The following is a 56,171-nucleotide window of genomic DNA, read 5'->3' on the forward strand; positions in this document are numbered from 1 at the left end:
AGGGGTGGCTAGCGGGATTGCGCGATCGCCTCGTCGCTCGCGTGCTTGCGCTGATGCATGCGCGCCCGGCGCACCCGTGGACCGTGGAAGACCTCGCCCACGAAGTTGGCATGTCGCGTTCCGCGCTTGCGCAGCGTTTCGCCGACCTGCTCGGGGTGCCGCCGATGCAATACCTGGCGCAGTGGCGCTTGCAACTCGCCGCGCAGCAACTGCGCCTCACCGATCGGCCGCTCGTGTCAGTTGCGGAGGATGTTGGTTACGAATCCGAAGCCGCATTCAATCGCGCGTTCAAGCGCGAGTTCGGTGTGCCGCCGGCGACTTGGCGCAGGAACGCCGCGGGCACTGCGACTCGCGATCAGGGTGATGCGAGCCACGCCGTGTCGAGCGGCACTGCATCTGACTGACGCGCCCGCGACAGCGGCACGCATGGCACTCCGGATAGTGTCGCGTCCTGGCTTCACCGCCTCGGCTGCCCGCGCCGGGTGCCCATTCGGGCGCGCCCGGCGACTGCAGTTCCGCGGAACATGGCCACAGTGGCGGTGGCGTATGTTGGCCATCACTCCATAGAACCGTCATTCGGTGGCAATCCGAGGCGGGATGCGAGGGCCGGAAAGGCCGATGAAGCGACTTGTGCCAGCGAAAGTCCGTTAGCCTGGCCGGCGCCGACGTTCGAACGACCGAGTGATCGCGCGGATCTACGACGCTTCATGGCCGGTCACGGCCGGCTATCCCCTCCAGGTCGAGGCCGTCTCTGCCCGACCCGGAGCCGCCGTTCGGGATTGGGCCATAGCAACGGCGGATTCCGGGCGTACTGCTGCCATTCGCAAGTTGAGTTAATCGTTGAGTAATCGGCTATCTCAGTCCCACCTATAGAAGGGCCATACCTTCTGACCGTCGACTTATTAATAGCTCCCGGCAGGAGATCCCATCGAGGATCCAGACCATGCGTTCCTGGCGAACTGTAACCGGCACGGGGTAGTCGTCGATGAAACTAGAGCCGTCGAGGGAACTGAAATGCTTTTGCATAATGGCTTTTTCTTCATCACGATTGGAATTACGTCCTAACGGCTGGCTTCCTCGGACTGGTGGCCTTGAGCTAGCATGCGCGCCACCTTATGACCGCCGCGTAGCCACGGCCAAATCCATCTCACTGACGGACACAGAGAAAGCCTGCCCCCCTGCCCGGCGATGGATTTGCTCGGCTTGCTGACATTTGTATCGCGCGTCGGCGGAGCCGTGGTCATATCCTGTTGCGACCTCCTCGAGGTATCCAGGAGGAAATTGTTGCTCTGGCGTGACCTGGGGAACTCCTCGCGCCATGGCGGTCTCGGCCAGATCCCTTACCCTACGCTATGGCGCCAACCCGATGATGGTGGCTGGATCTCCGGTGTGCGCCACCGAACGGCCGGGAGCGCGGCTCAGTCGGACAATAGTGATCTCTTCATAACGGTCCGGCCGTATAGCGCGACTTCTCGCGCTTACAGCTTCTTTGATCCAGCCCAAATCCGTGAATGGTTCATCACCTACCTTACGAACATGACCATGTGACTTGTGCGGTAGAAGTGAGTCGCAGAGGCCTGTGATCAGTCGCGCTTCGCGATGCCCTGCGGCCAAACTTACGATCGTCGCCGTCTTTGCCATTCAAGGAGAAAGTGATGCAAATCGTACTTGCGACCGATGGCTCGACGTACAGTGATGCGGCGGCACAATGTGTGGCTGCCGGGACATTATTGAAGGGGCCATTGCTCGTACACCTGGTTCATTGCATGCCAGACGTGTCGGGAGAGGTGAAGTCCTACATCAGCGCCGCGGATCTTGCGGCATGGCACTCGGACGAGAGTGGGCGGACGATGCGCTCCGCCGCTGAGATCCTGAGCGCAGCGGGTGTTCCGTTCGAACAGCACGCGCTGACGGGTTTTGCACCAGAGCGCATCGTCGAGTTTGCACGCTCTGTCAATGCGGCAGCGATCGTGATGGGCACACACGGCCGGGGTGCATTCCTGGATGCCATTGTCGGTTCCGTAGCGGGCCGCGTCATTGCTCACGCCCCATGCCCCGTCATTCTGGTGAAGGCTGGCACTGCCAGTAGCTAATGACTGGGAATGCCATACGGAATGACCCCCGGTAATGAGGTCAGCTCTGCTATGTCCAACGATCGCAGTCCGCTCTTTCGCGTGCGCGACGTCTACAAGACGTATCAAGCGGGCGAGGTGGTCGTCCACGCGCTGAACGGTGTGGACCTCGACCTTTATGACCGGGAGTTTGTCGTCCTATTGGGAGCATCAGGAAGCGGAAAATCGACGTTGCTGCATATTCTTGGCGGACTGGACCGCCCGACGACAGGGACCATCGAATACCGGGACCATGACCTGGCACACGCCGATGAGGCTGGTCTTACCCTTTACCGCCGCGAGCACGTCGGCTTTGTATTTCAGTTCTACAATCTCATTCCGAGCTTGACGGCCCTGGAAAACGTCGCACTGGTGGCCGATATCGCCGACCATCCCATGAATCCGCTCGATGCCCTTGAGTTGGTAGGGCTATCGGCGCGCAAGGGCCACTTTCCAGCGCAACTCTCCGGCGGAGAACAGCAGCGCATCGCCATTGCCCGTGCCGTCGTCAAGCAGCCGGACATTCTTCTATGCGACGAGCCGACTGGAGCGCTGGACTACAGCACGGGGAGGCCTGTACTTGAGGTTCTTCAGCGCGTAAATACGGAGCAGGGGGCAATCACTGCCGTTATCACCCATAACACAGCCATAGCTGCAATGGCTGACCGGGTGCTGCACATCAGCAGTGGCCGCATCACGGAGATTGAGCAGCATGCAACCCGGGCAAATCCATCGGAGCTGCGATGGTAGCCGCACGCTTCACCATGCTATCGCGCGAGTTGTGGCGGCTTCGTGCCCAGGCTATTGCCGCGGCGCTGGTCGTCGCATGCGGCATAGCCGTGCTAGTCGCGATGAATGGGGCATGGCGCTCTCTTGCATCCGCCAAGGACCGTTACTACGAGATGCAGCGCTTTGCCGACGTGTTTGCCAACGTGAAACGTGCGCCGGTTTCCCTCGAAGGACCCATTCGGGCCATCCCGGGCGTGCGGGAAGTCCTCATGCGCATCGTCCATGACGTTAATGCGGATGTACCGAGCACGCGCGAGCCGGCCACACTTCGCCTGATTTCCCTGCCAGCCGTTGGCAAGGCCGGCATCAATGCGCTATGGGTTTCACGGGGCCGACTTCCCGACCCTTCCCATGACGACGAAGCCGTCCTTAGTGTCGCCTTCGCAAATGCCAATGCACTGGATGTCGGGGGACACGTGACGGCCATACTCAATGGTCATGCCCGCCGGTTGACGATCACTGGCCTTGGAATGTCACCAGAGTACGTCTATGAGGTAGGGCAGGGCATGGTGTTTCCGGACAACCGTCGGTTCGGCGTCATGTGGATGGGGCAGGCCGCAATGGAATCCGCCTTCGATATGGAGGGGGGCTTCAATGATCTGGCTATCCTGCTTGACGCGGAGGCCCGCCCCCAGGAGGTCGTCACAAGGCTGGACCGGATGCTTCTCCGTTACGGCTGCCTCGGGGCGTATGAACGGACGCTGCAACAATCGAATCGATTCCTTAGCGATGAACTCGACGAGATCCGCGTGATCGCCAACTATGTCCCGGCCCTATTCTTGGCGGTGGCGGCTTTCCTGTTGTATACGTTGCTGAGTCGCCTCGTTACCTTGCAGCGGGCTGAAGTTGGTTTGTTGAAGGCGTTTGGCTACAGCACCGGGACCGTGGCGATCCAATATGTGTATTTTGGTCTGGCGACGGTATTGCTTGGGGTGCTGCTCGGCGTGCCTGGCGGCCTGTATCTGGAGGAATTGCTGGTCGGCCTATACCGCCAGTATTTCCACTTCCCCGTGCTGAACGCCGAGCTCTCTCCTGGGATCGTGGTCGGCGCTGTCATGGCTAGTGTGTGTGCGGCCTCCGTGGGCAGTGCATCGGCCGCCCTGCGCGCAGGCCGCTTGTCACCGGTCGAAGCAATGCGACCTGAGTTACCCCTCGGCTTCCGGGCGAGCTTTCTCGACCGTGCAGGCCTTCTGGCGGTGCTGCCCATTCCCCTGCGGCTGATTTTGCGCAATCTGGCTCGTAGGCCGGCCAAGGCCTTGATGTCCATCACCGCCATCGCGCTGGCCGTGGGTTTGACCATCGTCGGACGGTTCGGCCTCGACGGCGTCAATACGATTCTCAACCTCCAGTTCGGCCGCGTTCAGCATGAAGATGTGACGTTGATCTTCAACGAGCCGCGCTCCCTGCGGGTCGCCCATGACCTGGCCCAGATGCCGGGAGTCCTGCGAGTCGAGCCATTTCGAATTGTGCCGGTATGGTTGCGCAATGCGAATCGCTCCAAGCGCACCGAAATCACAGGCCTGGAAACCACGGGCGAGTTACATGAGGTTGTGGGCTACACCTCTGGACGTCATCCGATTGCTTCGGACGGGCTTGTACTCTCGGCAAGACTGGCGGCGGAGCTCGGCTTATCGGTGGGTGAACGTGTTGAGGTTGAAGTGCTCGAGGGCCGCCGCAACAGTCTGGTCATGCGGGTAGCGGATGTCGTCGATGACCTGCTGGGCGCCGCTGCCTACATGGACCACAAGGCATCGTCCCGCTTGCTGGGCGAAGCGCCGGCAATCAGTGGGGCGTACCTCCGCGTCGACGCCGACAAGGCACAATCTCTGTACCAAAGGCTCAAGAGCCTGCCCGTCGTGAGTTCTGTGATCATACGCTCCGCTGTGATCGCCAGCATCGAAAGAACACTTGATCGGACGTTCGTCGTCTCCAGTCTTGTGCTGGCGGCCTTTGCCACGGTCATCGTGGCTGGGGTCGTTTACAACAACTTTCGCATTGCGCTGTCCGAGCGCGGGAATGAACTGGCCAGTCTGCGGGTACTTGGTTTTTCCCAGCAAGAGGTTTCTGGGATTCTGCTTGGCGAGCAGTTCTTTCTGACGGTTTTGTCGTTACCGGTCGGGATCGCCGTGGGCTATGGCTTGTGCGCCTTGCTCGTCCCCATGTTCGACCGAGAGGCCTTTCGCATCCCGCTCAGCCTGAGCAGGCAAACACTGGCGCAGGCATTGCTGCCAGCCATCGGCGCTGCGGCCGTGGCCGGACTGCTTGTCCAGCAGCGGCTGCGACGGCTGGACCTGATCGCAGTGCTGAAATCCAGAGAGTAGGGCGATGCGCTGGTCAAAAGCCAAGACGTTCCTGATGGTGGCCGCTGTCGTGGTTGCGGCGGGCCTTGGCTATCTGCTCATGCCAGAGCCAGTGGATGTCGAGGTGGTGCGATCCTCCGTTGGCGCGATGGCAGTCACCACTACCGAGGAGGGAGAGACCCGCAGTAGGGAGCGCTATGTTGTTGCCGCGCCTGCCGCAGGAAAACTGATGCGGATCAGCTTGCGGGAGGGCGACTGGGTGCATGAGGGCGAAGTGGTGGCGGAACTTGCGCCACTGCCACTGACGGCCCAGGAACGCGAAGAAGCCGAAGCAAGGGTCGCTGCGGCGCGTGCGGCATACCGTGAGGCGCAGGAGCGCGTCCGGCATGCCGCCGAAGACTACACTCAGGCGCAGCGCGAACTGCAGCGTGTGGAGAGGCTGGTGCGGGAGCGCTTCCTGTCTCCTCAGGCCGGGGAGCAGGCCGCCAACGCCACCATTACCGCCGGCAATGATCTCGCCGCAGCGCGCGCCCGCGCCAGCGCCGCCTTGCAGGAGGTCCGCGTGGCAGAGGCCGGCCTGCTGGCCATCGAGGAGCACAAACGTGGGCGCTGGCCGGTCGTGCCGGTTCATGCACCGTTCACCGGCGCCGTATTGTCCATTCCGGAGCGCAGCGAGCGGGTTGTCGCTGCGGGCGAGCCCCTGCTGACGATCGGCAATCCACATGACCTGGAGATCGTGGTCGAGCTACTGTCAACGGAAGCAGTCAAGGTGCGGCCGCAGATGCCGGCGAGGCTGGAAGGATGGGGCGGCGAGCAAGTAGTACAAGGCAAGGTTAGGCTCGTGGAGCCCCATGCGTTCACCAAGGTATCCGCCCTGGGCATAGAAGAAAAGCGAACCCGGGTGATTATCGACGTTTTTGATCCACCCTCTGGACTGGGTGACGGATTTCGCGTCATCGCGAGCATTGTGCTGTGGCAGACCGATCACGCGACAAAGTTGCCCGCGAGTTCGCTGTTCCGCTGCGAGACTGCGCATTGGTGTGTGTTTCGGATTGAGGGCGATCGGGTGCGGAGGACGGAGGTCAGGATTAGCCACCGGAATTCGGATGAGGCGGAACTGCTTTCTCCCTTGACCGACAGCGTACAAGTGGTTCGATATCCGCAAAGCAGCCTTCATGATGGCCAGCGGGTAAAGCTGCGTACCGGCCCCTAGTCCATTGTGTCATTCGAAATGTACCCCGATTCGACTGCGCCCCCCAGGGTTACATGCCATGTCGCCGATGTTCGCAACGGCCGCGCCGTTGCCGCGGATTGCGCTTAGTGTACGGTGCCGGAGGTGCAGCTTTCCGGTGCGGTTACTCTGGCGCCGTGGGCGAATGAAGGCTGGTTGTCTTCCATGGTTGCCGCCGCCGGCCCGGGTTGGTTGAGGTGTCCGCAGGCATTCAATTGCGGGTAATCTTAAGCATCTTGACGTGAATTTTCTGTTCCGTCAGTCAGTGGTGATCGTGTCCCGGCACGAAGTTCAGGTTGTGTTAATTCTGCATGTCGTTGTGGCTCCCCGATCTCCTTCTGCTCGTCTATTAGGAACACATCAGCAGCCCTCCCGTTCTTGTAGCCCTCGATGAACGGCTCGACCGCAGCGGTGAGTTCGGCGGTCACCAGGCCATATGCGACGCTCGCAAAATCAACGGGGTCTAGTTTTTGTTGGCACTTCTCATACAAGGCGTAGCGTTGCTCATTGGTCAGGATTGACGCCTTGCTCGCGCTCTGTTCATACGAATCAATCGAAATGGCTGTAGTCAGAACAGAAACGACAAAAGCTAACGAGAGTAAGGTTGCCAACACAGCTTGCCTCCTATTCCTTTGTGCTCAGTTCGGACTAGCGCCGGCTGCCGATGCGCAGATACACCTGGAAGGCTTGTGTGTCCTCGCAGCACGCTTCCCTGATCCCCGACCATGGCCCTCTCTGACAACGCCTGTTGGCTTTATCCGTGATCCTGTAAGGGGATAGGTCATAGCGAGCTTTTCCCCTCGTCCCTTGACTTCCGCAACTACCTCCGTCGATGACTGGGGGACTGACAGAAGGGCGCCAGTGTGGTCGTTTTTGGATTCCGGCTGCTGGATGATGGTGCTCCGCAATGTCCTTAATGCCACGATGAAGACGGGCCGACGCGGGCCGACGCAAGTCCTAGACTGCAACTGTTTCAGGAAGGCCAGCTCAAGTGCTGGGCGACGCCTCCCTTCGATGGGATCGTAACCTCCGTCTTACGCTCGACGCCGTTTGCAGTAGCAACCACACGATACTTTCCTGCTGGAAGTTTGATGTACATAAAAGGCCCGTCAGAAATTGCCCCAAAGATCTGTTTTCCGTCTGGCTTATAGATCCGAGTGTCAACGTCGGCCAGAAATTCGCCCCGCTTGCCGGTGAAGGTAAGGCGCAGGCTATAAGACGGCGCGGCACGCCGGAATGCGGCGGCTTCGTCCTCGCCAATGCCACCACTAAGGTAGGCCAGACCGCCCGCCTGTTTCTGCGGCGGCAGCCCGCCTGCTGCTGGTTGGTCAGTGTCGGCACTACGGCTCATCATGGGGCCGCAGTCCAGGCTTGCAGTGTTCCCACCGCCGCCGTACATGCGCTGTCCGCCCCCGCGCTCATGATTAAGCACTATGCCTTGTTGATCGGCGCGTGTCTGCACGAGATCGTGCAGACGACGCGTGATTTCCTGGCGCTCCTCTGGTGTCCTGGCGGCGTGCATGCGGGCGCAGAAATCCGCCTTTTCCTCGTTGCTGAGCAGGTCAACCCCGCGCATGGTCCGGGGAGTTGCGGGTGTTGCAACCTGTCCAACGACTTCCTGTGCTTGGCACTCAGGGGTAAGCAAACTGAGGCTGGCGATGCTGACGATACAAAATAGCTCAAATGCGCCTTTCATGATGTTGACTCCAGTTGTTCATCGATCTGTCGATCTTGCATAGACTTCAGTGTTTCGAACCGGCGAAAGTCATGACCGGTCCCTCGGAGGCACCCAACGCCTGCTTGTTCATCGCTGGCCTGATGGAAGAGTTGGCGCGCCCGCGTGGAAACTGATTTACGGAGAGACATCGCTCGTGCCCGTGCAGTGGCGCATTTATTCCCCCATTCAACCTAGCTGGTTCCATCAGGGGAGCCTTGACCCTTGTCAAACTCGGCGTTCTGGACGAATTACTCGATGAGATCGACCAATGACTTGCTTGGCTGGATCACCGGTTCGATCGGCCGTCAATGACAGATTGCGACAGATCGAGGCGTAGCCTGATCACTGTCAATGTCCCAGGTGAGGAGGGCGAGCATGCGGGTTAGATTGGATGTGGGCTACGCTACCAGGCCGAACCTCGCAGCGCCTACGCCGGTGGGGAACGTGGGTGACACGTGGTAGGAAAGCGGCTGGCGCCCTGAGTACCAGAGTTGACCATGTTTCCGGTGCGCATGAGGGTAAGGGGTGGTGCCCATGCACCATATTTGATCGCATTCACGATGCGGACGGAATCGTCGAGCTTGCCACCGTGGCGGCGCCAACGATATTCCACTTCGAGGTGCTCAGATCGTAGTGTCGAACTTTGTTCGCCGAGACTAACCTCGGCACTCTACGGAGTATCCCATGCAACGCGTCCCCGCGAGCAAGCTCGCTGGAGCCGTCCGGATTTGTTCCGCCGAACGGCGCCGAGTATCCCGTGCAGGATCTTGCTTTTTCTTTCGGACGTCCAATGTCCCTTTGCGGAGCAGGAGCTGACGTCTGAACGTCTTCCTGACGGGGCGCGTGACTGGCGCTTGATGGCCGGTCACGGCCGGCTGTCCCCTCCAGGTCGCGGCCGTCTCTGCCCGACCCTTCTCCGCCATTGCACCTTGATAAGGCAACGGCCGCGCTACGCTACAGAACGGCCGTCCGAAGATTGCGCAGTCTTATCCCCGAACCAACCGCATGTACGCCGTCCGCGCGGAGAACTGGAAACCTGTGGGTGGAGAGTCCACGGGCGGCGTAATTCAATTTTCGGGCTGACGTTCACTCTCGGCGTCATTGTGGGCAAAACCCTTCTGCGCTGTCTCCCCGATCTTCCTAGATTTCCGCTCGACATCTGCTTTGGCAGCATTGAGTACGTCCTTCACCGCAGACCCCTCCTGCGCCATCGCGCGCACCGCCCCTCACAGGGGCGGCATTGTCCAAGTTTGCCGAACCTTGTGTACAACCCATGACGGCTGCCCAATCGGTATCTGCCGTCATAAGCTGTTGCACAGGAGCGGCTATGCGCTGTTTCTACATGTCTATTTCAAACTGGAGAGGACAATGTTAATGCTCAAGGGATTTCATCATCTGACCCTCGGCGTAAGGCACGCACAGGAGGATGTGGACTTCTACGTCAAGCTGCTCGGGCAGAGCCTCGTGAAGAAGACCGTGCTTCTCGACGGCGAGGATCCCATCTACCACCTTTATTATGGCAACGCGAATGGCGATCCAGGGACCCTGGTGACGTCGTTCCCGTTCCGTCAGCGGGGCGTCATGGCGCGTCCGGGATCGGGCCAGGTGCGGGTCGTCAACTACTCGGTTCCCAAGGGCTCGCTCGAATTCTGGCGCAGCCGCTTCGATGCCATGGACGTACCGTATGGCAGCGAGATTGTGGAACGCTTCGGAGAGCGCCGCCAGCGGTTCCAGCATCCGTGCGGCATCGAGTTCGATCTCGTCGAAACCGATCTCGATTCGCGTCCGGCTTGCGTGGCCAGCGATATTCCCGAAGCCCATGCCATCCGCGGCGTGCACAGCATTACGCTGTCGCTGCGGGAAGTCGCCGAATCGATCCGCTTCATGAGCGAAGCGATCGGTTTCCGGAACGCAGGCCAGGCGGGATCCTACTACCGCTTCGAGACGTACCACGGCGGCCCGGGCATGATCGTCGAGTTCCTGCATGAGCCGGACCGGCACCAGGGTTCGTCGATCTACGGCGAAGGCACGGTCCACCATGTGGCCTTCGCGGTGGACAATGTGGAGCAGCAGGCGATCCTGAAGGAGAGAATGTTTGCTCTGGGCTACATCGATACGTCCGAATCGGTGCACCGCAACTACTTCCGCTCGATGTACTTCAAGATGCCCGGCGGCGTGATGTTCGAGGCGACCACCACCGACATCGGCTTCGCGATCGATGAAGAGCCCGGCCATTTTGGCGAGGAGTTCCAGCTCCCGCCGTGGCTGGCGGATCGCAAGGACGAGTTGCTGGGCCGGCTCGAGCCCATCTCTGTATGACGTTGCCGGGGATCACCATGCAAAAACCGAAAGTACTGATTGTTTTCTACTCACGAAACAGCTCCACCGAGATGCTGGCCAAGGCTGTCGCCGAGGGCGCCCTCGAGGCTGGCGCAGAAGTCCGCATGCGGCGTGTGCGGGAGTTCGTCGGCCCCGATGTCATGCGGCAGGCGCCGGGCTGGCTCGAGAACGCCACGGAGATGAACGCGAAATATGAGGCGCCGACCGAAGCCGATGCCGAGTGGGCTGACGCCATCGTATTCGGCACGCCGACGCGGTTCGGGACGATTTCGGCCGAACTCAAGTCATATATCGACGGGCTCGGCGGCCTCTGGTTCGCGGGCAAGCTGAACGGCAAGGTGGGCTCGGTCTTTGGCACGACGTCCTCGCGCCATGGTGGCAATGAAGCCACGCTGCTGGCGACCTACGCGCCCATGGCGCACCTGGGCCTGATCATCGTGCCGCTGGGCTACGCCGACGCGGCGATGTTCAAGGCCGGCACCCCGTACGGCGCGACTCACGTCTCGCACCGTGACACCGTCAAGCCCGACGACGATCACCTGGCGGTTGCCCGGTTCCAGGGCAGCAGGGTGACGACGGTCGCCCGTGCCTTGCACGTCCAGCCGCAGCCCGTGGCAGCCTGAAAGTAAAAGCCTGAAGGCAAAAAGGGCGGAGACTCGCAGTCTTCGCCCGACTCCTGCATCCGGCACCGGCCGATGGCGCGATGACAAGCGCTCAAGCTGGCGCAGTCTCCACGCGGCTTTCCATGGCATCGATCTGGCACGATGAAGGTAGCGGGTCGCTCGTGGCGCGGAATGGCGCTTGAACAGCGCTCGACGTAGCGGGCAACGTTGGGCCGGCCGCCGCAAATCGAGGCGAGCGCGCCTCATGAGGTTCCCCCCAAAAAGCACGTCACTAAGATCGAACGTTCCTCCCGCAAGATAGGGGGCTGCTGCTGAACCCGGCGTGGGTCCAGCGCCTTCAACACGCCTTCGACATGAAGGCGTGCTGTGCGCTGGAATGCCGGCATCGTCGCGGACGGCGATGCCGCCACGTTCCTTAGCGATCCTGATGCGACCGGCGGCAAAAAGTCCCGCGTTCCCGCCATGGTCGACGATCATGGACTCGAGCGCCGCGATCTTGTGATCGCGGACCAATTCCATGACCGACTTGAGCGCGTCACTCAGCAGCCCGGGCGTTACCCTGTCCGCGGGCGTGCGGACACACCGCTGGCGGATCGCCGATGAAGCCACGCGCAGACCAGAGTTCGGGGAACGGGATCTCGTTCATGGTTGGCAGGAGCCAGGCAATGCCCTCGGTGCCGAAGTAGGCCGGCCGAGCGCCGAACGTCCGGCGCGTTGCCATCAGGTGCAGGTGCTTCCACGCGGAGAATCCCTCCGCGATATCGGCCAGCGTCTCGCCGAGCTGCTGCAATTCCCGGTGCTCGTCCGGTTCGGCGTAGACGTCGCGCCAGACGTTCTCGACCGCCTTGTCCGGCGTGTAGGGCACACTGAAATCGCGGTCGAGTACCACCGCCGGAACCGCGAAGCCCTTGCGGCCCAGGTGAGCAAGCACGTCGTCATACAGGCTCGGCTCTGCCAGCGCCTTGCTGAGTTGTTCCCAACGCCGGGGTTGCGGCAGGAAGTGCTGCAGGTGCTCCCCCTGCTTGATGCCGAGCAGGTAGACCATCTGCCGGAACGTCCAGCCCTGGAGGGCGGTGTCCTTGCCGAACTTCGGGCCAACGCAGGACAGGATGGCCAGCAGGTCGACAGGCGTCATCCACGCGATGGAGCGCCATGTGGCATTGAGCGGCTCGTGGTGGGCGACGACGCGCCGCAGCGTCCGGCAGGCCCCGGTCAGGTCATCGGCACGCAATTGCGCCTGCGCGATCTGAATTTCCTTGATGATCAGCATCCAGTAGAGCTCGGACACCTGCGCCGATACGATCCAGGCGTGTTCGCCGGGATGGTCGCTGACCGGGTGCTGCAGCGAGTGCAGCACGTCTGTCTGCAACCAGTCACTGTATGGTGTACGCCCGGCTGGCGTTCCGGCCGGCGCGGGGAATCCGGGCTTGACGGTATCGTTCACTTTGATCTCCTCATGGTGGTGGGGTCAGGCAATTTCTTTGGAACGGCGAATTACCACAGGCTCTCCAATAGCGCATCCAGCTTCGTGCCGGCATCCTCGCCAAGGTCGCCGACCTCGGAGGGATAGTTCTGCCTGAGCAGCGCCGCCATCTCGGGAAGCTTCGCCCGATCGAAATCGAGGTCGCCGAGCCGGCTCGGCAATTCCAGTGCGTTCACGGCTGCCTCGATGCGGTCTGCGAGGAATGCGGCGGGCGTGCGGCTGCCACGGTCCGTGGAGAAAATCTCGAGCTTTCGGCCATAGACGTCGGCGCAGGCGCGGATGACGGGTGCCAGCGCAATGCACGATGTCACGCTGTGCGGTACCTCGAACGTCCCGCCGAGGATGTGCCCGATGCGATGGCTCAGGCCGTAGATGACCGAAGCAGGATAGAAATAACACTGCCAGGCGGCCAACTGAAGCTGCAACAGGTCGTCGGTCGATACGTGTCCGCCCGCGATGGCCTCGCGCGTTTCGAGCTTGCGCGGCCACTTCTCCAGCACGGCAAGGAAGCGCTCCACGCCTCTGGCGGCCAGGATGGCGTGAGGGTGGTCCACCTCGACCCGGCGCATGCCTTCCACCGCATGGTCGATTCCCTTGATGGCCGAACTCAGCAGCAGCATGCGTGGCGTGTCGACGATCATCCGGGGATCGAGCACCACCAGCGCGGGTGTGGTTTCGCGCACGGCATAGCTGCGCTTGAATTTCTGCGGACCGTCCGTTTCCGTCACGCCGAAGTAGTGGGAGAACTCCGAACCCGACAGGGTCGTCGGAATCGCGGCAATGGGCAGGTAGCGGCCGGTCTGCCTGAAATGCTGGTAGGAGACTGCCTTTGCGGCGTCGAGTACAGAGCCGCCGCCGAGGGCGACGATCGATTCCGCACCGGCCTCGATGCAGGCACGCAGTCCGTCGCGTACGGCGAAATCGGGTACATGCGGCGGCAGGCCGGTGAAGGTGCCAACGCCGTCGCTGATGGCAGGCTGCAGGTGCTCGCGGTTCAATGCCTCAAGGAATTCCACCGTGAACGTCATTGGACGGCGGATGCCGTAATTCCCCAAGGCGGGGGCGACGGCTTTCAGCACGTCGCGCCCCCAGACAATCTCTTCCTGCGGCAAGCATTTCAACTGGTCCATTCCACTTCTCCACCGTGTCTTCGTAGGCGATCGGGGCTCCGATCCCGACTAGGAAGATAGGCGAATCGCGTTCGCGCGTGCGCGCGGGATTGAGGAACGGAGCGTCCAGGAATTTGGACGCCGCACATGCGCGAATGTACGCCTGTCGTTCGTTGTTTCCGAACGAAGCTTTCAGTATTGCCATCTTCACAAGGCAGGGGGCGTGTCTGATCCTTTCCACCGTAGCGACCCCAACACAAGAACGGAGACCTGAAGATGGAGACAATCCAGATAACAGAAGCGCTGATTCGCGGACGCCACAGCAAGCGCGGCTTCCTTGACCAGCCGGTGCCAATCGAGACTGTCAGGGACATCCTGTCGGTCGCGAAATACGCGCCGAGTTCGAGCAACACGCAACCGTGGCGCTGCCATGTGCTGACCGGAAAGGCTCGCGAGAAGATTTCCGGAGCAGCGGTCGAGGCGTATCGTGCCGCGCCTGAGGGACTGGTGCCCGATTACCCGTTCTTCCCCAAGGAACTGCCGGCGCCATTCTCGTCGCGCTTCAATACGTTTCGCGGGATGCTGGGCGATGCGCAGGGCGTGCAAAGGTGCGATATCGCCGGGCGGCGGCGGGACGTCGAACGGCAGTTCCGGTTCTTCGATGCGCCCGTGGGACTGATCTTCACCATGGACCGGCGCCTGGAATGGGCCAGCTTCATCTGCTACGGCTGCTTTCTCCAGAACATCATGCTGGCCGCGCGCGCCCGGGGGCTGGACACCTGCCCGCAGCAGATCTGGTCGCTGCAATCGGCGGTCCTTCGTGAAAGCCTCGACATTCCCGACGGCGAGATGATCGTGGCCGGCATGTCACTCGGCTATGCGGACAACAGTATTCCGGAAAACAACATGGAGCTTGGCAAGCTGGAACTGGACGAGTTCGTCTCGTTCGTCGACCGGTGACACGCGGAACCGTCCGGGTCGCGCCCTGACCTGGAAAAGCGCGAAGAAGCGATGGCCATTGTTAGCGGGTTTCGCCAAGTTGCGGAGATGTCGAATCGCTAATGCTGGCGCGCTTCACCGGCTGATGCGGATGCCCCGAGCCCTCAGCCGAAAAATAGAATACAGAGACGGAGGAGACATGATTAAAGTGCCCGCGAGGTTTTCCGCGGTGGTTGCGCTCGCATGCTTGCTGGCCTCGAACGCCGAGGCAACCGAGAATGGTCAGACCAGTTACCCTGTTGGCGTCAATACCGTATTGAATGGAATCTTGCCACCGCCTGGTGAAACCCAGTTTTACAATTACACGCTCTACTACGATGCCGGAAAGTTCGCTGGCCCGAATGGGGGGAGTCTCGTGCCCGGGTTCCAGTTGAAGGCGTTTATCGACGCCCCGCGTATCGTTCACACATGGGGCACTACATTTGGCCCCTTTACTCTGTCTAGTGGTGCAATCTTCCCGCTCGTTCATGTTCGGGCGGACACGCCAGGCGGCAACGACAAGCGCAGTGGAATCGGAGATATCATCGTTGAGCCGTTGTACATCGGTTACTCAAATCCATCGCGATCATTCTTCGCCTACCTCACCACCGAAATTTCAGTGCCGAGCGGGTCCTACTCCGCGAACCGAGTGGCGAACACTGGCCGGAATGTCTATGCGCTAACGCCTCAACTCAGTACGACATGGTTCCCCACGCCCGCAGTTGAAGTCTCTACCACCATGTCGGTAGAGTTCAGTTCACCGAATTCAGCGACTCGATATCACTCTGGCGCCGTTGCGGCACTTGAGTATCTTGTTGGCTATTCGCTTGACAGCAAGTTCCAGCTCGGACTTCAGGGATATCTGCTGAAGCAGATCACCGATGACAAGGTCAACGGCACGCCCATACCTGGGGATGGGTTTCGCGGAAGAGCTGTCGCAATCGGCCCGCAACTACGATACATGTGGTCCCAGGCGTCCGGCATTGTGTTCAAGTATCAGCGCGAGTTCGACGTGCGGAATCGGCCACAAGGCAACAAGTTCTGGGTTGAGCTGTGCTTCCCTCTTTGATCGGAATGCTCCCTCGACCTGTCGGGAGCAGATGACAGCGCCGGCATGAGCAGCGCGAGAGGGATATCGAGGCGACATTCGAAGCGAATGCGCAGCTTGCCGAACCGGCAAGCTGCGCATGCGTGCGCTCGACAATCCGGCGATGTCGGGCAAGGCGGTCGTTCTTCTCGATGCCACTGCGTGCGTTTCGGTGGCGCGCCACGCATTGACGGTGGCGCGAGTGGGCGGCGGCGCACCCGTTGCAGTACCATGCGATGGAAAGCACACGCCATTGGCCCGACCCAACCGCTACCAAGGCAGCCTGATGCTGGACCTGAAAGACGTTTTTTACTTCGTGCAAGTTGTCGACCGCGGTGGCTTTACGTCTGCCGGCAATCGGCTGGGGCTGCCCAAGTCCACGTTAAGTCACAGGGTCAAGGAGCTGGAGGCTTCGCTGGGCGTTCGCCTGATCAACCGGACCTCCCGCCAGTTTGCCTTGACCGACGTAGGCGCTGAGTTCTACCAGTACGCCGTCGCCTTGCTGCAAAGCGCCGACGTCGCGGAACAGGCGATGCGCCAGAGGCTCGCGGAACCCAGCGGGATCATTCGCGTGACGGTAGCGGTCGAACTTGCGCAGTTTGCGCTGCGCCAGGTCCTGCCGACGTTCCTGAGCAGCAATCCCAAGGTCAGCATCGTGGAAGTCGCCACGGACAGGCTCGTCGATGTTGTCGGCGAGGGCTTCGACCTGGCGCTGCGCGGACATACCTCGGCACTGCAGGATTCCAACCTGGTCCAACGGCCCATTGTCAGGGCGCCATGGTACCTGTTTGCGGGTGCCGACTACCTCGAACGGATGCCAGTCCTGGAGGAACCGGAGCAACTTGCGTCCCATGCCATCGTCTCGATGGTGCGCAAAGGGCCGCTGCAGTGGCAACTGCGCGGCCCCGACGACAGGCTCGTCACCGTCCCGATCGAACCAAGATTCCAGAGCAACAGCATGATGTCCCTGAAGGAGGCCGCCTGCGCCAACGTTGGCGTGGCAGCCTTGCCCGGATATATCTGCCGGTCCGAGTTGCAGGCTGGCGTGCTGCGGCAAGTACTGCCGGGCTGGATCGCCGCAGATGCGCGCATCTCCGCGCTCATGCCCTATCGGACCGGACTACTGCCCGCGGTGCGGTCGCTGGTCGATTACCTCGCCGTAGAACTGCCCAAGGTCACCGCGTTCGACGGCCGCTGAGCCGGCGCTACCTCCTCTTACTCCAGTGCTACGCGGGCTGCGTGCCTTGTGGCTCGCGGGGCGTTCCATCTTCATGGACGCTGCGTTCGGCGCCAGCCAGCTTCCAAGGCCGGGCCGATCCACTATCGTTTCCAACCAGGGATAAGCCATCCGCAACTTCACCCTGGAGTGGAATACATGAAGCAACTGAGCTGCCTGCCACAAGACGCGATCTTCTGGGGCCACGACATACTTCCGACGGCTGTCGCGTCGCCCGGCCAGCACGGCATCCGCCGACCGCTGACCGGCGGCAATGCGGGCCAGAAGCTGGAAACCCTGCCCGAGAGCCTGTGGCAATGACCGACCTCCATCAACCCTCCCGAACGAGGGCCCCGCATTCCATGGGCTTGCGCAACGCGCTGGATGCGCTTGCCACGCGGCAGATCACCGCGACAGCATTGACGGAGCAGGCACTCGAACGCGCGGAGGCCAGCAAGCGGCTGCTCAATGCATTCTCGGCAATCGATTGGGACCGGGCCCTGAAGGCGGCCGCGGAGAGCGATCGCCGCTACGGCGAAGGCCGGCAGCGGACATTGGAGGGCCTGCCCATTGCGGTCAAGGATCTGATCGACACCAGGGGCATGGAAACCCGCTACGGTTCCGCAGCCTATCTCGGCCATGTGCCCGCAGCCGATGCCGACATCGTGAAAGCACTGGTGGAACGCGGCGCGATCATCATCGGCAAGACTACGACGCACGAATTCGCGTGGGGCGTGACAACCGCCAGCGCAAGGTTTGGCGATACCCTGAATCCGCTGGACCCTACGCGCATACCCGGGGGGTCCAGTGGTGGCGCCGCGGCGGCGATTGCGCACGGTGCCATCAAGGCGGGCGTGGGCACGGATACCGGCGGCTCGGTCCGGATTCCTGCCGCGCTGTGCGGCGTTGTCGGATTCAAGCCCACGCTCGGCACGCTATCCACGCGCGGCGTGTTCCCCCTGGCGCCCACTTGCGACCACGTCGGCCTGCTCGGCGAGCAGGTCGACGACGTGCTGTTGCTCGCCGATGCCCTTGACATCCAGGTCCCCGAGAGCGATGCGTGGCTGTCCGCACGGCTGGGCGTCATTCGTGACATCGCACCGGTTCCAGTCAGTCCGGAAATTGCTTTGGCATTTGACGGCGCGATGAAGCGGCTGGCGCAAGTCTTTTCCTGTGTGAACGTCAGCACGTCCGGCCTGTTCGACGCGGTATTCGGTGCCTTCGCGAGCATCGTCCTGATCGAGGGTGGCATCGAGCATTTCCGCCGCAACGACTGGGACCGTATCTCGACGCACTACAACCCGGAAACCGTCGACCGGCTGAAGCGCGCCGAGGCCATGGACCTGCGCGCCTATGCGGCGGCCCAGCAGACCAGGCGAAGTTTCACGGCACGGCTGCACGAGGTGATGTCGACGGTTGACTATCTCGTGCTGCCGACATGCCCGTGCACCGCACCGCATCTCGATGCCGGCACCGTCAGCATTGGCGCGTGGACCGGCACCGTCCGCGAGGCGCTGATGACCTATACCGCACCGTTCAATGTCGCGGGATTTCCTGCCATTTCGATTCCCCTGGCGACCGGCGAGCGCAGCCTTCCCCCTGCATTGCAGGTCGTCGCGAAGCCCGGCGACGACGGTGCGCTGCTGCAGGTCGCGCAGCAGATGGAACTGATGCTGCGAACGGGCAGCGCCCCCAAGGGTTGACAGACGCCAACCCCACAACGAGGAGACAACGATGAGCGATGCAATGATTCACGACAAATTGATGAATATGGCGGCCGGCGCCCGTGCCGCGATCGCGGACCCCGCGCGAATCTCCCTCGTGGGTAGTGACGCCAACCCGCGCTTCGAACTGTTCCACGCGGCCAGTTCGCTCTGCTCGCAGAAAGTGCGCGCGGTATTGTTCGAGAAGCAACTGCCATATCGTTCGAACAATATGATGATCCTCGGTTCGATGGGCCCGGATGGCCTTGTTCCAGCCGAGCACTACCATCCCCCCTACGTCCGGCTGCGGCTGATTGCAGGCCGGGAAGTGGGGCAGGATCTTGTCAGCAGCTATAGCGGGCGCACTTCGGTGGAGACCGAAGGCTTTGATCCCTGCACGGTCCCGTTGCTGGTGGACTACGAGGCTGGCCGCGTCATTGCCGATTCCAAACGGATCTGCTGCTATCTCGATGCGGCGTCGCGCGATCCCATTCCTCTCGTGCCGGAAGATGCCGATGCGCGTGCCCGGGTGATGCATCAGGTGAGCATCGTCGATCAGATCCCGAACGGCACGTTGCTCTACGGCTTTCATCCCGATGCCGACCTGCGGCCTGAAGCGCTCAAGACCGCCATGGAGACGGTCTACGACTACAAGATCAAGGCGCTCGAAGCCATGATTGACGCCAATGCCGACGATGCCGAACTTGTTGCAGCCTGTCGCGCGAAGATCGCGAAGGAGCGGGGCGGCAAGTCGGTCCGCCACGATTCGGCATTTCAGCGCGCCGCCCGTCAGCACGTCGCGGGCGTCCTGACGGGCCTCGACCATGCGCTTGGTTCGTCGTCACCGTACCTCCTGGGGGAATCATTCTCGCTCGGCGATGTGCTGTGGGGTGTCAACCTAGTGCGGATGGCTTATCTGGGACTTGCGTCGATGTGGCAAAACCTGCCCAACGTCGAGCGATATGTGAGTGCGCTGGCGAAGCGTCCGTCCCTGTGCACGGAAGCAGTCCAGGCCACGGTCGATTCCATGCCGCCTTCGCGCTACATGCATGTCATTGCGGGCTGCGGGGAAGCGGTGCTGGGGTAGTCCTCCATCCCGGTGCGCCGTATGGCTCACCGACACCCACAAGGACAGGTTCAACGCCGACCTGTTGGCATTCATCCGTAGTTGAAACGACACCACATCCGCCGGGCCCCACGAAGGCGCCGGCGGACTGGCTCGTCCTAAGAGGGACTACCCATAGAGGCGACTCGCATGCCCAAGATTCCTTCGCGGTACAGCCATTACGCCTATGGCGTTATCCAGGCCGGCCTGACCTGCTCCGTCGCTGCAGCCATCGCAAGCATTCCATTTGCGGAAGAAGGCCGGTTCTTTCAGCACTGGCTGAGGTCCTGGAGCGTTTCCTGGCTGACCATGCTGCCGGTTGTCGTGTCGGCCACACCCATCATTCGCCGCCTGGTCGATCGCATCACAAGCCACCCCTAGGTCACACGCCGTCCTATGTCGATGGCCTAGTTGAAAGCGATAAACTTGTGCCTGTCGACTGAGTCATCGCTCCACTACATTGAAGCCTGCACAAACCAGTACGCATTGGCACCATGACCAGGAACCTGACTCTCAGACATGCGGAAACGGAGGCCGAGATCCGTGCCTGTTTCCCTGTCATGCGGCAACTGCGCCCCGAGCTGCAAATGCCGGAAGCCTTTCTCGACACTGTCACGTTGCAAGGCGGACAAGGGTACCGGCTGCTAGCGCTCTGGGACGATGGCAAGGCTGTTGCAGTGGCCGGATATCGACGTCTTGACAACCTGATCCACGGGCGCTTCCTGTACGTCGACGATCTGATCACCGATGCCGAAGGTCGGGGGAAGGGTCACGGCGAGCGTCTGCTGAATGCGCTTTGCGAGCTGGGGCGCACAGAAGGCTGCCAGAGACTTGTCCTGGATACCGGACTCGCGAACGCGCTGGCCCAGCGCTTCTATTTCCGTTCCGGCCTGCTCGCCAAGGGCCTCCACTTCTGCATGGAGCTCCAATGAAGCCCCTCAATTGCAGCCCGCGCCGTGACTATTCGACGAGCCGGCACCTGAGCGGGCAACTGCTGCCTGCGTTGTCCGCGCATTTCGGGCGGGAGATTCGTGTCATGCGACGCAACCTTGGCACCGAGCCGCTGCCGGCCATCACCGCGGAGTACGCGGAGTCGCTGCTCCTGCCCGCCGCCGAGGCAAAGGAACGCCATGGCGCCGCGCTCGCCGGGTCGGATGCGTCCGACTCGGAGCGCATGTGTCTCCTGTCTGGTATCGATCTGGCGCGGGCATGCCGCGTTCCCTAACATGGAATCGTTTCACCTTCCTCAGCAAGGAGAAGCATCATGAAGATTGTCATCATTGGCGGGACCGGCCTGATCGGCTCGAAGACCGTCGCCCTCCTGCGCCAGGGAAGCCACGAGGTCGTGGCCGCCTCGCCCAGGAGCGGTGTCAACAGCATCACTGGCGAGGGGCTCAATGAAGCCCTGACCGGCGCCCAGGTGGTGATCGACCTTGCCAATTCCCCGTCGTTTGAAGACAAGGCGGTGCTGGAATTCTTCGAGACTTCCGGCCGCAACCTTCACGCGGCGGAGACCGCAGCGGGCGTTCAGCACCACGTCGCGCTATCCATTGTCGGCACCGACCGGACGCCCGAAAACGGCTATTTCCGCGCCAAGGTCGCGCAGGAAAAACTGATCAAGGCCTCCGGCATTCCCTACACCATCATCCGCTCGACCCAGTTCATGGAGTTCATCGGGGGCATCGCCGATTCCAGTGCGCAAGGCGATGTCGTCCGCATTTCTCCCGGGCTGTTCCAGCCGATTGCCTCGGACGACGTTGCTGCCTTCGTTGCCGATGTAGCGCTCGCGTCCCCCAGAAATGGCATCGTCGAGATCGCCGGGCCGGAACGAGCCCCGTTCAGCGAGATCGTCGCCCGCTATCTCAAGGCGGTTGGCGACCCGCGCGAAGTCGTGCGCGACCCCGAGGCCCGCTACTTCGGCGGCCTGGTCGAGGAACATTCGCTCGTGCCGCTGGGCGAGGCACGCCTCGGCCGCATCGGCCTGGACGAATGGTTGCGGCAATCGCAGCAACGATAGTCCCCAGGGCGCATGCACACACATGCAACACCGGTTTCGCAAGCACAACATTGATCAGATCACCAGGAGCAAACATGACCCAACGTACCAATTACTTCCAGCAATCCCAGGAACTGTCCAAGAAGCTCATGGAGTTCGGGCCGCTGTTCCAGAAGACCACGATCGAAGCGCCCATTCGCGAGCTCGTCGAGATTCGCGCATCGCAACTCAATGGCTGCGCGTTCTGCGTCGACATGCATATCAAGATGGCGAAGATCCATGGAGAGCGCGAATTGCGCCTGCATCATGTGGCGATCTGGCGCGAGTCGACGCTGTTCTCGCCGCGCGAACGCGCCGCGCTGGCCTGGACCGAGGTGTTGACCAGGCTTCCCGCCGACGGCGTGCCCGACGATATCTACGAGCGCGTGCGCACCCAGTACAGCGAGAAGGAACTGTCGGACCTCACCTTCCTCGTGGGGACGATCAATACCTGGAACCGCCTGAACGTGGCATTCCGCATGGTGCCCGGTTCGTCGGACAAGGCGTTCGGGCTCGACAAGGCCAACCTGGAGTGATGCCATGAAGACGGTCACTTCCGTTGCGGCAGCACTTGTGTTCTCGTGCCTGACGGTTGCACTGCCGGCCGCCGCCGCGCCGGAGGCAAGCGTCATGCCCTTGCTCACGGAGGCGTTGCCCGAATACCCGGGGAAGGAGGCCACGATGATCGTGGTGGACTATCCGCCGGGCGCCGTCGATCCCGTGCATCGCCATGACGCGCACGCCTTCGTCTATGTGCTCGAGGGCAGCATTGTCATGGGCGTCAGGGGCGGCAAGGAGGTGACGCTCAAGGCGGGTGAAACCTTCCACGAACGTCCCGACGATGTCCACACCGTCGGGCGCAACGCCAGCAATACACAGCCGGCAAAATTTGTCGTGTTCCTGCTCAAGAAAAAGGGCGCGCCAATCCTGACGCCGGTGAAGTAGCCGTCGTCCATGCTGGCGCCGGCAATGCCGGTGCGCACCATCCGGCCGGCAAGAGCAGTGCTATCGCATACTCTTGCCGGCCGCTGTTTTCCAGGGTGGCGTGACGGTCATGATGAAGCGGCTGGGGATGGCCCGGCACGGTGAACGCGGTCCCCCTTGAAAGGGTTGCGGGACGGAAATTGATACTGCGGGAGTTTCTTGGCAATATCACCATTAGAAGAACAGGTCCTGGGCAGCGATCTGGCCGGTGGGTGAGGGCGGTTGGCCACGTTGCCTGACGGCAGTTCGGACCTCGGACCCGCCGCGAGATGCGCACACCATGCACCTGGGAAAATCGTACACAATATCCGAGTTCACGTTCTGGTCGAGACGGCTGATCTATGCCTCGCTAGCGTGCGGTTCACTGCCGGTTGTCCTCTATCAGTTCCTCGGACTCAAATGGCTGTCGATCCCGGTCTCGGTTGTCGTGCTGCTGGGCACGGCCACTTCATTCATCGTGGGTTTCAGGAACGTGCAGACCTACAGCAGGGCCCTGGAGGCACAGCAGATCTGGATTGAGATTCTGAATGGCAGCCGGTGTCTGGGTGTGATGAGCCGGGACTTCCTGGCAGGGCAGGCGGGCGGGCGAGAACTGATTCTCCGGCATTGCGCGTGGCTGACGGCGCTGCGCTACCAGCTAAGGACCCCAAGGATCTGGGAAACCGCGGGCAAGGCATCCAACCTGGAGTACCGGAAGTACTACCGGATTCCCGAGTGGGAAACTCCCTTGGACGAGGCGCTTGCACGGTATCTGCCACAGGCAGAACTCGACTCGCTTGCGCACGCCGAGAGCAAGACAAGCCGGTTGCTGGGAACGCAGTCAGCGACGCTAAGGCGGTTCCTTGACGCTGGCGAGATCAGCAATGCCTTCTATCTGGAGTTGGTAGCATCGATCAAGGGCCTCTTCGCGCAGCAGGGGCGGGCGGAGCGTATCAAGGACTATCCGTATCCCAGGCAATATGCGGTCATTAACAAGCTCTTTGTCCGTACCTTTTGTCTGCTGCTGCCTTTTGGCATTCTTACGGAGTTTGAAAAGCTCGATGCCAGCGTTTCGGGCTTCATGCATGGCAACATGATCTGGCTGGTCATTCCGTTCAGCACGATGATCTCGTGGATGTACCTTGCGCTGGAGCAGGTAGGCGAAAGCACGGAGAATCCGTTCGAAGGCATGCCCAATGACGTGCCCATGGCACAGATCTCCCGGAAGATCGAACGCGAACTCATGGACATGATTGGCGAGACGAGCGATATCTCCGAGCCAACCGGAGAGAACGGTATTGTCCTCTAGACCATTCCATGGCTGGCGCTTTCCCGGAGACTGCGGCAAAGCGAGGGGCAACGGATCGTATGCGGACGGGTTCTCCGGATCTCGGCACTTGTCAGATTTCGCGGTGAAGAGGGCGCTGTCGCGAAATATCGCGCCCGCCTGCCCCGCATTCAGGCGGTACACCCGCGCTCTCGAACCGTTGCAGCACTTGCAACGCCGGCTCTCCCAGTGCCGTCTCCAGCGCCGATTGCAGCCGCTGGCTCATTGGCATTTCGAGTGAGTCCAGCAAGTCGCGGCCTGCATGACTGAGCGATAGCGAAACGCTGCGCCGGTCCTGCCGCACCCGGGCCGCGGCGATGAGTTGACGCTGTTGCAGCATGCGCCGCGCGAAAGTGCGCCGGCATCGTGGTAGCTGCTATCCCGGTCAGGGTCCGCGCGTCTCGTTCGCGAAGATGACAAAGGATCAACCACTGCGACACGGTGAGGCCCGCAGAGTCCAATACCTCAGTTGCTCCATGTCGCAGAGCCTGATTCATGCGGCCGACCGCGAGCAGAAGCCGGAGAAGTCCGGCGTTGACCGCCGTCGCGTTGTCTTCGCTCTGGTCAAGGAGCCGTACATTACAGCGATCTTTTGACAGCCACATAATGTTCCGAAGGTTCCGGGCCGGCTGGAGCAGCGGTTGATGGCATGTCGCGTCAGCGCAGGCTGCCATCCAGGTGGAGCAGCGCGGTCGCGATGGCGTACATCGAACATGCGGCCGCCATCAATAGCATGATGCCGACAGTGGATGCAGTCATCATCTGGAGCGCGACATCCGAGAAGAAGGAGGCCGCCTGCCAGCTGGCTCCGACCAGCCAGTGAGAGGCACGATGGAGTTCTGCCAGGCTGGCGGAAGGGTCGAAGTTGTGCGACATCGCTGTTGAACGAAGTGGTCTGGCGATCCGTTTCTGCGGTGCGGCCGAACGGCTCTCAGTGGGCCGCGGCGGCGGCGTCTGACGCCTGGCCCTTGCCTGGCTTGGTGAGCCAGATCAGCGGCACGATGGCGACAAAGATCACTCCTGATATCCAGAAGATGTCGTTCAGGCCGAGCATGATGGCCTGCGTGTTCAGGCTGCGCTCGAAGTAGGCGACGGCCTGCCCCGGCGTGAAGCCCAGTGTCGACTGGATCGATTCGAGCGCTGCACCGTACAGGGGGTTGTTCGGGCCGGCTTGTTCCGCGAGGCGTGCATGGTGCAACACGGCACGATTGTTCCAGGCGGTGGTGGCGAGCGACGTGCCCACGGCGCCGCAGAAGACGCGCACGAAGTTCGACAGGCCCGCGGCGGCGGGGATCTTCGCCGGGGCCTGGCCGGAGAGGATGATCGCCGTCAGCGGAACGAAGAGCAGCGCCATCGGAATGCCTTGCAACAGGGTCGGTAGTACCAGCGTGTAGGTGTCCACGCCGGTGGTGTAGTGCGAGCGCATAAGGAACACAGCCGCAAAGCCGACGAAAGACAGCGTGGCGAGTACGCGCAGTTCCGACTTCGGCAGGATCTTGCCGATCACAGGCGCCAGCAGCACGGCGAAGATGCCCAGCGGCGCGGTAGCCAGCCCGGCGTTGACGGCGGGGTAGGCCAGGTACTGCTGCATCCACTGCGGCAGTACCACCAGGTTGGCGAAGAACACGGCGTAGGCCACCGAGATCGCGACGGTGCCGGCCAGGAAGTTGCGGCCCATGAACAGGCGCAAGTCGACGATGGGATTCGGTTCCGTCAGTTCCCAGATCACGAAGAAGAGGAAGCTGAGCAGGGCGACGATGGCCAGGGTGATGATCACGGGCGAGCTGAACCAGTCGAGGTCCTTGCCCTTGTCGAGCATGATCTGCAGCGATGCCACCCAGGTGATCAGCGAAGCGAGGCCTACCAGGTCGATGGGCAGCTTGCGCGTCGGGGTCTCGCGATCGCGGTAGATCGCCCATGTGACAGCCGCGGCGAACAGGCCTACCGGCACATTGATGTAGAAGATCCATGACCATGAATAGCTGTCGGTCATCCAGCCGCCCAGCGCCGGGCCGGCGATCGGCCCCACCGTTGCGGTCATGGCCCACAGGGCCAGGGCCGAGGCGCTCCTTTCCTTGGGGAAGGACGACAGCAGGATCGCCTGCGACAGCGGAATCAGCGGACCTGCCACCGCGCCCTGCAGGATGCGCGCGGCCAGCAGCACGGTCAGGTTGGGCGCAATGCCGCACAGCCACGACGACAGCACGAACAGCAGGATGGCGCCGACGAACAGGCGGATCTGGCCCACGCGCTGCGTGAGCCAGCCGGTCAGCGGAATTGCCACGGCATTGGCGGCGGCGAACAGGGTGATCACCCAGGTGCCTTCATCCACCGAAACACCGAGGTTGCCGGAAATCGTCGGTATCGCGACGTTGGCGATCGACGAGTCCAGCACATTCATGAAGGTGGCCAGGGCCACGGCGAAGCTCCCCATTACCAGCTTGCCGCCGGTGAGCGGCGCTGGCATGAGTGAGGTCTGGGCTCGGGATGACATGGTGCGCTCCGGCTGGGAATCTGATTCGTCAGATAAATGGGCAGGGCAAGGCGGTGGCGGGCGGCTCACTCAGGCGCCGGAAGCCTCGCTGGCCGGCTGTCCGGCACGATGCGCCAGAGGCTGTGGCCGGACCTTGTTTCCCTGTTGCGTCACGTGCTCGGCCACCGGTTCTGCGCCGTCGCTGCCCTTGCTGTTTTGCGCAATGATTCGCCGGATTTCGCGATCGGCGTCTTCGCCGTACCGCTGGAACACATCGGTGCGGTAGGTGGTGCGGTACGGCGCCGCGTCGGCGCTCGCAAGGCGGGAGCCATCTTCCTTGCGCGTCTGTACATCGACCTGCATCGACAGGCCGATCTGCAGCGGGTGGGCGCGCAGTTCCTCTGGATCGATCCGAATGCGCACGGGCAGGCGCTGCACGACCTTGATCCAGTTGCCGGTGGCATTCTGCGCGGGCAGGGCAGAGAACGCGCTGCCGGTACCGGCCGAGAAGCCGACCACCTCGCCGTGGTAGGTCACCTTGCTGCCATACAGGTCGGCGTGCAGTTCAACCGGCTGGCCGATGCGGATGTGCTTGAGCTGGACTTCCTTGAAGTTGGCATCGACCCAGACGCCGTCGAGCGGCACGATGGCCATCAGCGGATTTCCCGGCGCCACGCGCTGCCCGACCTGCACCGAGCGCCGCGCGACATAGCCGGCGACCGGGGCGGGAAGGGTATTGCGGGCATTGGCCAGGTAGGCCTCCCGCACCTTGGCCGCCGCGGCGAGCACGCTGGGATGGTCGACAACGCTGGCCTGGTCGGTCAGTGCGTGATTGGAGGCGAGCTGCTGGCGCGCAGTCTCGAGCGCGGCTTCGGCTGCCCTGACCGCATTGCGGGCGTGGGCCACGTCTTCCGCGGCCACGGCGCCCGCTTCAGCCACTTCAGTGCGGCGGCGCAGGTCGTCCCGGGCACGGGCCAGATCCGTCTGCCGCTGCTGCACCGTGGCTGCCAGCACGTTGTTGTTGACATAGAGCGCGCTGACCTGCCGCACGGTCTGACCGAGCGCCGCTTCGGCGTTGGCCAGCGCAATGCGGGAGTCGGCGGCATCGAGGGTGACCACGGCTTCCCCGGCCTTGACGATCTGCGTGTCGTCGGCGTTGACCGCGACGACGGTGCCGCTCACCTGTGGCGTGAGCTGGACGAGGTTGCCGTTGACGTAAGCGTCATCGGTTTCCTCGTGGAAGCGCGCCACGGTGTAGTAGTAGGTGCCATAGCCGGCCGCTGCCAGCGCGGTGGCCAGGCCGAGCATGGCAAGCAGGCGCTTACGGGTGTTCTGCTTGGGGGGCTGTGCATGGGCGGCAGCCGGCGTGCCGGACTGTTCGGCCGCGAGGGTGGTATTGGTCGTTTCGTTCATGGCGTCACCTGTTCGTGTTCGTTGCGTGCGGATTCAGCGGACACGCGCCCTTGCCGGATCGGGTCGGAGGTATCCGCATAACCACCGCCCAGCGCGGCGGCCAGCGCGATCTTCCGGTCGCGTCGGGTCATGCGCAGATTGGCTAGCACCTGGCTGCTGCGCAGCGCGTTGGTCTGCGCATTCAGGACGGTCAACTGCGTGGTCAGGCCTGCCTTGTATTGCGCCAGCGCCAGGGCAAGGGCGCGTTGCGCGGCGGTGTCGGTGCGCACGGCGTTATCGATCTGCGTATCGATGGAGCGGATATCCGCGAGTTGCGTGGCGACGTCGGTCAGCGCATTGACCAGCATTTCGTTGTAGTTGGCCACGGCGAAGTCGAACTCGGCGTAGCGACCCTTGAGCTGGGCGCGCAGTGCTCCGCCATCGAAGATTGGCAGGTGAATCGCGGCACCGGCCGAAGCGGTGCGGCTGGCGGCCTGCAGGAAACGGCCCCAGCCGAAGGCTTCGAGGCCGATCATGGCGCCCAGGTTAATGTCCGGATAGAACTCGGCCTTGGCGACCTTGATGTCGTGCAGCGTTGCATCGACGCGCCAGCGCGCGGCTACGATGTCGGGCCGGCGCGAGATCAGGTCGGCAGGGAGGTTGTCGGGCAGGCGGACTTCGTCGCCGGCGCCCAGGGCAGGGCGGGCGATCGCCATGCCCCGGTCCGGCCCTTGCCCGAGCAGCGCGCCGAGCTGGTAGCGCGTGCGCTGGATGCTGCCGTCGAGCGCTGACAGCGCGACTTCACTGGCGGCCAGGTTGGCTTCCGCGGTGCGCTTCTCGACCTCGGTGTCCAGCCCCATGCTGACGCGGCCATTGGTCACCCGCAGCACTTCCAGGCGCTGCTTCACCTCATCCTGCGCGATGTCATGCAGCGCATAGAGACGGGCCAGTTCGTTGTAAGCGCGCGCAACCGCGCTGCTGAGCGTCAGCTTCACCTGTTCCGACTCGGCCTCGCTGGCATGCAGCGCGGAGACGGCGGACTTGAGCGCCTCACGGTTCTTGCCCCACAGGTCAAGTTCGTATGACGCGCTGATGAACGCCTTGTTTTCCGATTGCCAGGAACCGGCGAAGGGGGGAGGCACCATCGCGTTTTCCGAGAAGCGCTGGCGCGTCCACGAATAACCGGCGCCCAACTGCGGCAGCGTGTTGGCGTTCGCGCTTTCGCTGAAGGCGGTGGCGGCGGCGACCCGTGCCCGGGCCTTTTCCAGTGAAGGGCTGCCCTGCAGCGCTTCAGCAACCAGCGCCTTGAGCTGCACATCGCCGAACTGGTCGGCCCAGTCCGCGGAAGGCCAGTGGCCCCGCTCGGCAGGGATACTCTTCGTTGTGGCATAGGAGGCGGCGTCGGCGATGTGCTTGTCGCTCTTGATGCCGGCATAGTTTGCACAACCAGCCAGTACGGTGGCCATCAGGACAGAGAGGGCGGTGCCCGCGACCCGACGAGATCGGCCAAGGATGCCTTGTCTCTGAGTTTGCATTTTCTGATCTGTCAGATAAATTGACATAAAAAAAGACGCACTTACGCGTCCGCAAATTTGGCGAGTAGTCGGCGGAATTCGGCAAACTCCTCCCTGGTGAAGTGCTTGAGTCGGCGATTGAGCACCTTCGGTGCCACGTCCGGAATGCGCTTGGCGACTTCCTGCCCCTTCTCCGTAAGGAGCAGGTTCACCACACGGCGATCGTCGACACTGCGGCTGCGGGCCAGAAGGCCCCTGGCTTCCAGCTTGTCCAGCATGCGGGTCATCAGACCCGTGTCGATCTCCAGCAACTTGCTCAACTCGTACGGTGTGGACGCCGCGCCACTGGTCAGCGACAGGAGAATCCCCATCTGCTGGCCGGTGATATCCAGATCCTTCAGCGCCGCATCCATTTCCATGAGCAGGGAATTGCGGGCACGGTTAAGGAAGAACCCAATGCTATGAGTGAGCTGGAAGTTCTCCTTTGAATAGTGGTCCATGGCGCGCGTCCTGATTTTATTGATATAACAATAGCTGATCTGTCAGATATTTGCAAGAAAAAAGGGAGGGGGTGTCGCGTCGCGGCGCTTGCATGGGCGGAGTCGGTCACCCGCGTGGCAGACACCCATGTGCCAGACGCAGACTTCGAAGCTGCGTCCGCGGTGTTCAATGAAAAGGAGCTTGCTGACCTAACGATGGCCATTAGCCTGATGAATGCGTACAACCGACTGGCCATAAGTTTCCGTCGTGTGCCGGATTCCGTGTTGACTGCGTGAGTCCGAAGCGGTCCGGCATGAATTGGAGCAAGTCGCGGAGCGCTCTCCCGACAGGTGCGTTCGGAGTTGGCTTGCGGGTGTCGCACGGTAGATTTCAACGACCGCAAACGGCCGGACTCGGCCTTCGACCAGAAACACCCGAGGGCGCCGCCACGGTCGGCCACTGCCGGCCGCGGATTGAGCCGCTTACGCAAATTCCTTTTCAGCGACGAGCGCGCTTCTCGGCAACGCGTTTGTTCATCGGCTTACCGTGATCTGCTTAGCCAGTGTCTGCACGGCGTTTCACGACAGAGGGCGGATGATGTTCTCATGCAACTCTCAAGAGTACTTCTCCTGTATGCGAAACTCGAAACAGATCTTTGTCGATCAACTCGACGAGTTCGCCGCTGGACAAGCGCCAATTCTTGGCGCCTGGGTAGACGCGCAGGCCTCTAGGGGTCATGACTGATGTGAAGTAGCGACACTCAAGCACAAAAACGCAACGGTCGTCGTCGCCAGCGCAAGTCAGACGCTGGATAACTTTGTTGCCACGGCGCGGGCCGGATCGGGGATGCTGCAGCGTGATAGCCATGTATGGATAAATGCATGGGACAAACAAGTCCTATCGTGATGAGGGGTCGGCATATTCCCTTGGTCGATTGCCATTTACTGAATAGTGCACGCTAATTTGTCTACAGGCATATTTTTCACACCTGATCGGGCTGAGGCGGACGTTTCCCTGCAAGCCATGGCGGAAGCCGGAAAGAGGCCGGGTACGAAGTTGAACCGGGCGACTTGCGGCCAGCGTGCAATGGAGACTATTCCGGATCCCCTAACCATTCAACTCTGCAGGTCTCGCCCAACGACTACGAATCTCTCTGTTGCGGACATTCGTTGTTGGCGCATTCGCGCGTCACAACGACGGCTTGCGAATTTTGCACCATGCAAAACGCTGCGATTGGTGCCGATGCGACAACAGAGTTGGTACCGTGAGAGCACTACCGCGTGGTCTGTCGAAGCGTATTATTTTGTCCAAGCCGACCCCTAGGCAAATAATGCCGCGCAGCCTCGGTGAGCTCAACTTTTAGTCAACTGCCAGGAGAGAATCATGATGCAACGCCTTAACTACTTCCAGCAGTCCTCCGAACTGACCAAGAAGCTCATGGAGTTCGGCGCGCTGTTCCAGAAGACCACGATTGAAGAGCCCATTCGCGAGCTCGTCGAGATTCGGGCATCGCAGCTCAATGGCTGCGCGTTCTGCGTCGACATGCATATCAAGATGGCAAAGATCCACGGCGAGCGCGAACTGCGCCTGCATCATGTGGCGATCTGGCGCGAGTCGACGCTGTTCTCGCCGCGCGAACGCGCCGCGCTGGCCTGGACCGAGGTGCTGACCAGGCTTCCCGCCGACGGCGTGCCCGACGATATCTATGAGCGCGTGCGCACCCAGTACAGCGAAAAGGAACTGTCGGACCTCACCTTCCTCGTGGGGGCAATCAATACCTGGAACCGACTGAACGTGGCTTTCCGCATGGTGCCTGGTTCGTCGGACAAGGCGTTCGGGCCCGACAAGGCCAATATCGAGTGACATCAAGAAGGCGATCGTCGCGTTTGCCGCATGCGGCTAGCGATGCTTCGCCCCTCCGTTCCGACGCGCTCCTATACGCAAGTCTTGTCATGGCACGCCCGATGCATGACTGCGTTTCGAGGACTGGACTGCTACGCATTGCACGCAATGCAGACCACCACATCCATCCGCCATGGACATCTCCGCCCAACACAAGTCGTCCGCCGATGCATCCGACGCCATGCCGGAAGCGGCCCCGGACGTCGTAGTCTTGCACCAGCGGCAGATGTATCCGCACTTATCTGCCGCCGATATCGCGCGCATCGCGCCCTATGGCCGGGAACAGACCTGGCGGGCCGGCGAGTACGTGGTACGTACCGGGGATCCGGCCAATGGCATGATCCTCGTCATTGAAGGACGTGTGCGCATCGTGCAGCGCGATGGCATCGGTGACAGCGCTCTGGCCTCCGAGCACGGGCCCGGCAATTTTCTGGCCGAAATCGGCCAGCTTTCTGGCACGCCCGAACTCGTCGACGGCATCGCCATCGAGGATGTGCGCGCCATCGTCGTGCGCCCGGCATGCTTGCGCGCGCTGATGGTGGCCGAGGCCGCGCTCGGAGAGTTGATCATGCAGGCGATGATGCTGCGCCGCACGGCGCTGATCCAGCGTGGACGCGGGCCGACGCTGATCGGCCGTGGGAGCGATCCGACCATGTTCGACCTCCAGGCGCTCCTGCGGCGTAACAACTATCCGTACTCGGTGGTTGATGTCGACGCCGATGCTGAAGCGGCGGAAATGCCCGGCAAGTTCGATGCCACCGATGACGATCTGCCGCTCGTCATCGACCCCAATGGCACGGTGCTGCGCCGTCCCGATTCCACGCAGGTGCTGTCGTGCCTGGGGTTGCTGCCGCATATCGATGGCAGCCGGATCTATGATGTGGCGATCATCGGCGCGGGCCCGGCCGGGCTGGCGGCGGCGGTCTATGCGGCGTCGGAAGGGTTGCACGTGATCGTGCTCGATGCGTTGTCGCCGGGCGGTCAGGCCGGTGCCAGTGCGCGCATCGAGAACTACCTGGGATTTCCCGCCGGCATTTCGGGCCATGCGCTTACCACCAATGCATGTGCGCAGGCGCAGAAGTTCGGCGCGCACATCGCCTTTCCCACGGAAATCGAACGGCTCGATTGCGGCGCCGTACACCAGTTGCGTACGCGGGCCGGCGATACGATCCAGGCGCTAACCGTCATCATCGCCAGCGGCGCCGCGTACCGCCGGCCGCCGATTCCGCGCCGGGCGGAGTTTGAAGGGAGTGGCGTCTACTACTGGGCGTCGCCGGTGGAAGCCAAGCTCTGCGCCAACCGGGAAGTCATGCTGGTGGGAGGCGGCAATTCCGCCGGGCAGGCCGCCGTGTTCCTGGGCGCCCATGTCGCGCACGTCCACATTGTGATTCGCGGCGATAGCCTCGACACCAGCATGTCGCGCTACCTGGTCGACCGCATCGCCGCGCAGCGCAACATCACGGTCCATGCCCGCACCGAAGTGGTGGACCTCGAAGGCAATACGCGGCTGACAGGCGTAACCCTGCGCGATTGCAATATGGGCACGCAGATGACGATGCGGGTGCAGCACGTGTTCCTGTTTACTGGCGCGCAGCCGAACACATCGTGGCTGGACGGCTGCGATGTGGAGGTAGATGCCAAGGGGTTCGTGCTGACCGGCATAGACGCCGGGCTGCAGTCCAATACGCTGGAGACCTGCGTGTCGGGCGTCTTCGCCATCGGCGATGTCCGCTCGGGCTCGACCAAGCGCGTGGCCACTGCGGTGGGCGAGGGCGCAGCGGTTGTGTCGCAGATCCACGGCTATCTCGCCGTCGCTCGGGAAGCGGCCTGAGGCCCTCGGGGCAGGTTCTCTGGGCGCCCGTGTTGTCTCGCTACTGGTGATTGGTACACGTCCCTGGGTATGCGCGAGGTGGGCCATGGCGTCGAAGGCTGTACACTGCAGGGCACACGCCGCTGTGCGGCACAGGCGATCACGCGAATCGATCCGGACTCCTGCGTCGGACGTTTGTGAAAGCTTACTGAATGTCTTCCGAATGCTTGTACCTTCAAAAGTATCCGTCGACAGGCCGCGCCACTGGACTAATTCGGAACCGACGGGTACCACATGTATACGCTCGTCCCAATCGTTGACTAGGAACATCTGTCGGCGATGATAACCGCTCATGGCCGCGCCGACGCTTACTGAGCGGTTCGGAGGTTCTAGAGCCCGGGACTCACCACGTCAATCCACAATTGGAGGAGGTGTGGCATGAGCAACCAACAAAAGGTCATTGTTATCACGTTGTCGCAACGGCCCGCTCCATCAAAGTGACTCCCGACGCCGACCAGTTAGCCGTGGCAGGCGATATCGGCGAACCCGCTACCGCGCGCGGTGTGATCGATGAAACGATCAAATGCTTTGGACGTGTCGACACGCTAGTGAACAATAGCGGCATTTTCGTCGCGAAGCCTTTCGCCGAATACACGGCCGAAGATTTCACGTCATTGATCAATTTGAACCTGGCGGGCTGCAAGAGCAGTCTGCCTTGGCGAATGGGGGCGGCAGGGAGAGAGCGACACGCCTGCGGCAGGGCCTGCACCAACGCGCCCGGTGTCTGACTAGCGGTTCTTCAGCGCCTCGGCAACCCCTGCGCCATAGGCGCGGTCGGCCATCGTGCAATTGCGGATATGCCGCTGCTGCACCTCCTCGCTCGCACCGCCGAGCGAGCGCGCCGTGTTGTCGAAGAGCTGCAGCTTCTGCTCGGGCGACATCAGTCGGAACAGCGCCCCCGGCTGCGAGTAGTAGTCCTCGTCCGCGCGATGGTCCCAGTGCGCGGCTGCACCCGAGAGCGCCAGCGGCGGCTCCGCCAGCCGCGGGCTGTCGGCCCACTCGCCGCGGCTGTTGGGCACGATGCCGGGCAGCCCGCCCTGGTTGCCGTCCACGCGCATCGCGCCGTCGCGGTGATAGCTGTGCACCGGGCAGCGCGGGGCGTTCACCGGGATCTGGTGCGCGTTCACGCCCAGCCGGTAGCGGACCGCATCGCCGTAGCTGAAGAGCCGCCCCTGCAGCATCTTGTCCGGCGAGAAGCCAATGCCCGGCACGATGTTGGCAGGCGAGTGGCCCCGGTCCTCGGGTGCGTACTGTGGCATGGAGTGAACCAGTTTCCCCCTCGCGCAGCAGATCGCAGATCAGGTACCCGCCCAACTGAGCGATGCCTTTGCCTTGGAGGACGGCCTCCAGCACTAGCCCGTCATCGTTACATTGTCGACCGTTTGAAGGACATGATCATCAGCGGCGGCTTCAACGTCTATGCGATTGAAGTTGAAGCGGCACTGGCCTCCCACCCAGCCGTCATGATGTCCGCTGTGGTCGGCATTCCGCATCCGGAGTGGGGTGAGGCGGTCCACTCTGCGCTGGACTGGCCCACTCCGCCTATGCGCCCCGCATCCCACATCGGCGATCCTTCCGAGGGTCAGCCACCCTAGCGCCGAGGATGGCCTACAGTCAGAATGGCTTGGTCGGCAAATACTTGCCGTCAAGGGTAATCACCGCGCGGTGACCTCCTTCCGGATCCGGTACCTTCTGGATGTTCAGCTTGAAGTTGATCGCGCTGATGATCCCGTCGCCGAATTTCTCGTGGATAAGGGCCTTGAGCGTGGATCCATAGATCTGGACAATCTCGTAGAAGCGGTAGATGGTGGGGTCAGTTGGAACTCCGCCGGGAATGCTGCCGCGCACGGGGATTGTCTGGAGCCGTTGCACGGCATCTTCACCGAGCTCAAGCTTGTCGGCGACCTTCTTCGCTGCCTCTGCAGGCAGCGGGTGCTGGCCGAGCAGCGCTGCTGTCACGAAGGCCAGCGATAGCCCGGTGTCCTCGTTGATCTGTTCGAAAGTCAGATTCTTGCGAATCTTCGCCTCAACGATGGCGTCAGTGAGGGCCTGGCGATCGGCTTGGTTGTATTGCGATTGGGGCATTTTCAAACTCCTGAAGGATGGGGAGAACTCAGACAGTTGCGTTAAGTCGGGGTGGATTTGCAGAGACCCGGGGGTTCTCCGCCAGAGAAACGAAGCCGTTCGTGATGCCGTCCAGCACACTAATGGAGCCGGTTTCAATGTCGTACACCCAGCCGTGCAGGTTCAACCGTCCCTGCTCGACAGCGAGTGCCACAGAAGGGTGGGTTCGAAGATTGACAAGCTGGGCAATGACGTTCTCTCGCACCATGGAGTCAATGCGCGCCCGCTCGGATGCATGCACTCGCGATTCATTGACGGCCTTTGCGGCGCCGGCGTGGCACAGCCAGCCAGAAACAGCAGGCATATGGTCCAGGCACATGCATGTCGCGACTGCCGTCATGGCACCGCAGTCGGAGTGACCGCAGATGACGACATCGGCGACGCTAAGGCCGGCGACCGCGTACTCGACACTGGCCGAGACGCCTCCAGGTTGCACTCCGTAGGACGGGACGATGTTTCCGGCATTGCGGATGACGAACAGTTCGCCCGGTTCCTGTTGTGTCAGAAGTTCAGGTATGACGCGACTGTCCGAGCACGCAATAAACAGGGTGCGAGGGTTCTGGGTGGTGGCCAGATGCTTGAATAGCTTTGTGCGCTTGGGAAACTCCTCGCGCTGAAACTTCAAAAAGCCTTCGACAAGGTTTTGCATGGGGGACGCTTCTGTCATTGGGTGCAAAGTCGATGTGCTGCGGTCGCAGTCACAGCTCGCTGTGATCTGATCGGCTTGTCTGTGTGGTGAAGCAATTCTTCATCCTTCCGCAGCCGCAGTCCTTTGGAAGGCACCTGCGGCCGCATTCTCAGAGCCCACTGGAATGGCCGTGGATTGGTGCGGTTACCTCAGCCAAATGCTCGCGCCGCAGAGCGAGGCAATCACTGGTCACCGCGCGGTGGGCTTCGCGAGCCGGGCGACAACCTCATCAGTCGTCCATAGCGCGTTGGCGATGTAGCGGAAGTTGATGAGCGCGCTGAGATTTCCATCGCCCTCAGGCAACTTCGGGGCCGCGACCGCATCACGCACGACGGCCACCTCGAAGCCTTGCTCCTCAAACTCGCGCAAGTGGGACTCCACACACAGGTTGGCTAGCATCCCGGCGAGGACGATCTTGGTGATGCCCTGCTTGCGAAGCTGGAACGTGAGATCGTTGGTCTGGGGGCTGTAGAGCTTGTGGGGCGAAGCGACGATGGTCTTGCCGTCCTCGATGTAGGGCTTGAACTCGGGCATGAAGTCTGCGCCCGAACCGCGGAACCCATCCAGGCTCAGTGCGCTGGGCCTGTCGAAGATCTTGATCTTGTGCTGGAAGAGCTCGACGGGGGCCTGGAACTTCCATTGGTGGTCGTGCGGGTAGTAGTAGTGAGGCGAGATCGCGACGACGATGCCCGCCTTCTTCGATGACTCGAACAGGCGCAGCAGGTTCGGCACGAGCCGTTGCTCGGTAACGGCCTCACCCACAGCGGACCAAGCTGCGCCCTTCGGGCTCATGAAATCGATCTGGGGATCGATCACGACCAGGGCGGTGCGTTCCAGATCGAGTGTCATCGTGGGAACGGGCATGGCGCGCTCGGTCGGATCGGTGTACTGCGCCGCTTTTACCGGTTGTGGATGTGCCATCGCGGTTGCGATGCTTGCAACGGCCATCGCAAGCGCGGCCGTCAACCGAAGCGTTGCGCGAGTAACGCATCGGTGGTCATGGTTCCTGAAAGGTTCCGACGATTGCTGTTGGTAGTTGATGCGTTGGTTCATGTTGGCTCCTCGGACTGGGGTGGACAACGAACACGCCGCGAGGCTCTCGATGCGATTCATCGAAGCTGACGTGATGCGTTGAAATCTAGAAGCAAATGCCGGCCGGCACTAGGCGCTGGTTGTGGACATATCTGTTGATCGCCACGTAACAATCGCGCTCACCTAGAGTCAGTCAAACATGAGCCGGCGCATTTGAAGATCCGGTCGCGTGGATGGCTGAGCTCAGTGAACGACCCAGCGGAGCGCGCTGGATGCGTTGCCGCGACATTGGTGAAGATCCGGCAACATCGAATTGCCCGTGACCATATCGCATGGGGAGGAGACCATGGCTAGACTGATCTCGTCTCCACTCAGGTCTACAGCCATGAAGATTGAACCCGCACCAATTCAGCCTAGATTCGCTGGCGTCACGCGCCGTCAGTTGTTGATCATTGGGGCAGGCACTGCAGCAGCAGCGGCTCTGCCATTCGCAGCGTCCGCTGCTCCTAGTGCGCCGAATGGCGCTGAAAATCCGGAAGGAAATCCACCCATGAGCTATGTCACCACCAAAGACGGGGTCCAGATCTTCTATAAGGATTTGGGTCCCTCCAATGGCACCCCGATCGTCTTCTCGCACGGATGGCCTCTGAGCTCCGACGATTGGGACGCGCAGGTGATGTTCTTCCTCTCCAAGGGCTATCGTGTCGTCGCGCACGATCGGCGCGGGCATGGCCGCTCGGCGCAAGTCTGGAACGGCCACGACATGGATCACTACGCCGACGACCTCGCCGCGGTCGTGAACCATCTCAACCTCAAGGGCGCGATCCACATCGGCCACTCCACCGGCGGCGGCGAGGTCGTGCGCTATCTGGCTCGCCACGGCGAGAAGCGGGCCGCGAAGGCCTGCCTCATTAACGCCGTGCCGCCGCTGATGGTCAAGACCGCGTCGAATCCCGGCGGCCTGCCGAAGGACGTGTTCGACGGCCTGCAATTGCAGACGGCCACGAACCGGGCGCAGTTCTATCGCGACATTCCCGCGGGGCCGTTCTACGGCTTCAACCGGCCGGGCGTGAAGCCGCAGGAAGGCATCATCCAGAACTGGTGGCGCCAGGGGATGATGGGCAGCGCCAAGGCGCACTACGACGGCATCGTCGCGTTCTCGCAGACCGACTTCACCGACGACCTGAAGAAGATCGGACTGCCGGTGCTGGTGATGCACGGCGACGACGACCAGATCGTCCCCTACGCCGATTCTGCGCCGCTATCGGCCAAGCTGCTGAAGAACAGCACGCTGAAGACCTACAAGGGCTTCCCGCACGGCATGCCGACAACGCACTCGGACGTCATCAACGCGGAACTGCTGGCCTTTATCAAGTCCTGATTGCGTCGAATCAGTCGGCACCGTCGATGGCCGGTCCAACCTTGAGGTGGCGGCCATCGACGCGACTCCCACCTTGGACGTCCAGTCCTCCCGCCTGAAGACGCTCCGCCGACCCACTCTTCTTTCCCACATTGCCATGACCAAACTCACTCATGCCAACGGCGCCCCCGTTGTCGACAACTTCAACATCGAGACCGCCGGTGCGCGCGGCCCCGCGCTGCTGCAAGACATCTGGCTGCTCGAGAAGCTCGCCCACTTCGACCGCGAGGTGATCCCCGAGCGGCGTATGCACGCCAAGGGCTCCGGCGCTTTCGGCCACTTCACGGTGACGCACGACATCTCGGCGTACTCGAGGGCCAGGCTCTTCTCAAGTATCGGCAAGAAGACGGACGTCTTCGTGCGCTTCTCCACGGTGGCCGGCGAGCGCGGCGCAGCGGATGCCGAGCGAGACATCCGCGGCTTCGCAGTGAAGTTCTATACCGAGGAAGGCAATTGGGACCTGGTGGGAAACAACACGCCCGTGTTCTTCCTGCGCGACCCGCTGCGATTTCCCGACCTGAACCACGCAGTCAAGCGCGACCCGCGCAGCAACCTGCGCAGCGCCCAGAACAACTGGGACTTCTGGACGCTGCTACCCGAGGCGCTGCACCAGGTGACCATCGTGATGAGCGATCGCGGCTTGCCCGATGGCTATCGCCACATGCACGGTTTCGGCAGCCACACGTTCAGTCTCATCAACGCGGACAACGAGCGGTACTGGGTGAAGTTTCACCTGCGCAGCCGCCAAGGCATCCGTAACCTCACCGACGCACAGGCCGCCGCGATCGTCGCCAACGACCGCGAAAGCGCGCAGCGCGACCTGCTCGAGGCGATCGACGGCGGCGACTTCCCGCGCTGGACGTTGTGTATCCAGGTGATGACCGAGCAGCAAGCGCAGGTCTGCCCGTTCAATCCCTTCGACCTCACCAAGGTCTGGCCGCACGGCGACTACCCGCTCGTTGAGGTCGGTGTGCTGGAGCTCAACCGCAACCCCGACAACTACTTCGCCGATGTGGAGCAGGCGGCGTTCTCGCCTGCCAACATCGTGCCGGGCATTGGCTTCTCGCCGGACAAGATGCTGCAGGGGCGGCTCTTCAGCTACGGCGATGCGGTCCGCTACCGGCTGGGCGTGAACGCGCACCAGATCCCGGTGAACGCCCCGCGCTGCCCGGTGCACAGCTATCACCGCGACGGCGCGATGCGCGTGGACGGCAACCAGGGCGGGCTGCCCGGCATCGTGCCCAACAGCCGCGGCGAGTGGGCCGACAGCCCGCGGCTGGCGGAGCCGCCGCTGGCGCTCTCGGGTGCAGCCGCGCACTGGGACCATCGCGCGGACGAGGACTACTACTCGCAGCCGGGGGCGCTGTTCCGACTGATGTCGCCCGAGCAGAAGCTGCAGCTCTTCGACAACACGGCGCGCTCGCTCGGCGGTGCGAGCGAGGAGGTGCAGCAGCGGCATATCCGCAATTGCACGATGGCCGATCGCGCCTATGGCGCAGGGGTTGCCGAGGCGCTGAAGAACCGCTAGTCAGACACCGGGCGCGTTGGTGCAGAAAATTGCCCAGGCGCCCATGAAAGGCGAGGCAGAGTGCGGACGTTTATGCGCATCAATGAAGAGGTTCACTTGAAAAACGCTGATCACAATGCGTTGGACTGTCCTCCCTTGGCGCGGTGCACACCGCATTCGCCCTCGGGGCCGATGTCCGCGGCTATGCAATGCTCCCGCGCTTCGGCCAACTTACCAAGCTCTTACTGCAATCTTCCAATTGACATATTGTCACGTGCCGAACGTTATCTTGATCCGCGCCACTGTCGCAGTGGCCGAACTCCAATACGTCTAAAGCGCTCGCCGTCCGTTGGACGCACCCGGCGCAAGGAGGCTTTCATGAGTGCCCCGTCCGTTGTCCGCTGCATCGTTTCCGCTCCCAGCGACGAATGCCTATCCGACGTCGCTGCGCTTTGCCGTTCGCTATGGGCGAGCCTGCTCAATCCGTACTCACATGTTCACGACGAGCTGGTCTGCTGCGAGGGTGGCGGCGAGACTGTAGGCAAACTCGCCGACAGTCACCTGGACATCCTCCCTGTAGGCTCGGCGGCGTCGCACGGGCAGACGCTGGAGCTCGTTGCCACACCGGAGCCCGGCCGCCACGTCCCGTCGAGCCTGCTGGAAACCATCCTGTCGGCCGTACTTATGCCTCATGTCAAGGCGCTAGTGTCCTTCGATGTCTACTGGACCACTATCCAAGGGCCTCCCCCCGATCCCTCTAAAACGTCGTGACTATCGCGAGGGCGGGTGCCCGCTTCCCACGCTCATGACGCATGTGGCGTTACTGGGTGACGAATCCCAGGATGCTTTCGAGCAAGGCGCAGGCAGGCTGACTTCGCGCACGTACTGGAGGAGGCGGGGCAGGCGGAAGCAGGTACAAGAAGGCAACGGGCTGTCGCTGGCCTTTATCGTGGCGCAGCCGCTCGTTGAAGCTCTCTATGAGCGTGGTCGATCGTCCTACCAAGTCTATTGACCCCGTAGGGGTACCAATGGCGCCGAGGCGACCTGTCGGTTCTCAGGCGTTGGTGAGAACGCCTCCGGGCATTGGAGGTCCAGCGCCCGAATCGCTGCCGTCATGTGGTCGACGAACACGCGGATACGCGACGGCAGATGCTGGCGGCTCAAGTAGCAGATGTAGTGGCCTCGGTCACCGGGTGCATACTGCGGCATGGAGTGAACCAGTTTTCCCTCGCGCAGCAGATCGCAGATCAGGTACCCGCCCAACTGAGCGATGCCTTTGCCTTGGAGGACGGCCTCCAGCACTAGCCCAACATCGTTGAACATGAGGCGCGACGGCGGCGTCAGCTTACGCGATCCTGCCTCTACCTTGAACTCCCATTCGTACACGCGGCCCGACGGCAGACGGATGTTGATGCAGTCGTGCTGCATCAACGCGTTCGGCGACTCGGGCATACCGCGCCTTGCCGCATACTCGGGCGAGGCGCACACCAGAGTCTGCATGGGGACGATCTGTTTCGCAACGATTCTAGTGTCTGCTAGACGCCCGTTGAGAAACGACACGTCGATGCGGCCCGCCGTGAAGTCACTCCCGACGCAGCTCAAGTCCAACTCGATCTCGATCTCAGGGTACTTCTCCTGGAAGCCCCACAGCAGCGGCGCAACCACCTTGCGGCCAAAGCCCACAGAAGCGGAGACCCGCAGGCGTCCTCGCGGCGGACCGTCGCGCAGATCGCGCAGGTCCTCTATTGCTTGTGTGATGAGAGTGACACCGGGCTGGCAGCGGGCATGGAAGATCTCGCCTTCACGCGTGAGCGAAATGCTGCGCGTCGTCCGACTCAACAGACGAAAGCCGACCTGCGATTCCAGCTTCTGGACGCCGCGGCTGACCGCGGAGCGAGCGATTCCGAGCCGGTCAGCGGCCTTGGAAAAGCCGCCTTCGGCCACAACGGTGATGAAGGCGACGACTCCGGGATAGCTCGTCGCGAAACTCGATGCAAGCACGCCCGAGTTGTCCGCACCGGCAGGCGCTGAAAGAGGGGACTGCGAGGCGAAGCTGGATTGAGCTTGGTAGCGACCAAGCCAGTCCTCGAACCGGATCGCGCCAAGGCGGGGGTTCTCCCCGGGTGTGAGCGTCCGATCGGAGAGGAGGCCACCGAAGTAGCGTGCGTTGACGTCCGGCACGACCTTGCGCGTATCCTTCGTCGCCCGCAGGAAGCGCCTGACCACGTCGTCCAGCGGCATTGCCTCTGGACCGGCGACTTCGACTGTGCCGTTGACCGGCGGGGCGACTGCAACCTCGGCAAGCGCCGCTGCCACGTCCGCTGACGCGATCGGCTGGATCAGCGCCGGCGATACGCGAATCTCCTTGCCTAAGGTGGCCAACTGGGCGGCCGACTGGGCAATGTTGCCGACAAACTCGTAGAACTGCGTCGTACGAACGATGGTGTACGGAATGCCGGATGCCTTGACGAGGCGCTCCTGCGCGACCTTCGCCCGGAAATAGCCGCAGTCGGGAAGCCGTTCGCCGCCAACGATCGACAGGGCCACATGGTGGCGTACGCCGGCTACAGCCCCCGCAGCCAGCAGGTTGCGGCCCGATGTCTCGAGAATCTCGAGGGCCGCCTCGTCTTCCCATACTGGCGCGTTCGCCACATCGACGACGACCTCGGCGCCGTTGAGCGCTTTGGCCAAATCCTCGCGGCTGATGTTGTTGACATCGCTGTCAGGGGCGGCTGGGAGCACGTCATGTCCGCGCTTTCGAAGATCCTTCACAAGCTGCGTTCCGATGAGGCCGGTGCACCCGATGACGACAATCTTCATGCTCTTCTCTCCGTTTCTCGACATACCGTTGCCGTCTATATGCGTGGAGATTGCCCGCGTGCTCCGGAAAGGTCCTTGCCTTCACCTTGAATTTTTCGGCAGGAGAGGTTGGTTTTTCGTCCAAGCGTTGCCTGACGGGGGATGAGATGCTCTCACCACCGGTTGCAGTATCATTATTCATGGACGGAATTCGCCAGTTGCCCCCCCACCTGGGAGCCGAATCGGCCAGGGGATGTCAAGTGCAATTCGTGTTTGAAGACTACGTGATCGACCCGGAACGCCGGGAGCTTTCGCATCATGCGAGAGTCGTACCTGTCGGGCCGCAGGTCTTCGATCTGCTGCTGCATCTCGTCAGGAACCGCGACCGTGTCGTCAGCAAGGACGACCTGCTGCAGGCGGTATGGCGCGGCCGAATCGTCTCGGAATCGACGATCACCAGTCACATAAATGCGGTTCGCAAGGCCATTGGCGACACCGGCGGGGAACAGCGCTTGGTCAGGACTATCGCCCGAAAGGGTTTCCGCTTTGTCGGCGAGATCGGCGAACACATCTCCAGAGAATCGAGGGAGCCGCCGTCCGCGCTCCTCCTTCCGGATAAACCCTCCATTACCGTATTGCCCTTCCAGAACCTGAGCGGCGACCCCGAACAGGAGTATTTCGCTGACGGCGTGGTGGAGGACATCATCGCTGCGCTGTCACGCATACGCTGGCTGTTCGTCATCGCGAGTGACTCAAGTTTCACCTACAAGGGCCGCGCGGTCGAGGTGAAGGACGTCGGCCGCGAGCTTGGCGTGCACTACGTGCTGGAAGGCAGCTTGCGCAAGACCGGCAACAAGGTGCGCATCACAGGGCAGCTCATCGATGCCAGGACCGGGACACATCTCTGGGCAGAGCGCTTCGAAGGCACGCTGGACGATATCTTCGAACTGCAGGACCAGGTTGCGGAAAGCGTGGTCGGCGCCATCGCGCCGCAGCTCGAGCGGGCGGAAATCGAGCGTGCCAAGCGCAAGCCGACGGAGAACCTGTGCGCCTACGACTATTACCTTCGCGGCACCGCGCAGGTGCACAGCGGAACGCGCGAATTAATCGAGGCGGCGCTGCCCTTGTTCTACAAGGCCACCGAGCTCGATCCGGATTTCGCATCGGCCTATGGCATGGCGGCCTGGTGTTATATCTGGCGCAAGATGAATGGCTGGATGATCGATCAGCCCCGGGAAATTGCCGAGGGCACTCGCCTGGCGCGACTAGCGGTGGAGCTCGGCCGGGACGATGCTGTGGCGCTCACGAGAGGAGCTCATGCACTCGGGCATCTGACCGGCGACCTCGACGGCGGTATCGCGCTGTTCGACAGAGCTTTGCTACTTAATCCGAACCACGCCCCTGCATGGTCCCTGTGTGGGTGCCTGCACGCTTGTCGCGGTGAAACAGACGCTGCGATTAAGTATTTGGCGCGTGCCGTTCGCTTGAGTCCATTGGATCCGGAAATGTTCAGGATGCAGGCTGGGATGGCGCTGGCACATTTCTTCGCAGGGCGCTTCGACGCCGCTTCGGATTGGGCCGAAAGGGCCAAATGCAATCTACCGAGTTTCCTTGCCCCGGTCGGCGTTCTGGCGGCGAGTCATGCGCTCGCTGGACGCATGGATAAAGCGAAGGAGGCGATGCAGCGCCTGCGCACGCTCGATCCGTCACTCCGCGTCTCCAATCTCAAGGATTGGCTTCCGATCCGTCGCCCAGAAGACCTGACCCAGTTTGCGGAGGGGCTGCGGCTGGCCGGATTGCCCGAGTGACTATGGCACGATTGCTCCTCGCCGATGGCGCATACCGTGCCGAGCAGAGCGTGCTCTCGAACGGCCGCATAGATTGCAGGGATGAGACCGCGAAGGCCTTCCCGGCCAGCGGCGTGCCGCCTGGTGCCGCCGGTACTGCGATCATGCAGACCCATGGATGCGTCACTTCTCAATCTCACGTCAGTCATTGAGCCGAGCAAAGGCGTCGCAATTGGGCAAGGTCGAGTCCGTCCATCGAGGCCACGCAAGAGCGCGGATGCGCGCAGATGCTCGTCACCCATGATTCCGATAGGAACGTTGCGATGGGTGGACCTGGCGAGGCTCGAGTCCCATCCTCGCTTGAACGACGGTAGTTAGGCCAGCTTCGGTCATCATGAGTCTGGAGCCATCTGACTCAAACTGGCCGGGTGCGGCCCGACGCTCAGCACAACCGAGCGTTCCTCCTGGACTGGTCCGCGTAGGGCAGGAGACGACCCAATTCGGTCATTTAGATTTCTACAAACCAGCCATTCGTTCGTCGTGGCGTGCAATAAGGCTACTGTCCCAGCGAGAACGAACCGAAGCGGAAAATGGCAACTCCTACGCCAATCGCAGATCCCGCAACATATCAAGTACGTGTTGCGTGGAACGCTCAACGTACCCCGCACGATGTGCAATGCCGAGCCGACGCCACAGCGCCGGGCGCAGCGGACGCATGACAATGCGCTTGTCGGGTAATGGCGCAGTCGCCTCATGGGGCAACAGCGCGGCGCCGTAACCTGCCGCTACCAGACTCTTGATCGCGTCGTTGTAGTTGAGCTGAATGCGAGGCGCAGGATGATACCCCCCGGTCGCGAACCACTCCGCAGTGAGACGTGAAAGACGCGTGGTCGCGTCATTGAGAATGAGAGGTTGGACAGCGAGCCATTCAGGCGTGACGCGGGCTGGGCACCGCCAATGCGCCGGCACAAAGGCCATCACGGGGTCGCGCCTCCAAGGCTTGATCACGAGTCCAGCCACCGGGGGCTGAGGCAGTGCAACTAGCCCAACGTCCAGCGTCCCATCCGCCAGTCGGGACAAGGTTTCATGTGAAGTCAGCACTGCAACTTGAATGTCGATAGCGGGATGGTGCTGGCGCAGCACCTCAAGCGCTTGCGGCAACAGGTGCGCGATCGCGCCAGTCGACGCACCGAGCCGCACGCGCCCTTCGAGCCCCTGCACTTGGCGTTGAATGTCGTCTAACGCCTGCTCCGCATCGGCCAGAAGTCGACGCGCGCGCTCCACCAGCACCTCTCCTATAGCCGACGGCCTGACATGTCCGCGCTTCCGCGACAGGAGTGGAGCCCCAATGCGGTCTTCAAGTTCAGCGATATGGAGGCTAACCGTTGGCGGCGCCAGGTGCAATGCACGCGCCGCATCGGCAAATGAGCCGCGGTCTGCAATGGCGACCAGAGTGCGCAAGCGGTCGAGGCTGATCTCTCGCATGTCGGTGTCCAGATTCAGAAAAACTGAATGTTCGCGTTATGAAATTCAACTTTCTCTATTGTAGCGGTCCACGGAACATAGGGGCTTGTTCTTCGTTCTACTTCTTACAACCCAAAGTCAGCGGAGTATTTCACGTATGAGCTCCCCCATTGTTTTCATCGACGGCGACCAAGGCACCACCGGGTTGCTAATCCACGAACGGCTGCGTAACCGGACCGACATCAGACTGATTACGCTTGCTGCTGCGGAGCGCAAAGATTTGCGGCGTCGCGCAGAAGCCATCAACGCCTGCGACATCGCCATCCTCTGTTTGCCGGATGCCGCCGCGCGCGAGGCAGTGGCCACAATTGTCAATCCTGCGGTTCGAGTTATCGACGCAAGCTCCGCCCACCGTACACAGCCGGACTGGACTTACGGATTTCCGGAGATGACGCCGGGGCAAGTTGAGAGAATTGCAAACGCACGTCGGGTCACCAACCCCGGTTGCTATCCGACCGGTGCGATTGGCCTGCTGCGTCCGTTGGTGCTGGCTGGGCTCATACCGGGCAATTACCCCATCAGCATTCATGCGGTATCCGGCTACTCCGGACGCGGACGCGCCGGCGTGGAGGAATATGAGGGGCCGGGAGCCGCCAACGCGCCTTCATACCAGGTCTATGGCCTGGAACTCGCGCACAAGCACACGCCGGAGATCCAGCAGCACGCCGGGCTCGCGCAGCCTCCCATTTTCGTCCCTGCATACGGAGCGTTCCGCCAGGGCATCGTGCTGACGGTGCCGCTGGCGTTGCGGCTGCTGGCACCCGGCGTGAATGGCGCCACTTTACACGCCTGCCTCGCGCGCCACTATGCCAAGGCGGACCACGTACATGTCTTGCCGATGCAAGAATCGTGCGTCTTAAAGCACCTGGACCCGCAAATGCTAAACGGTACGAACGACATGCGCTTGAGCGTATTTCCTAGCATGGAGCACGGGCACGTCCTCCTGTCTGCGGTTTTCGATAATCTTGGAAAGGGCGCATCCGGCGCCGCGATTCAAAACCTGAACCTCATGCTCGCGTAGCAATAGTTGCCATTGGCTTGAGATAACGTTCGGCCGCATCCATGTGCCAACGATGGTTGCCTCATCTGTTCGTGGCCGTCGAATGTCTCTTTCTGGCCGGCAAGCGCCCTTTGGGGGTCCGAACCGGCCATCAACCGCAACTGCCGGATCCCGGCCATGCTTCAGGTGTACGATGTGCAATTGAGACCTCCCCATTGGACGAAACAGTTTGGACTCCAAGGTTGGTGCATGAGGAAAAGCGATGGGGTTCGCCTGCCGAAAGTTTCTCATCGCCCCTGACGATACTCTCTGGCGGCTAGCCACCACCAAATTCGAGCGAATGCTGCGGGAGCCGGCGAGCCACTGCTTGTCCGCTTTTGCTGGGCAACGCGTGCGCATGGCCGATGTGGTCGTCGAACTCACGGCCAGAGAACCCGTGTGCGTCCTTCGCGCAACGTTTTCCATTCTCACTTTCGATGCCCAAGGTCGCCTCGATCCAGGGGGCTTCGAAAAGCAGCAATTTGCCCTCGCGGAGTCGATCGTTGCCCCCGTCATCGCCGTACCCGCTGATGTGAGCCAACAACCCGTCGTCGACGCGTCCGTGCGATTCATCGCGCAAGGGGGCCAATGGTGTCCCTCACGAGCATTGGCGCGTGCGATCGATGAGGCCGCGTTGGGCCAACGACGTTGCGTACGCCTGTAGGTCGTCGAGCAAGTGCGGCGGTTTCGTACGTACGCATGCCGACGTCCGCACATTGCCAGCGGAAACCGGCAGTCCGATCTGTTCGAGGCCAATGTAGGCAATTCTTGGCCATCCACCAAAAGCTGAAAATCTTCCGCCAGCCCTCTCCAGGCAAGGCTGGGGGTGCAGTTGACCTTGAAAGCGGGCCGAGCAAACGGTTCCAGACCGTCTACTTGTGTTCTTCCGGAGGACGCAGCCAGCGACTACGAGAAGCTCAGAAGCTGTAACCTTGGTCGCACCAATAGTGCCAGTCTGAGACAGCAAGCCGCGTGCTCTGGTCGGCCCGAATCGGAACGAGCTGAGCAAGGGGCACGACGAGTTCACGCTGGTTGTGTTGCGCGTGAACGAAGATGGTAACGCGGCACAACTGGTCACGAGCGAGCTCGGTGACAGAAAAGCGTTCGCCTGCGCGTAGCGGAGACGCAGGCATGGTCTGACGTACCCGCGCGTCGAACGGAAAGCTCAGGCTATCTTCGAGATGGCAATACCATGCCATCGCGCATTCTTCCTCGGTGTACGCGTCGACAACGATCTCCATCGAGATTCGCTGTTCGTGTGGGTTGTCGCCGGGCTTTGCCATAGAGGTACGTGGAGTTCAGACGTCGATGAGCTGGCATGGCAAAGTTATTTGCTCGCCTTGATGCGGGACCGGGACATCGTCGCCGATACGACGGGTGGTGCAGCCGGGATCGGCTCGAATAGCGCCTCGATGTCATCGGCGGAGAACTTGACAGTGCCGGGGGCATCCTCCGACAGGATCGCTTCGGCAAGCGCCGCCTTCTGTTCCTGCATTGCGACGATCCTCTCCTCGACACTGCCGGCGGTAATCAGCTTGTAGACGAACACGGGCTTGTCCTGCCCGAGACGGTGAGCGCGGTCGGTGGCCTGATTTTCGACGGCAGGATTCCACCAGGGATCGTAGTGAATGACGGTGTCGGCCGCCGTCAGGTTCAGGCCAACACCGCCGGCCTTCAGGCTGATCAGGAAAAGCGGCACCTCACCCTGTTTGAAGCGCTTGACCGGCGTGACTCGATCGGTGGAATCACCGGTCAGCATGACATATGGAATCCCGGCTTTTCCTAGGGCCGCCGCAATGAGGTCGAGCATGCTGGTGAACTGCGAGAACAGGAGGATGCGGCGACCTTCCTCAATCAGTTCGGGCAGCATGTCGAGCAGCAGGTCAAGCTTGGCCGATTCCTTGATCCGGGCCGCCTGGCTGATCTTGACGAGCCGCGGATCGCAACAGACCTGGCGCAGCTTGAGCAACGCCTCCAGCACGATGATGTGGCTGCGCGCGAGGCCTTTTGCTGCGACGGCCGCTCGGACCTTCTCCTGCATGGCCGCGCGCACCGTTTCGTACAGATCACGTTGCGCGCCTTCGAGCTCTACCGAGCGCACAATCATCGTCTTCGGTGGCAGCTCGGTGGCCACCTCATCCTTGCGCCGTCGTAGCATGAATGGCCGGATACGCCGCGCGAGCAGGTCGCGTCGCACCGCATCACCGCCTTTTTCGATGGGTGTGCGCCAGCGTCGGGTGAAGTCCTGGCGGGTGCCGAGGAAACCTGGCAGCAGGAAGTCGAACTGGGCCCACAGTTCGCCGAGATGGTTTTCGAGCGGCGTACCGGTGAGGCACAGGCGATGTCGCGCACGCAGTTCGCGAATGGTTGCCGCGGACTTGGTGGCGGCATTCTTGACGTACTGCGCCTCGTCCAGAATCAGCAGGTGATACTCGTGCTTGGCAAGGAATTCTTCGTCACGCCACAGCAGGGCGTAGGTGGTCAGGATCAGATCGTGCTCGCCGATCTCGTCAAAGCGCTCGTGACGTTGGGGCCCATGCAAATCCAGGACGCGTAGCTTTGGCGTAAAGCGCTGCGCTTCCTCGCACCAGTTGTGCATGAGGGTCGTCGGTACGACGACCAACGCAGGCCGGTCCAGCCTGCCGCGTTCCTTCTCGGTGAGGATGTGTGCAAGCGTCTGGATGGTCTTGCCAAGGCCCATTTCGTCGGCAAGCACACCAGACAGTTCGTGTTCGCGCAGGAACTGCATCCAGGCAAGTCCCTGCTGCTGGTAGGCACGCAGTTCGGCCTTCAGACCACGCGGGACGCGCACATCAGTCACCCCAGGCCCAGCCATCAGGCGTTGCGCGAGTTGCCGGATCGATGCATCACCGTGAAACTGCCAGCGCCCGGTCTGATCCAGGGCATGGAGCCGGGCCGCATCCCACTCGGAAATGCGCATGCCGGTGCCGAGCGAGTCGAATAAGTCGATCAGCACACGCACAACCGGTTTGAGCCGATCCGCACGCAGGCGCAGCCGCTCGTTGCGGTCGGTCTTCAGGTCGACCGCTTCGTCGTCAGCGATGGTATCCAGCTTGCCTGACAGCCAGCGCGCATCCCGTCGAAAGAGGTCTGCCAGCAGCGGCTCCAGACGCACCGTGCGGTCATTGACCGTAATGCCCATCTCGACATCAAACCAACCATCGCCAATCGGGCGCAGGTTGCCATCAATCGCTTCAATCTCGATCACGTTGTGCCGGAACGCGTCGCTCATCACGACACGCCAGCCGTTAGCCCTGAGCGCGGGCAGCACCAGCTTCATGAATTCCGGCCAGTGTTCGTCATTCTCAGGGCCAAGCATGCCATCCGGAAACGGCTTTGGCCCGAATGCATGGTCGGCCCGAATTTCCCGAAATCCGGCCTTTTGCAGCTCCGTCAGACGTTGGCGCTCGAGATCGGCGTCTCTCCTGATCTGGACGACCTCGCCGCCGGAGGTCCGAACAAGCGTGGTATTGCTTTGCGCCGAGAGTCTGTGCTCTGCGTAATCAAAGCTGAACGTCGCAAAATCCAGCGATGATGCCCAGGTCGGCAGCGTGTCGAGGGCCAGCACGGGCACCGCCACGGTGTTGACGACCTGCACCGACGCTACGTCATGTGCGGGTGGTACGGGTAGGTCGGGAGCCACTTCACGCAGCACATTGCCAACGAGTGCCGCCTCGTCCAGCGTAATGGCCGGCATCGACAGGAAATCCGCGACTTGGTCCGCTGGCCACTGCATGGCGAGTGGTCCGGCTTCGCCAGAATGCGCGTCGACATACCAGCATGGCTGCGTGGTCGTGAGCAACAGGGTGGCGGGTGGCTCGGCCTGCAAGACCGGCCGCACGCGCGAGTCGGGTTGCGCTTGCCACGTCATTCTGGCGCCGCGTGCTGTTCCGCAGTGCACCGGGGAGTGTGATGCGGGGTAGTGCGCGCCTGCGGGGGCAAAGGAAGTAAACGCACGTCCGGTAGCGATGAGCCGCTCTAGGATGGCCGCACCCGTTGTACCCTGCAGGCCGAAACCGCCGGAATAGGCTCCATGCGAGCGGCCCAGCCACAATCCGCGCAGGATCGGCAGATCCTCCTCGGTGACAAACTTGGGCGGCTCAATCAGCGCTTTCTCTACGTTCTGCCACGGATCGTCAAGCGAGCGAATCGTACCGTCTGCGCCCACGCGGGCCTTGTACAGAAGGACCTCGGCGCCGCGATAGGATTGCCCAAAAACGTAAGCCAGTGCATGCGTGGCTTTGGCGGGCTTCTTCTTGGCCGCGGGATTGGCCGCCGTGCGTCTGGCACGAAAACCCTCCAGCCAGGACACCAGTTCCGCGCGCACGCCGGTGGCAGTTGGCCTGGGCTGGTGCGCGAGGCCGGCGATCAGCAGCGCTGCCACGTGCTTGCAGTCGGATCCGACCGGACACGTGCATTCTCCTTCGACCCACATGTCCTCGTCGAGGTCGCGGAAATACGCACGGACGTCGTATGGACGCGTACGCGTGCCTTGCACCAGTCCTGCTAGGGTATCCCCATCGATCCAGCGTAGTTCCGAGACTGCGTTCGCATAGGAGCGTGCCTTGGACACCGTGTGGGCGTCCAGCCATTCCGCTATTTGCTTGCGATCGTAGGAGACAGACATCGAAGGGGATCAGGTTTTCAGGTTATGGGGCGTGGGGCATTCTACGCGGCAAGACCTCCAACCGGTAAGGCGGCTCCCGGTTCTGACGCGGCTTCGTTGAGCTGAAAGGGGACCAAGCCGCAATGCTCGATTGCGGTGCGTCAACTGCCGCGGCATTCCCGAGGTGTCGACGACGTCGTTGTTGAGCCGAGGAAGCGAGGGCGGCGAGCCGATCGGGCGCCAGCGGAAGAATATGCTCTTTTATGCACTCACATCCTCGTCAGCAGGGTTTCCTCAGCCAGAATCGATCTTCATCTCAAGTTGAGATACAATGACGTCATGCGCGTGATCTCAAACAAAACTCTGGTGGAATTTTCTGCCAGACACCCCGACGCCGGGGTGCCATTACAGGTGTGGCGCAAGCTAATCGAGACGGCCAGCTTCGGCAGCTTTGCCCACTTGAAGGGAACTTTTAATGGTGTGGACCGCGTTAGAGATTTTTATGTCTTTGACATTGGTGGAAACACGTACCGACTGATTGCGGCGATCCATTTTGACCGCCAGATGCTTTTCGTCCGGCACGTCTTCACTCACAAGGAGTACGACAAATGGAAACCTTGAACGTGGCAGCGTTGACCGATCACTTCCGTGCGCTTTCCAAAGTCGTGCCGCTTCATCCCATTCGCACGGAACACGACTACGATGCAGCAGTCGGCGCCATGAATGCGTTGCTCGATGCTGGCGCTGCAGAGGAGACTCACCCGTTGGCCGACCTTGTCGCTACGTTAGGGGAGTTGATTGGAGACTACGACCAAGCTCACTATTCCTTTCCTGATGTAACCGGGATAGACGCCTTGCGGTTTCTGATGGAGCAACACCATTTGACTCAGGCAGAGTTGCCAGAAATTGGCAGCCAAGGCGTGGTTTCTGAGGTGCTGAGCGGACGGCGGGAGCTCAATGTGCGTCAGATTAGAGCTTTAGCCAAGCGGTTCGGCGTCGCGACTTCAGCCTTCTTTCCTGCCGACACGTCGATGGCCATTGCGTGATGCGTGGTTACCGGCTCCGGGCTAGCAACCGCGGCAAAACAGCGTAGGCGCGCATTGAAATAACGCCCGATCACAGAATGTAGCGTGTAGGCTGTCGCGCGGCGCTTATGTCAGATGCGGCGGGCATCCCAGCGGCCGGTCGGAGTCGTGCGCCCCTCAGTTGGCCGTCGACGCGCAGGCGCTGAAAAGGGGCGCAACGTCGAAACGGGCGGCAGCATACATGGCATTGCACGCCCATACCTCTTCCCCGTTCTTATAGAAGGTGACCCATTTGCCGTCGCTGACGCAGTGGGCGCCAGGAAACACTTCGTCGTGGCCGTTCGGACCGTCCAGCGCAAAGGGCGCGTGGGGCGTGGCCCAGTAGTGGCCGCTCGGTAGGGGCGCGATCGTTCTTCGGGACATATCCTCAGCGCCGCAAGGCGTGGAACACAACACGCCATCCGGCCCGCCGCTGAGAAACGGATTGTGTCAATCCTGCGACGGCGTGGCACCGTCCCGAGATATGCTGGTGTAGTCTCACAACAAGAATCATCTCCTTTATCCGGTGCAATCTCGTCATGACGCAATTCGCCCAACTTGCTGTCCGGGCCTTCGGCGTCTGCGCCATCCTTGTGACTTATCTCCCCCAGTGGGGGACTAGCCGAGGATGCCGGTAAAGCGTGGGAATCCGGCATACCGCGTTCCGCCTGAGCGTCGGAAGCGCTTGAGCAACGGAAAGGTCGGCGACTGCAATCTGGGCCAGCCTGCATCGACCGCACGCTCCCAGTCGATGAGCGCCGTGGCTGCTCGGTGACAGTGAGTTGCTGTGAGGCGAACAAATCCGAATCTGCTGGCAATACCCCTGAACGATAGGCTGCGCTGTTGGCAGCGCAGCATAGGCATGTGTGGAAGGGGCCGATAGATGAAGTTCGCGGCGTGATCAGGCATCTTCATTCCTTTTGTATTGGTGCGACCGCAAGCGGGCAGTACTACATGCCATTGGAGTCGGGTGCGCCTTCCATCCTGTAGGCATTGTCGAGGATCGCCAGCGCATCATCATTTCGGGGAGATCGCTGTATGGTCGGCCGGGGTGGTTCGGGAGCACGTATCGGGCCGGCAATTGGTCTGCGGGCTGCGTTGCGTTGCAATCGGCCGAAACCGGTGGCGCCGAACAGGGCGGATGAGCCAAACCTCGCGCGACCAAGGTCGCAAGCGACAAGTTTGCGCGGCAAGGCATTTCTCCAAGGCCCCCGTAGGCGACTTCAGGAGTCGCCCGTCCTAACGTTCTCGAGGGGGAAGCCGGGGAACGAGTGCTGGGCGTTCCATGGCGCACCTAGCCTTGCAACACTGTGCTGGAATTGTAGCTGGCGGTTGTTTCGCGTCCTAGCTCACTTACAAGATAGGTCGGCAGGGCGTCAATTGATCATGCCCTCGGCGTGACGACGCGATTCGCAGTATGGCAAGTAGCCACGGGACAGATCGCCTGCGTAGAGGCCGGAATACGCTATTTTCCCTCGTCCGGCACGATATACATCTCGCGTAGTTGGCTAGCATACGGCCGGATCGCCTCCACGCATGCGGCGCTGTTGACGCTCTTCATAATCGACAGGTTCCAGTTGCAGCCACCGGCATCCGGTGCATGCCGGAACACGTCGCCGAAACAAGCGCCCTCGCATTCAGAAAATTACTGCTTGCTCCGCACGTAGCGCGCAGTTCGGCCTTGTTCTTGATTGTCTCGTCAAGATGTCTCCCCTATTTCTCTTAATCTGAACCTGCGGCATGGCCGAGGGATTTCCTCGCCTTGACGAAGGTAGACATGCCATCGATCGCCTCCCTGGCGGACGAGAGGGCCAGCGTGATAGCAGCGTGCGGTGCGTTTGCGAAATGCTGGAGCAACGGTGGCAGCTGTCTCCGGGAACCCATTCCTGAACTGACTTGCATGATGGCTACGGTAGCGAGGAAGCGTGGCTGAACCGAGTCGCCACCGGGGATGCCACTGGATGCACGACGTACGCTCGCAGATAGCCTGAAGCCTTTGTAGATGGTGTTGTTCTGAGACATGTTGGTCTCCCTTAATCACCGAGCATACGCTGATAACACCGGCGTGTCGGATATTTACTTTCAGCTACGAAGTCAAAGCGTCCCATCAGCCCGGAAATTGGCCTGCAAAAACGCGATGGTATTGGGGATGTCAGATGGCGAGCGACGGTGCGTCGGGAAGCCGTGCGCGTCGCATGGTGTCTGTCTGGGAACCTCTGCACCATGCCAGCTCAGATTAGGAATGCGGCAATAGCATTCGCTCAGACCTTGTGACGATAGTTGATGCGACCCTTTGTCAGATCGTATGGCGACATTTCGAGCGTGACGCGATCTCCGGCAAGAATTCGTATGCGATTCTTCTTGAGCCGCCCGGACGAATAGGCCCAGACTTCGAAGCCATTCTCCAGGGTGACGCGAAAGCGGCTATCCGGGAGGACTTCTGAAACCCTTCCGCCAAACTCCACCAGTTCTTCTTTTGCCAAGGATGCTCCTTCAAATCTTAGCGAATGCCACGCGGCAACGTGGAAGCGAGTGCCGCATGCCGATGCGGGGATGGTTGCAAGCGTATGCGCGCGACGGCGCTCTCCCCCGCGCGACGGGCGGCTTGCCGGGCTTTGGTTTCGGTGTGGTGTGTGGCATGGCGCATCGAGACGTTGGCGACGATGCGTTCAGCGCCGTCTTTGTACTCGGAGATCATGTAATTCGCGAACCATACGCCGGGCTCTTGTTGGATGGGGTACACCGAAACGGTGAACGGGGTCATGCTGTGATTCAATCTGTTGCCTGTTCGGAAGGCGCTCGGTTTCGGGGG

Annotated in this window: 52 protein-coding genes and 4 pseudogenes (1 of these 56 only partly in view); 32 read left to right on the forward strand and 24 right to left on the reverse strand. The window is 61.8% G+C overall.

Annotated elements, in window-relative coordinates; genetic code table 11:
• The 5 genes from CupriaWKF_RS30150 to CupriaWKF_RS30170 all read left to right on the forward strand — a co-directional run.
• Positions 1-404: the end of an AraC family transcriptional regulator gene (locus CupriaWKF_RS30150; RefSeq protein WP_276103751.1), read on the forward strand. 628 nt of this gene lie to the left of the window's left edge; the window shows 404 of its 1,032 coding nt (coding positions 629-1,032); its start codon lies off the left edge, out of view; the stop codon is at positions 402-404.
• A gap of 1,248 nt (positions 405-1,652) precedes the next feature.
• Positions 1,653-2,093 carry a universal stress protein gene (locus tag CupriaWKF_RS30155; protein WP_276103752.1) on the forward strand — a complete coding sequence of 147 codons (441 nt, stop codon included), beginning with the start codon at positions 1,653-1,655 and terminating at the stop codon, positions 2,091-2,093.
• A 51-nt stretch (positions 2,094-2,144) separates the two neighbouring features.
• On the forward strand, positions 2,145-2,861 hold the full coding sequence (locus CupriaWKF_RS30160) for an ABC transporter ATP-binding protein (protein WP_276103753.1): 717 nt from the start codon (positions 2,145-2,147) through the stop codon (positions 2,859-2,861).
• Positions 2,855-5,221: an FtsX-like permease family protein gene (locus CupriaWKF_RS30165; protein WP_276103754.1), complete on the forward strand. Its 2,367-nt coding sequence runs from the start codon at positions 2,855-2,857 to the stop codon at positions 5,219-5,221. The genes CupriaWKF_RS30160 and CupriaWKF_RS30165 overlap by 7 nt, the downstream gene beginning before the upstream one ends.
• Positions 5,222-5,225: 4 nt before the next feature.
• Positions 5,226-6,413, forward strand: a complete 1,188-nt coding sequence (locus CupriaWKF_RS30170) for an HlyD family efflux transporter periplasmic adaptor subunit (protein WP_276103755.1) — start codon at positions 5,226-5,228, stop codon at positions 6,411-6,413.
• A 245-nt stretch (positions 6,414-6,658) separates the two neighbouring features.
• On the opposite strand, the gene CupriaWKF_RS30175 is transcribed toward CupriaWKF_RS30170, so the two are convergent.
• Together CupriaWKF_RS30175 and CupriaWKF_RS30180 are read right to left on the reverse strand one after the other, a co-directional pair.
• Entirely contained in the window at positions 6,659-7,042 is a 384-nt protein-coding gene (locus CupriaWKF_RS30175; protein WP_276103756.1) for a hypothetical protein, read from the reverse strand.
• 362 nt (positions 7,043-7,404) lie between these two features.
• On the reverse strand, positions 7,405-8,127 hold the full coding sequence (locus CupriaWKF_RS30180; RefSeq protein WP_276103758.1) for a hypothetical protein: 723 nt from the start codon (positions 8,125-8,127) through the stop codon (positions 7,405-7,407).
• 1,389 nt (positions 8,128-9,516) lie between these two features.
• Here CupriaWKF_RS30180 and CupriaWKF_RS30185 point away from each other — a divergent pair.
• Both CupriaWKF_RS30185 and wrbA read left to right on the forward strand, forming a co-directional pair.
• Positions 9,517-10,467 (forward strand): ring-cleaving dioxygenase, encoded by a 951-nt coding sequence (locus CupriaWKF_RS30185; RefSeq protein ID WP_276103759.1) that lies wholly within the window; start codon positions 9,517-9,519, stop codon positions 10,465-10,467.
• Between the two features lie 17 nt (positions 10,468-10,484).
• Positions 10,485-11,111: an NAD(P)H:quinone oxidoreductase gene (gene wrbA / locus CupriaWKF_RS30190; protein ID WP_276103760.1), complete on the forward strand. Its 627-nt coding sequence runs from the start codon at positions 10,485-10,487 to the stop codon at positions 11,109-11,111.
• Positions 11,112-11,646: 535 nt separating this feature from the next.
• Here wrbA and CupriaWKF_RS30195 read toward each other — a convergent pair.
• Complete coding sequence (locus CupriaWKF_RS30195) at positions 11,647-12,555, reverse strand: tryptophan 2,3-dioxygenase family protein (RefSeq protein ID WP_276103761.1); 909 nt, start codon at positions 12,553-12,555, stop codon at positions 11,647-11,649.
• Positions 12,556-12,605: 50 nt separating this feature from the next.
• The gene (locus CupriaWKF_RS30200) at positions 12,606-13,724 is read right to left on the reverse strand and encodes an iron-containing alcohol dehydrogenase (RefSeq protein WP_276103762.1); all 1,119 of its coding nucleotides are present in this window, start codon (positions 13,722-13,724) and stop codon (positions 12,606-12,608) included.
• 255 nt (positions 13,725-13,979) lie between these two features.
• Here CupriaWKF_RS30200 and CupriaWKF_RS30205 point away from each other — a divergent pair, with 255 nt between their 5' ends.
• Both CupriaWKF_RS30205 and CupriaWKF_RS30210 read left to right on the forward strand, forming a co-directional pair.
• On the forward strand, positions 13,980-14,663 hold the full coding sequence (locus CupriaWKF_RS30205) for a nitroreductase (protein ID WP_276103763.1): 684 nt from the start codon (positions 13,980-13,982) through the stop codon (positions 14,661-14,663).
• A 178-nt stretch (positions 14,664-14,841) separates the two neighbouring features.
• Positions 14,842-15,750, forward strand: a complete 909-nt coding sequence (locus tag CupriaWKF_RS30210; protein WP_276103764.1) for a transporter — start codon at positions 14,842-14,844, stop codon at positions 15,748-15,750.
• A 47-nt stretch (positions 15,751-15,797) separates the two neighbouring features.
• Here CupriaWKF_RS30210 and CupriaWKF_RS30215 read toward each other — a convergent pair.
• Positions 15,798-15,940 (reverse strand): annotated as a pseudogene (locus tag CupriaWKF_RS30215) (IS5/IS1182 family transposase); the annotation flags it as partial.
• A 114-nt stretch (positions 15,941-16,054) separates the two neighbouring features.
• Here CupriaWKF_RS30215 and CupriaWKF_RS30220 point away from each other — a divergent pair.
• From CupriaWKF_RS30220 to CupriaWKF_RS30270, 11 genes are all read left to right on the forward strand, one after another.
• On the forward strand, positions 16,055-16,966 hold the full coding sequence (locus CupriaWKF_RS30220; protein ID WP_276104122.1) for a LysR substrate-binding domain-containing protein: 912 nt from the start codon (positions 16,055-16,057) through the stop codon (positions 16,964-16,966).
• A gap of 177 nt (positions 16,967-17,143) precedes the next feature.
• Positions 17,144-17,305: a hypothetical protein gene (locus CupriaWKF_RS30225; protein WP_276103765.1), complete on the forward strand. Its 162-nt coding sequence runs from the start codon at positions 17,144-17,146 to the stop codon at positions 17,303-17,305.
• A gap of 41 nt (positions 17,306-17,346) precedes the next feature.
• Positions 17,347-18,687, forward strand: a complete 1,341-nt coding sequence (locus CupriaWKF_RS30230) for an amidase (protein ID WP_276103766.1) — start codon at positions 17,347-17,349, stop codon at positions 18,685-18,687.
• Positions 18,688-18,730: 43 nt separating this feature from the next.
• Complete coding sequence (locus tag CupriaWKF_RS30235) at positions 18,731-19,774, forward strand: glutathione S-transferase (RefSeq protein ID WP_276104123.1); 1,044 nt, start codon at positions 18,731-18,733, stop codon at positions 19,772-19,774.
• Positions 19,775-19,942: 168 nt separating this feature from the next.
• A complete protein-coding gene (locus tag CupriaWKF_RS30240) occupies positions 19,943-20,173 on the forward strand; it encodes a DUF2798 domain-containing protein (RefSeq protein WP_276103767.1) in 231 nt (76 codons plus the stop codon).
• Positions 20,174-20,286: 113 nt separating this feature from the next.
• Entirely contained in the window at positions 20,287-20,724 is a 438-nt protein-coding gene (locus CupriaWKF_RS30245) for a GNAT family N-acetyltransferase (protein ID WP_276103768.1), read from the forward strand.
• The gene (locus CupriaWKF_RS30250) at positions 20,721-21,017 is read left to right on the forward strand and encodes a hypothetical protein (RefSeq protein WP_276103770.1); all 297 of its coding nucleotides are present in this window, start codon (positions 20,721-20,723) and stop codon (positions 21,015-21,017) included. The genes CupriaWKF_RS30245 and CupriaWKF_RS30250 overlap by 4 nt, the downstream gene beginning before the upstream one ends.
• Before the next feature lie 39 nt (positions 21,018-21,056).
• Entirely contained in the window at positions 21,057-21,809 is a 753-nt protein-coding gene (locus CupriaWKF_RS30255; protein WP_276103772.1) for an SDR family oxidoreductase, read from the forward strand.
• A gap of 74 nt (positions 21,810-21,883) precedes the next feature.
• Complete coding sequence (locus CupriaWKF_RS30260; protein WP_276103773.1) at positions 21,884-22,363, forward strand: carboxymuconolactone decarboxylase family protein; 480 nt, start codon at positions 21,884-21,886, stop codon at positions 22,361-22,363.
• Between the two features lie 4 nt (positions 22,364-22,367).
• A complete protein-coding gene (locus tag CupriaWKF_RS30265; RefSeq protein ID WP_276103774.1) occupies positions 22,368-22,772 on the forward strand; it encodes a cupin domain-containing protein in 405 nt (134 codons plus the stop codon).
• 319 nt (positions 22,773-23,091) lie between these two features.
• Positions 23,092-24,099: a bestrophin family ion channel gene (locus tag CupriaWKF_RS30270; RefSeq protein WP_276103775.1), complete on the forward strand. Its 1,008-nt coding sequence runs from the start codon at positions 23,092-23,094 to the stop codon at positions 24,097-24,099.
• A gap of 91 nt (positions 24,100-24,190) precedes the next feature.
• Here CupriaWKF_RS30270 and CupriaWKF_RS30275 read toward each other — a convergent pair whose 3' ends face one another.
• From CupriaWKF_RS30275 to CupriaWKF_RS30300, 6 genes are all read right to left on the reverse strand, one after another.
• The gene (locus tag CupriaWKF_RS30275; RefSeq protein WP_276103776.1) at positions 24,191-24,457 is read right to left on the reverse strand and encodes a hypothetical protein; all 267 of its coding nucleotides are present in this window, start codon (positions 24,455-24,457) and stop codon (positions 24,191-24,193) included.
• A gap of 317 nt (positions 24,458-24,774) precedes the next feature.
• On the reverse strand, positions 24,775-24,993 hold the full coding sequence (locus CupriaWKF_RS30280; RefSeq protein WP_276103777.1) for a hypothetical protein: 219 nt from the start codon (positions 24,991-24,993) through the stop codon (positions 24,775-24,777).
• A gap of 55 nt (positions 24,994-25,048) precedes the next feature.
• The gene (locus CupriaWKF_RS30285; protein WP_276103778.1) at positions 25,049-26,611 is read right to left on the reverse strand and encodes a DHA2 family efflux MFS transporter permease subunit; all 1,563 of its coding nucleotides are present in this window, start codon (positions 26,609-26,611) and stop codon (positions 25,049-25,051) included.
• Positions 26,612-26,680: 69 nt separating this feature from the next.
• Positions 26,681-28,003 (reverse strand): HlyD family efflux transporter periplasmic adaptor subunit, encoded by a 1,323-nt coding sequence (locus CupriaWKF_RS30290; RefSeq protein WP_276103779.1) that lies wholly within the window; start codon positions 28,001-28,003, stop codon positions 26,681-26,683.
• Entirely contained in the window at positions 28,000-29,517 is a 1,518-nt protein-coding gene (locus tag CupriaWKF_RS30295; protein WP_276103780.1) for an efflux transporter outer membrane subunit, read from the reverse strand. The genes CupriaWKF_RS30290 and CupriaWKF_RS30295 overlap by 4 nt, the downstream gene beginning before the upstream one ends.
• Positions 29,518-29,558: 41 nt before the next feature.
• Positions 29,559-29,996 (reverse strand): MarR family transcriptional regulator, encoded by a 438-nt coding sequence (locus CupriaWKF_RS30300; protein WP_276103781.1) that lies wholly within the window; start codon positions 29,994-29,996, stop codon positions 29,559-29,561.
• An 81-nt stretch (positions 29,997-30,077) separates the two neighbouring features.
• Here CupriaWKF_RS30300 and CupriaWKF_RS30305 point away from each other — a divergent pair.
• The 4 genes and pseudogenes from CupriaWKF_RS30305 to CupriaWKF_RS30320 form a co-directional block, all read left to right on the forward strand.
• Positions 30,078-30,272, forward strand: a pseudogene (locus CupriaWKF_RS30305) (carboxymuconolactone decarboxylase family protein); the annotation flags it as partial.
• Positions 30,273-31,359: 1,087 nt separating this feature from the next.
• A complete protein-coding gene (locus tag CupriaWKF_RS30310) occupies positions 31,360-31,839 on the forward strand; it encodes a carboxymuconolactone decarboxylase family protein (protein WP_276103782.1) in 480 nt (159 codons plus the stop codon).
• A gap of 172 nt (positions 31,840-32,011) precedes the next feature.
• Entirely contained in the window at positions 32,012-33,709 is a 1,698-nt protein-coding gene (locus CupriaWKF_RS30315) for a cyclic nucleotide-binding domain-containing thioredoxin-disulfide reductase (protein ID WP_276103783.1), read from the forward strand.
• Positions 33,710-34,212: 503 nt separating this feature from the next.
• A complete protein-coding gene (locus tag CupriaWKF_RS30320; RefSeq protein ID WP_346348640.1) occupies positions 34,213-34,476 on the forward strand; it encodes an SDR family NAD(P)-dependent oxidoreductase in 264 nt (87 codons plus the stop codon).
• Here the strand turns inward: CupriaWKF_RS30320 and CupriaWKF_RS30325 are convergent.
• A pseudogene (locus tag CupriaWKF_RS30325) lies at positions 34,477-34,974 on the reverse strand (catalase); the annotation flags it as partial.
• Between the two features lie 141 nt (positions 34,975-35,115).
• Here CupriaWKF_RS30325 and CupriaWKF_RS30330 point away from each other — a divergent pair.
• A pseudogene (locus tag CupriaWKF_RS30330) lies at positions 35,116-35,268 on the forward strand (hypothetical protein); the annotation flags it as partial.
• A gap of 94 nt (positions 35,269-35,362) precedes the next feature.
• Here CupriaWKF_RS30330 and cynS read toward each other — a convergent pair.
• The 3 genes from cynS to CupriaWKF_RS30345 all read right to left on the reverse strand — a co-directional run bounded on the left by cynS (position 35,363) and on the right by CupriaWKF_RS30345 (position 37,424).
• Entirely contained in the window at positions 35,363-35,833 is a 471-nt protein-coding gene (gene cynS / locus CupriaWKF_RS30335) for a cyanase (RefSeq protein ID WP_276103784.1), read from the reverse strand.
• Positions 35,834-35,861: 28 nt separating this feature from the next.
• Positions 35,862-36,521, reverse strand: a complete 660-nt coding sequence (locus tag CupriaWKF_RS30340; protein WP_276103786.1) for a carbonic anhydrase — start codon at positions 36,519-36,521, stop codon at positions 35,862-35,864.
• Positions 36,522-36,749: 228 nt separating this feature from the next.
• Positions 36,750-37,424: an isochorismatase family protein gene (locus CupriaWKF_RS30345; protein ID WP_276104124.1), complete on the reverse strand. Its 675-nt coding sequence runs from the start codon at positions 37,422-37,424 to the stop codon at positions 36,750-36,752.
• A 718-nt stretch (positions 37,425-38,142) separates the two neighbouring features.
• Between CupriaWKF_RS30345 and CupriaWKF_RS30350 the strand changes: the two genes are divergently transcribed.
• The 3 genes from CupriaWKF_RS30350 (at position 38,143) to CupriaWKF_RS30360 (ending at position 41,290) form a co-directional block, all read left to right on the forward strand.
• Complete coding sequence (locus CupriaWKF_RS30350) at positions 38,143-38,973, forward strand: alpha/beta hydrolase (RefSeq protein WP_276103787.1); 831 nt, start codon at positions 38,143-38,145, stop codon at positions 38,971-38,973.
• Between the two features lie 136 nt (positions 38,974-39,109).
• Entirely contained in the window at positions 39,110-40,540 is a 1,431-nt protein-coding gene (locus tag CupriaWKF_RS30355) for a catalase (RefSeq protein WP_276103788.1), read from the forward strand.
• A gap of 357 nt (positions 40,541-40,897) precedes the next feature.
• Complete coding sequence (locus CupriaWKF_RS30360) at positions 40,898-41,290, forward strand: hypothetical protein (protein WP_276103789.1); 393 nt, start codon at positions 40,898-40,900, stop codon at positions 41,288-41,290.
• Positions 41,291-41,524: 234 nt separating this feature from the next.
• Here the strand turns inward: CupriaWKF_RS30360 and CupriaWKF_RS34410 are convergent, their stop codons facing one another.
• Positions 41,525-43,339 carry a LysR substrate-binding domain-containing protein gene (locus CupriaWKF_RS34410; RefSeq protein WP_346348641.1) on the reverse strand — a complete coding sequence of 605 codons (1,815 nt, stop codon included), beginning with the start codon at positions 43,337-43,339 and terminating at the stop codon, positions 41,525-41,527.
• 239 nt (positions 43,340-43,578) lie between these two features.
• Here CupriaWKF_RS34410 and CupriaWKF_RS30375 point away from each other — a divergent pair, with 239 nt between their 5' ends.
• Entirely contained in the window at positions 43,579-45,126 is a 1,548-nt protein-coding gene (locus CupriaWKF_RS30375; protein ID WP_276103791.1) for a winged helix-turn-helix domain-containing protein, read from the forward strand.
• Positions 45,127-45,705: 579 nt separating this feature from the next.
• Here the strand turns inward: CupriaWKF_RS30375 and CupriaWKF_RS30380 are convergent.
• Positions 45,706-46,590: a LysR family transcriptional regulator gene (locus tag CupriaWKF_RS30380; protein ID WP_276103792.1), complete on the reverse strand. Its 885-nt coding sequence runs from the start codon at positions 46,588-46,590 to the stop codon at positions 45,706-45,708.
• Positions 46,591-46,726: 136 nt separating this feature from the next.
• Between CupriaWKF_RS30380 and argC the strand changes: the two genes are divergently transcribed.
• Positions 46,727-47,650, forward strand: a complete 924-nt coding sequence (gene argC, locus CupriaWKF_RS30385) for an N-acetyl-gamma-glutamyl-phosphate reductase (RefSeq protein ID WP_276103793.1) — start codon at positions 46,727-46,729, stop codon at positions 47,648-47,650.
• A 295-nt stretch (positions 47,651-47,945) separates the two neighbouring features.
• Here argC and CupriaWKF_RS30390 read toward each other — a convergent pair whose 3' ends face one another.
• The 3 genes from CupriaWKF_RS30390 to CupriaWKF_RS30400 form a co-directional block, all read right to left on the reverse strand.
• The gene (locus CupriaWKF_RS30390; protein WP_276103794.1) at positions 47,946-48,248 is read right to left on the reverse strand and encodes a hypothetical protein; all 303 of its coding nucleotides are present in this window, start codon (positions 48,246-48,248) and stop codon (positions 47,946-47,948) included.
• 337 nt (positions 48,249-48,585) lie between these two features.
• Positions 48,586-48,909 carry a calcium-binding protein gene (locus CupriaWKF_RS30395; RefSeq protein ID WP_276103795.1) on the reverse strand — a complete coding sequence of 108 codons (324 nt, stop codon included), beginning with the start codon at positions 48,907-48,909 and terminating at the stop codon, positions 48,586-48,588.
• Between the two features lie 86 nt (positions 48,910-48,995).
• Positions 48,996-52,316: a DEAD/DEAH box helicase gene (locus tag CupriaWKF_RS30400; RefSeq protein ID WP_276103796.1), complete on the reverse strand. Its 3,321-nt coding sequence runs from the start codon at positions 52,314-52,316 to the stop codon at positions 48,996-48,998.
• Between the two features lie 318 nt (positions 52,317-52,634).
• Between CupriaWKF_RS30400 and CupriaWKF_RS30405 the strand changes: the two genes are divergently transcribed.
• Together CupriaWKF_RS30405 and CupriaWKF_RS30410 are read left to right on the forward strand one after the other, a co-directional pair.
• Entirely contained in the window at positions 52,635-52,916 is a 282-nt protein-coding gene (locus tag CupriaWKF_RS30405; protein ID WP_276103797.1) for a type II toxin-antitoxin system HigB family toxin, read from the forward strand.
• Entirely contained in the window at positions 52,904-53,341 is a 438-nt protein-coding gene (locus CupriaWKF_RS30410; protein WP_276103798.1) for a transcriptional regulator, read from the forward strand. Before CupriaWKF_RS30405 ends, CupriaWKF_RS30410 begins: the two co-directional genes overlap by 13 nt.
• Positions 53,342-53,497: 156 nt before the next feature.
• On the opposite strand, the gene CupriaWKF_RS30415 is transcribed toward CupriaWKF_RS30410, so the two are convergent.
• The 4 genes from CupriaWKF_RS30415 to CupriaWKF_RS30430 form a co-directional block, all read right to left on the reverse strand.
• Positions 53,498-53,743 (reverse strand): hypothetical protein, encoded by a 246-nt coding sequence (locus CupriaWKF_RS30415; RefSeq protein WP_276103799.1) that lies wholly within the window; start codon positions 53,741-53,743, stop codon positions 53,498-53,500.
• Between the two features lie 1,338 nt (positions 53,744-55,081).
• The gene (locus CupriaWKF_RS30420; protein WP_276103800.1) at positions 55,082-55,381 is read right to left on the reverse strand and encodes a GTP cyclohydrolase; all 300 of its coding nucleotides are present in this window, start codon (positions 55,379-55,381) and stop codon (positions 55,082-55,084) included.
• Positions 55,382-55,620: 239 nt separating this feature from the next.
• Entirely contained in the window at positions 55,621-55,842 is a 222-nt protein-coding gene (gene infA, locus CupriaWKF_RS30425) for a translation initiation factor IF-1 (RefSeq protein ID WP_011301847.1), read from the reverse strand.
• A 17-nt stretch (positions 55,843-55,859) separates the two neighbouring features.
• On the reverse strand, positions 55,860-56,123 hold the full coding sequence (locus CupriaWKF_RS30430) for an isochorismatase (protein ID WP_140949104.1): 264 nt from the start codon (positions 56,121-56,123) through the stop codon (positions 55,860-55,862).
• Between the last annotated feature and the right edge of the window lie 48 nt (positions 56,124-56,171).

This window comes from Cupriavidus sp. WKF15, from assembly GCF_029278605.1.
In the GTDB taxonomy this organism is placed as follows: Bacteria; Pseudomonadota; Gammaproteobacteria; order Burkholderiales; family Burkholderiaceae; genus Cupriavidus.

What these genes read in the sequence shown, in the direction of transcription:
- CupriaWKF_RS30160 (WP_276103753.1), top strand. Translation starts at nt 2,145, where the DNA reads ATGTCCAACGATCGCAGTCCGCTCTTTCGCGTGCGCGACGTCTACAAG.
- CupriaWKF_RS30165 (WP_276103754.1), top strand. Translation starts at nt 2,855, where the DNA reads ATGGTAGCCGCACGCTTCACCATGCTATCGCGCGAGTTGTGGCGGCTT.
- CupriaWKF_RS30170 (WP_276103755.1), top strand. Translation starts at nt 5,226, where the DNA reads ATGCGCTGGTCAAAAGCCAAGACGTTCCTGATGGTGGCCGCTGTCGTG.
- CupriaWKF_RS30180 (WP_276103758.1), bottom strand. Translation starts at nt 8,127, where the DNA reads ATGAAAGGCGCATTTGAGCTATTTTGTATCGTCAGCATCGCCAGCCTC.
- CupriaWKF_RS30185 (WP_276103759.1), top strand. Translation starts at nt 9,517, where the DNA reads ATGTTAATGCTCAAGGGATTTCATCATCTGACCCTCGGCGTAAGGCAC.
- wrbA (WP_276103760.1), top strand. Translation starts at nt 10,485, where the DNA reads ATGCAAAAACCGAAAGTACTGATTGTTTTCTACTCACGAAACAGCTCC.
- CupriaWKF_RS30200 (WP_276103762.1), bottom strand. Translation starts at nt 13,724, where the DNA reads ATGGACCAGTTGAAATGCTTGCCGCAGGAAGAGATTGTCTGGGGGCGC.
- CupriaWKF_RS30205 (WP_276103763.1), top strand. Translation starts at nt 13,980, where the DNA reads ATGGAGACAATCCAGATAACAGAAGCGCTGATTCGCGGACGCCACAGC.
- CupriaWKF_RS30210 (WP_276103764.1), top strand. Translation starts at nt 14,842, where the DNA reads ATGATTAAAGTGCCCGCGAGGTTTTCCGCGGTGGTTGCGCTCGCATGC.
- CupriaWKF_RS30220 (WP_276104122.1), top strand. Translation starts at nt 16,055, where the DNA reads ATGCTGGACCTGAAAGACGTTTTTTACTTCGTGCAAGTTGTCGACCGC.
- CupriaWKF_RS30225 (WP_276103765.1), top strand. Translation starts at nt 17,144, where the DNA reads ATGAAGCAACTGAGCTGCCTGCCACAAGACGCGATCTTCTGGGGCCAC.
- CupriaWKF_RS30230 (WP_276103766.1), top strand. Translation starts at nt 17,347, where the DNA reads ATGGGCTTGCGCAACGCGCTGGATGCGCTTGCCACGCGGCAGATCACC.
- CupriaWKF_RS30235 (WP_276104123.1), top strand. Translation starts at nt 18,731, where the DNA reads ATGATTCACGACAAATTGATGAATATGGCGGCCGGCGCCCGTGCCGCG.
- CupriaWKF_RS30240 (WP_276103767.1), top strand. Translation starts at nt 19,943, where the DNA reads ATGCCCAAGATTCCTTCGCGGTACAGCCATTACGCCTATGGCGTTATC.
- CupriaWKF_RS30245 (WP_276103768.1), top strand. Translation starts at nt 20,287, where the DNA reads ATGACCAGGAACCTGACTCTCAGACATGCGGAAACGGAGGCCGAGATC.
- CupriaWKF_RS30250 (WP_276103770.1), top strand. Translation starts at nt 20,721, where the DNA reads ATGAAGCCCCTCAATTGCAGCCCGCGCCGTGACTATTCGACGAGCCGG.
- CupriaWKF_RS30255 (WP_276103772.1), top strand. Translation starts at nt 21,057, where the DNA reads ATGAAGATTGTCATCATTGGCGGGACCGGCCTGATCGGCTCGAAGACC.
- CupriaWKF_RS30260 (WP_276103773.1), top strand. Translation starts at nt 21,884, where the DNA reads ATGACCCAACGTACCAATTACTTCCAGCAATCCCAGGAACTGTCCAAG.
- CupriaWKF_RS30265 (WP_276103774.1), top strand. Translation starts at nt 22,368, where the DNA reads ATGAAGACGGTCACTTCCGTTGCGGCAGCACTTGTGTTCTCGTGCCTG.
- CupriaWKF_RS30270 (WP_276103775.1), top strand. Translation starts at nt 23,092, where the DNA reads ATGCACCTGGGAAAATCGTACACAATATCCGAGTTCACGTTCTGGTCG.
- CupriaWKF_RS30275 (WP_276103776.1), bottom strand. Translation starts at nt 24,457, where the DNA reads ATGCTGCAACAGCGTCAACTCATCGCCGCGGCCCGGGTGCGGCAGGAC.
- CupriaWKF_RS30280 (WP_276103777.1), bottom strand. Translation starts at nt 24,993, where the DNA reads ATGTCGCACAACTTCGACCCTTCCGCCAGCCTGGCAGAACTCCATCGT.
- CupriaWKF_RS30285 (WP_276103778.1), bottom strand. Translation starts at nt 26,611, where the DNA reads ATGTCATCCCGAGCCCAGACCTCACTCATGCCAGCGCCGCTCACCGGC.
- CupriaWKF_RS30290 (WP_276103779.1), bottom strand. Translation starts at nt 28,003, where the DNA reads ATGAACGAAACGACCAATACCACCCTCGCGGCCGAACAGTCCGGCACG.
- CupriaWKF_RS30295 (WP_276103780.1), bottom strand. Translation starts at nt 29,517, where the DNA reads ATGCAAACTCAGAGACAAGGCATCCTTGGCCGATCTCGTCGGGTCGCG.
- CupriaWKF_RS30300 (WP_276103781.1), bottom strand. Translation starts at nt 29,996, where the DNA reads ATGGACCACTATTCAAAGGAGAACTTCCAGCTCACTCATAGCATTGGG.
- CupriaWKF_RS30310 (WP_276103782.1), top strand. Translation starts at nt 31,360, where the DNA reads ATGATGCAACGCCTTAACTACTTCCAGCAGTCCTCCGAACTGACCAAG.
- CupriaWKF_RS30315 (WP_276103783.1), top strand. Translation starts at nt 32,012, where the DNA reads ATGGACATCTCCGCCCAACACAAGTCGTCCGCCGATGCATCCGACGCC.
- cynS (WP_276103784.1), bottom strand. Translation starts at nt 35,833, where the DNA reads ATGCCCCAATCGCAATACAACCAAGCCGATCGCCAGGCCCTCACTGAC.
- CupriaWKF_RS30340 (WP_276103786.1), bottom strand. Translation starts at nt 36,521, where the DNA reads ATGCAAAACCTTGTCGAAGGCTTTTTGAAGTTTCAGCGCGAGGAGTTT.
- CupriaWKF_RS30345 (WP_276104124.1), bottom strand. Translation starts at nt 37,424, where the DNA reads ATGCCCGTTCCCACGATGACACTCGATCTGGAACGCACCGCCCTGGTC.
- CupriaWKF_RS30350 (WP_276103787.1), top strand. Translation starts at nt 38,143, where the DNA reads ATGAGCTATGTCACCACCAAAGACGGGGTCCAGATCTTCTATAAGGAT.
- CupriaWKF_RS30355 (WP_276103788.1), top strand. Translation starts at nt 39,110, where the DNA reads ATGACCAAACTCACTCATGCCAACGGCGCCCCCGTTGTCGACAACTTC.
- CupriaWKF_RS30360 (WP_276103789.1), top strand. Translation starts at nt 40,898, where the DNA reads ATGAGTGCCCCGTCCGTTGTCCGCTGCATCGTTTCCGCTCCCAGCGAC.
- CupriaWKF_RS34410 (WP_346348641.1), bottom strand. Translation starts at nt 43,339, where the DNA reads ATGAAGATTGTCGTCATCGGGTGCACCGGCCTCATCGGAACGCAGCTT.
- CupriaWKF_RS30380 (WP_276103792.1), bottom strand. Translation starts at nt 46,590, where the DNA reads ATGCGAGAGATCAGCCTCGACCGCTTGCGCACTCTGGTCGCCATTGCA.
- argC (WP_276103793.1), top strand. Translation starts at nt 46,727, where the DNA reads ATGAGCTCCCCCATTGTTTTCATCGACGGCGACCAAGGCACCACCGGG.
- CupriaWKF_RS30395 (WP_276103795.1), bottom strand. Translation starts at nt 48,909, where the DNA reads ATGGAGATCGTTGTCGACGCGTACACCGAGGAAGAATGCGCGATGGCA.
- CupriaWKF_RS30400 (WP_276103796.1), bottom strand. Translation starts at nt 52,316, where the DNA reads ATGTCTGTCTCCTACGATCGCAAGCAAATAGCGGAATGGCTGGACGCC.
- CupriaWKF_RS30405 (WP_276103797.1), top strand. Translation starts at nt 52,635, where the DNA reads ATGCGCGTGATCTCAAACAAAACTCTGGTGGAATTTTCTGCCAGACAC.
- CupriaWKF_RS30410 (WP_276103798.1), top strand. Translation starts at nt 52,904, where the DNA reads ATGGAAACCTTGAACGTGGCAGCGTTGACCGATCACTTCCGTGCGCTT.
- CupriaWKF_RS30415 (WP_276103799.1), bottom strand. Translation starts at nt 53,743, where the DNA reads ATGTCCCGAAGAACGATCGCGCCCCTACCGAGCGGCCACTACTGGGCC.
- CupriaWKF_RS30420 (WP_276103800.1), bottom strand. Translation starts at nt 55,381, where the DNA reads ATGTCTCAGAACAACACCATCTACAAAGGCTTCAGGCTATCTGCGAGC.
- CupriaWKF_RS30430 (WP_140949104.1), bottom strand. Translation starts at nt 56,123, where the DNA reads ATGACCCCGTTCACCGTTTCGGTGTACCCCATCCAACAAGAGCCCGGC.